Raw genomic sequence first — 56,806 nt, 5'->3', positions numbered from 1 at the left:
CACGTTCCCCGCGTTTTCGCCGGCGCTCGCGCTCGACAAGATGTTCGTGCGCGGGATGACGCCGCTCGAATGGAACGCGCCGTCCGGCGAGACCGCGTGGCTGTCCGACCACCTGCCGTACATCGCCCGCCTGCGCCTCGATCCGCCGCAAACCTGAGCGGCGCGGCGGCGCCCGCGCGCGTCGGCCTCGGCGCGAAGCTCGCCGCCGACCGATGAAAGCGAATCGAAAGGCAACGTTGCGCCAAATCCGCGCCTGTGCCGGGGGCAAGCGCGCGATTGGCACAGTCAAGGTAAAATAAGCAGTTCTTCAAACGTCTGTCATCGAGAAGGCGCGTGTTCGGCGCGCCGGCCGGCCGATCCCCGGATCGGGTCGACGCCCTCGTTTTTCGCCCATTGCACGCGTCTGCTACGCGCGTCCGTTTTCACAGTCATGAGCAAATACGACACCGCCACCGTCCAATCCGTCCACCACTGGACCGATACGCTTTTCAGCTTCACCTGCACCCGTGAGCCGAGCCTGCGCTTCAACAACGGCGAATTCACGATGGTCGGCCTCGAGGTCGACGGCAAGCCGCTCGCGCGCGCCTACAGCATCGTCAGCCCGAACTACGAGGAGCACCTCGAGTTCTTCAGCATCAAGGTCCAGAACGGCCCGCTGACGTCGCGCCTGCAGCACCTGAAGGTGGGCGACACGGTGCTGATCGGCAAGAAGCCGACCGGCACGCTCGTCGCCGACAACCTGCTGCCCGGCAAGACGCTGTGGATGCTGTCGACCGGCACGGGCCTCGCGCCGTTCATGTCGATCATCCGCGATCCGGACATCTACGAACGCTTCGACAAGGTCATCCTGACGCACACGTGCCGCCTGAAGGGCGAGCTCGCGTACATGGACTACATCAAGCACGACCTGCCGGGCCACGAGTACCTGGGCGACATCATCAAGGAAAAGCTCGTCTACTACCCGACGGTCACCCGCGAGGAATTCGAGAACGAAGGCCGGATCACCGACCTGATCTCGACGGGCAAGCTGTTCGCCGATCTCGACGTCCCGCCGTTCTCGCCGGAGCACGACCGCGTGATGCTGTGCGGCAGCACCGCGATGCTCAAGGACACGACCGACCTGCTGAAGCAGGCCGGCCTCGTCGAAGGCAAGAACAGCGCGCCGGGCCACTACGTGATCGAGCGCGCATTCGTGGACTGATCTGCCCCTGAAACTTGCGCACCATCAAGGACCGGAGCTTTCGCTCCGGTTTTTTTTCGTCCGCGCTTGGCGAATTCGTAACAATCGACGACCATCTATCTCAAATAGTTACATTTGGGCACGGCGCAGGTGGCGGCTCGTGTGTCAGTGTTTTTCCTACAACAGGTTCGTTCAGATTGTTCACAAAAACCCTTAAATGTCCCGCCCGTCATGACTTTTCAAGAATTTTTGAGATATTATGCGCGGCGCGCGGCTGCAATTCGGATGCGCATTGAAGGGTCGGATCTATGTGTTACAAGATGTAACTTTTGTTACTCTGGCCGGTGACAAATTCCGTCAGGGAGCCGCGCTTTCGGCGGCTTCCGGCACACGTCGCCGACCGGTGTCTGAATCGCCTTCTGAGAGCAGGGAGAGTCATGGATACGTCGCTTAACGCGCCCGAGAGCGCCCACGCCCCGTTCCCGTCGCAGCAGCCGTCGCCGGCCTGCGCCCCCGCCCCGTTGCCTTGCACGACCGCCGCCGGCCGCGATGCGCTCGCCGCGCGGATCACCGAACTGTCCGCCGCACTGTTCGCCGCCGACGAAGCGGCGCGCCGCCATCTGGCCGGCGAGCTGCACGACGGGCTCGGCGCCGAACTCACCGCCGCGCGCTTCGCGCTCGCGAACATCGACACCTGGCTGCCCGCCGACGCGCCCGAAGGCTGCCGTCGCGCGCTCGATCTCGCGCAGCGCGCGCTCGACGCCGCGACGGACGCGAATCGCCGGCTGATCGCCGAACAGGACACGCCGGCGCTCGACGGCGGGCTCGTGCGCGCGCTGTCGGCCTGGATCGACAGCCATGCGGAACACACCGGCCTGCGCACGAGCTTCGTGTGCGCCGCCGACGCGCGCCTGCCGCAACTCGCCGGCCCGGGCGCGCTCGCGATCTTCCGGGTCGCGCAGGAAGCGCTGTCGAACGTCGCGAAGCATGCGCGCGCGACGTCGGTCGACGTGCGGATCGACGCGGACGGCACGCACCTGTCGCTGATCGTTGCCGACGACGGAATCGGTTTCGCGCGCGCTCACCGCCATGGCTACGGCGTCGCCGGCATGCGCGCCCGCTGCGAGGCATTCGGCGGCGGCTTCGAACTGGCCTCGCCGGCCGCCGGCCGCGGCGCCCAGCTCGCCGCGCGGTTCGCGTGGGACGCGCTGTTCGCGGCGCCGGCAACGGCGCGCCGCGCCTTCCCGATTTCGTGAGGGCGCCATGAGTCTGAACATCCTGCTCGTCGACGACCACGCGATCGTCCGGCAAGGCATCCGGCACCTGCTGATCGACCGCGGCGTGGCCCGCGAAGTCACCGAGGCGGAAACCGGCGGCGAAGCGATGGCGGCCGTCGACAAGCGCGAATTCGACGTGATCCTGCTCGACATCTCGCTGACCGACATGAACGGCATCGAGGTGCTCAAGCGCCTGAAGCGCAAGCTGCCGCGCACGCCGGTGCTGATGTTCTCGATGTATCGCGAGGACCAGTACGCGGTGCGTGCGCTGAAGGCCGGCGCGGCCGGCTACCTGTCGAAGACGGTCAACGCCGCGCAGATGATCTCCGCGATCCAGCAGGTCGCCGCGGGCCGCAAGTACGTGAGCCCGGCGATGGCCGAGGCGCTCGCCGAATACGTGTCGTTCGAGAACGAGCCGCTGCCGCACGAGAAGCTGTCGGACCGCGAATACCAGACGCTGTGCATGCTCGCGTCCGGCAAGCGGCTCACCGACATCGCTCACACGCTGTCGCTGTCGGTGAAGACGGTGAGCGTCTACCGCACGCGGCTGCTCGAGAAGATGCGGCTGTCGAACAACGCGGAACTGACCTTCTACGTGATGAGCAACCAGCTCGTCGACATGGCGCCCGCGTCCGGCGCCTGATACGCGCGCCGGCACGCCGGCCGGCGTGCCCAAGCGCTTGTTTTGCCTGACGATCCCGCCGCCCGGTGCTGCACCGCGGCGAATCGCCCCGGCCAGATCGGTTAAAATTTCAGGTTTTTCACTCAGTCGACGCGACGCGCACGCGCGCGCCGGCGATCCATCCGCAATGTCTCTCTTCCGCAAGAAAAACGTCGATCGCATGATCGCCGGCGCGCACGCCGCCGGGCTCAAGAAAGCGCTCGGCGCGATCGACCTCACCTTCCTCGGCATCGGCGCGATCATCGGCACCGGCATCTTCGTGCTGACCGGCACCGGCGCCGTGCAGGCCGGCCCCGCGCTGATGCTGTCGTTCGTGATCGCCGCGATCGCGTGCGGGCTCGCCGCGCTGTCGTACGCCGAGTTCGCATCGACGATTCCGGTCGCCGGCTCGATCTACACGTATTCGTATGCGACGCTCGGCGAGCTCGTCGCGTGGATCATCGGCTGGGACCTGATGCTCGAATACGGGCTCGCCGCGTCCGCCGTGTCGGTCGGCTGGTCCGGCTACCTGCAGTCGCTGCTGCAGGGCTTCGGCCTCACGCTGCCGACCGTGCTGAGCGCCGCGCCCGGCGCGGTGCCGGGCGTCGTCACGTGGTTCAACCTGCCGGCGTTCCTCGTGATGATCGTGATCACGACGCTGCTGTCGATCGGCATCCGCGAATCGACCCGCATCAACAACGTCATGGTGTTCATCAAGGTGTCGGTGGTGCTGCTCGTGATCGCGGTCGGCATCTTCCACGTGACGCCGGCGAACTGGCAGCCGTTCATGCCGCACGGCTGGAACGGCGTGTTCGGCGCAGCGGCCGTGATGTTCTTCGCGTTCATCGGCTTCGACGCGGTGTCGTCGGCGGCCGAGGAAGTGAAGAACCCGAAGCGCGACCTGCCGATCGGCATCATCGCGTCGCTGGCCGTCTGCGCGTTCCTGTACGTCGCGGTCGCGGCGGTCGCGACGGGCATCGTGCCGTCCGCGCAGTACGCGAGCATCTCGCACCCGATCTCGTACGCGCTGCAGATCGCCGGCGAGAAATGGGTCGCGGGCTTCATCGACCTCGGCGCCGTGCTCGGCATGCTGACCGTGATCCTCGTGATGAGCTACGGCCAGACCCGCATCATCTTCGCGATGTCGCGCGACGGCCTGCTGCCGGCGACGCTGTCGCGCGTGCATCCGCGCTTCGCGACGCCGTTCCTGACGACCTGGCTCGTCGGCCTGTTCTTCGGGCTGATCGCCGCGCTGGTGCCGCTCAACGTGCTCGCCGAGCTGATCAACATCGGCACGCTCGCCGCGTTCTCGATGGTGTCGATCGCGGTGCTGGTGCTGCGCCGCACCCATCCGGAGCTGCCGCGCGCGTTCCGCTGCCCCGGCGTGCCGGTCGTGCCGATCCTCGCGGTCGCGTCGTGCCTGTTCCTGATGCTGAACCTGGCGCCCGTCACGTGGGCCGCGTTCGGCGTGTGGCTCGTGATCGGCCTCGCGATCTACTTCGTGTACTCGCGCCACCACTCGAAGCTGGCGCGCGGACAGCACGACGCGCACTGACGCCACGCGCACGTGCGTTCGCACGTGAAATGGCAGATGCAGCCGCGCACCCACGCAGCGCGTGCGGCTGCAACGCCGCACCGGGCCGCCCGGCCCCGTGCGGCGCGCAGCGCCTCCGCCTCCGCCTTCCTCCTCCGCCACAACCGCGCCGCGCCATTGCCGCGCGCGGGCGCTGCCTGATCGTCCCGATCTCTTGCCCGATCCTCGCCATTTGCGCCCCACACGCGCACGCTGGCAGCACGCGCGCGCGGTGCGGTTCATAATTCCGCCATCGAACGACGGTTGGGAGCCGCAGACCGTCCGGCAACGGGAAAACATCATGGAAAGCGTCGATCTCGATGTACTGAAAACCAGCGCGCGCTGGATCGAAGAAGGCCGCCGCGTGCTGCTCGTGACGGTCGTGAAGACGTGGGGCTCGTCGCCGCGCCCCGAAGGCGCGATGCTCGCGGTGCGCGACGACGGGCTCGTCGTCGGCTCGGTGTCGGGCGGCTGCATCGAGGACGACCTGATCGCCCGCGTGCATGCGAGCGGCATCGCGCCCGACGCGCGGCCGGAAGCGGTGAAGTACGGCGTGACGGCCGAGGAGGCGCACCGCTTCGGGCTGCCGTGCGGCGGCACGATCCAGCTCGTGCTGGAGCCGCTGACGCGCGACAGCGGCGTCGCCGCGCTGTGCGCGCAGGTCGAGGCGGGCCGCCTCGTCACCCGCACGATGACGCTCGCGACGGGCCGCGCGTCGCTGTCGCCCGCGCAGGCGACCGACGGCGTCGCGTTCGACGGCGAACGGCTCGTGACGATCCACGGCCCGCGCTACCGGATGCTCGTGATCGGCGCGGGGCAGCTGTCGCGCTACCTGTGCCAGATCGCGGTCGGGCTCGACTACCAGGTGACGGTGTGCGATCCGCGCGACGAATACACGGATGCGTGGGACGTGCCGGGCACGCGCGTCGTGCACACGATGCCCGACGACACGGTGCTCGACATGAAGCTCGACGCGCGCTCGGCGGTGATCGCCCTCACGCACGATCCGAAGCTCGACGATCTCGCGCTGATGGAAGCGCTGAGGACGCCCGCGTTCTACGTCGGCGCGCTCGGCTCGCGGCGCAACAACGCGGCGCGCCGCGAGCGGCTGCGCGAATTCGATTTGAGCGACACGGAACTGGCGCGGCTGCACGGGCCGGCCGGCATCTACATCGGCAGCCGGACGCCGCCGGAAATCGCGATCTCGATCCTCGCCGAGGTCACGGCCGCGAAGAACCACGTGTCGCTGCCGACGATCCTGCAGGTCGAAGGCGCGAAGGCCGCGCGCGAGATCGCGGCGAGCAGCGGCGCGACCTGCGGGTCGTGACGCCGGCGGGCGCGATGGGCGGTGTGCGCGCACGCGCTGCAGCGTCGATCCGGTCGCCTTACGCGAATCCCGCGGCAAGCGCCGCCGCGACCGAGCCGGCCACCAGCACGACGCCGACCGTGCGGCGCTTGTTCAGCTCGGTCCACAGCAGCACGCCCGTCAGCGACAGCAGGATCAGCGAGCCGGCGATCGTATCCATCAGCAGCACCCAGCCGAGGTTCATCCCGACGCCGCGATGCAGGTTGTTCAGCGTCGTCAGGAACGAGTTGCCCGTGCGCTTCACCGATACGTAGCCGTTGCCGACCCAGTATTCGGCCTGCAGGTTCTGGTGCGGCCCGAACAGGCCGAACTGCCAGTGCTCGGGCTGCATCACGCGCCGGTCGCCCCATGCGACGGGCTGCGCGGGGTCCTTGCGCACCCGGCCCGGGCGGCCGTCGAAGTGCAGTTCCTGCTGCAGCCAGCGGGTCATCGCCGCGGGCGAGCGCGGCGCCGGGTTCGGCAGCGCGAGCTGCATCTCCTCGACCTGCGGCTCGCCGGTCGGGATCTTGAGCGGCGGCGCGCGGTGATTGAGCACGATGCCCGTCACGCCGAACAGCAGCCCCAGCACCGCGCCCCACAGGCCGACCCAGCCGTGCACCTTTCGCAGCCACTTGATGAAGGTCGCGCGGCGCGAACGCTGGCGGCGCGCCGCCAGCTCGGCGTCGCTCGCCGGACGCACGGCCGGTCGCAGCACGGTGACGCCCGCGGCGGGCTGGTCGGCCCGCAGCGGGGCGATCGTTTCAGGCGCGTTCACGCAATAGCTTCCATTCGTTCGACACGACGAGCGGCGCCACGTGGAACGTGCGCCGCCCGGTCAATATGATAATGAGAATGGATATCATTACATAAAGCGGGATGCAGCTCAATCCGTCTGCATCGCACGGCGCGCGCGGAACGAGGAGCGAATAGACGGGAATGCCCACCGATCGGCGGCTGATCGGGCAGATTTACGGCGAGATACGGGAAGAAAGCCCGCGCCAGCCGACACCGACGCAACAGCGCAGGCAAGCAACGAAACGAACGAGCGAACCCGCGCGACGCTCAGCGTCGCAGTGCCGGCAGCGGAAAGTGCGCGGCGCCGTCCGGCTCACGCTCCGGCTCGGCGCGCTCGAGCGCGTACAGCCATGCGAGCAGGTCCGCGACCGCCTGGTACAGCTGCGGCGGAATCCGATCGTCGAGATCGACCTGCATCAGCAGCGACACCATCTCCGGCGCGGTGTGCACGTAGAGCCCCGCATCGCGGGCGCGGGCGACGATCATCTCGGCAACCGCCCCGTAGCCCTTCGCGATCACGCGCGGCGCGGCGTCGCCGCCCTTCGCGTCGTAGACGAGCGCGGCCGCGCGCTTGCGGGAACCCATGCTCATCGCGGCACCGTTTCGTCGACGTCCGGCGTGCCGCCCGCGCCGCCGCGCGCATAGGCGGCCGCGGCCGCCTTCGCGGCGACCGCGTCGAAACCGTCCGGCGCGCCGTCGACCGCGCGGATCGACAGCCCGCCGAGCTGCAGCCCCGACGCCTCCAGCCGCTGCCGCAGCGCGCCCTCGTGCCGCGCGAGCCGGCCGGCGCCGGCCTCGTTCGCGCGCAGCCGCGCGACGAGCTGCTCGCCGTTCAGCACCAGCTCCGCATCGACCGTGCCGAGCGACGGCAGCGTGAGCGTGAGCCGCGTGCGCCACGCGATGCCGTCGCCGGCGTCGTCGCCGCGCGCCGCGTGCCCGCCCGAGTCGTCGGGCTCGATCGTCCAGTCGAGCCGCGCGCCCGGCCACGCTTCGCCGATCCAGCGGAACTGATCGGTCGCGAGCACGTCGAGCTGCTGGCGCACGAGCGGCACGGCGGCCGGATGCACGGCCGCCGACGACTGCGGCTGCGCCTGCGGATCGGCCGACGCGGCGGCCAGCGCGGCGCGCGCGGGTGTCGCCCAGTGCGCGTCGGGCAGTTCGCCGAGCGGATCGGCCATGCCGGCCGTGCCCGGCGCACCACCGCGCGCGGCCGCCGACGCGTTCGGCATCGATGCATGCGGCGCGGCGCTGCCCGTCGCCGACGCGCCCGCCGGCAAGGCGGTGCGCGACGCAGCCGGCAGCGGCGCGCGCTGCGCGAGCAGTTCGTCGAGCGGGTCGGGTGCGTCGTGCTGCGCGGCGTCGGCGGCCGTCTGCACCGGCACCGTCGCGAGCCGCGCCTGCGGCTCGCGCGCGAGCGCCGCGAGCGGCCGCTGTCCGGCCAGCCATTGCGCGAGATGGGATTCGTAGAACAGGCCGCTTTCGCTCACGGCCTGCGCGAGCGCGGCGCGCAGCGCCGCCGTGGGCGGCGCGGCGGGCGTATCGCGCACGGCCGCGGCGGCGTTCGCGGCGGTCGCGGCCGATGGCGTGGAAGAAGAAGGAGAAGAAGACGAAGCAGGCGCAGACGCCGCCGCAGCGGCCACGCCCGGCTGCGCGCCGTCGGGCGACGCGGTCAGCGCATTCAGCAGCACGGTCGGATCGGCGAGCAGCGGCGTGCGGCCGACGACCGCCGGCGTCGCGTCGCCGCCGAAACGGGAGATCGCGTCGAGCACGAGCCCGACGTCGGACAGCGCCGTCTGGGCCGAAGCGGGCGGCGCGGCCGGCTGCGCGAGCGCAGGCGCCGCCGACGCCACGCCGGCGCCCGGCGTGCCGACCTGCGCGGCGCCGCTGCCGGCGGGCGCCGTCACGGTGGTCAGCAGGCTGTCGAGGCGGCTGGCCAGCAACGCGGCGGCTACGGTGTCGATACCGGTCATGATCGGAACCTGCTCACCTCAGCCACTTCGTTGCAAATCCGGAATCGGGGCCCGCGGCAAGCGCCGCCCCGGCAAACGGGCCTTACCCGCGCGCGCGATACAGATCGGTCAATACGCGGCTCGAGCGGCGCGCCTCGAACAGCGCGGACAGCCGCGCGATCTCCGGGCTCGCGAGATCGCGAATCGCGGCGTCGTCGGCCAGAATGCAGCGAATCAGGTCGAGCTTGCGGGCGAGTTCGGCCTCGTCGAGCGCGATGCCCTGCCCGGCCTCCTTCAGCCCGTCGACGAGCTGCAGGTATTCCTCCTGCAGCCCCGACAGCGCGTTCCAGTCGGCGCCGCGCGCGGCGTGCAGCATCCGGCCGGACACGGCCGCGATCGCCTCGTAGCTAGCGAAGTATTGGGCCTTGCCGTTCATCTGGCCGCATCCGCAGCCTGCTGCGCGGCCATCCGGGCGACTTCGGGCGCAATGCCCGTCCACGCTTCCTCGAGCGTTGCGAGCAGCCCGTCGACCTCGACCAGCATGGCGTCGCTGCTCTGCGCGTTCGCCTGCAGCAGGCGCTTGCCGATGTAGCTGTACAGCGCATCGAGGCGCGCCGCGATGTCGCCGCCCGCTTCGCGGTTCAGCGACGTCTGCAGGCCGCTCTCGACGATGCTGATCGCCTTGCCGATCGCCTCGCCGCGCGCCGGGATGTTGCCCTGCTGCAGATGCATGCGCGCGAGCGCGACGGCCTGCCGCGCGCCCTGGTAGAGCATCGCGATCAGGCGATGCGGGGACGCGCCCATCACCCCCGTCTCGACGCCGACGCGCGCGTACGCATTGGCTCCAGCGTGTCCTGGGGAAAACATGCGCTTCTCCTTGTTTGATGCGTTGGATCTGGATAGCCTGCGCCCGCGACGCGGCTGACTCCCGGAGTTATCGGAAATGAAGTTAAAAGCTTTAGGCGAAACCGAGGGCTCTGTCAGACCGGCATCTGCATGACTTCGTTGTACGCGGTCACGAGCTTGTTGCGGACCTGCAGCCCGAACTGGAAGCCGATGTTCGCCTTCTGCATGTCGACCATCACGTCGTTCAGCGAGATGTTCGGCGCGCCGACCTCGAACGCGTGCGCCTCGCCGAGCGCGCGCTGCTGGTCGCCGCTGATCTTGTCGAGCGACGCCTTCATCGCGCTCGCGAAGGTGCCGGCGGTCGCCGCGCCGGAACCGGCGACCGCCGCGCTCGGGCTGGCCGCGCCGCTTGCCGCCTGCGCCGCCATCGCCTGCATCTGTTGCAATACCGAACCGATTCCGCCGACGTTCGCCGTCATGCTGTTTCCCCATCCAGAAAAGAGGGCCCGTTCGGGCCGGACCGGGCGGGCCGTCGGCGCGTATCGCACGCCCGCCATACCGGATCGCGAAAAAGCATAGCAGCGCACCGTCCGGCAAAGCCGTGAAAGTACGGGGGAAACCCGGCTCTTTTCGGGCAATCGGATCGGGGGCGGCGTCACGATAATCGCATCGTGTCATTGTCCGCCCGCTCGCCCGAGCGGCTCAGTCGTCCCGCTCCGGAGAACCTCGACGCATGGATTCGCAGGCCAATTCGCTGATCAATCCCGACGCCCGCACTGGCCTCGCCAGCCCGGCGCCCGGCGCCGCCGCGGCCGCGGCGCTGCCGGGGGCTGGCGGCGCGGGCGTGGACTTCGGGCTCGGCGGCTTCGCTGAACGGATTCCGGGCATCGCGCGGATGCGCGGCAACCCGAAGCTGCCGTTCATCATCGCCGCCGCCTTCGCGGTCGCCGTGATCGTCGCCCTCGTGCTGTGGACCCGCGCGCCCGACTACCGCGTGCTGTACAGCAACCTGTCGGACCGCGACGGCGGTGCGATCATCGCCGCGCTCCAGCAGGCAAACGTTCCCTACAAGTTCGCCGACGCCGGCGGCGCGATCCTCGTGCCGGCGAACCAGGTCCACGAAACGCGCCTGAAGCTCGCGGCGCTCGGGCTGCCGAAGGGCGGCTCGGTCGGCTTCGAGCTGATGGACAACCAGAAATTCGGCATCAGCCAGTTCGCCGAGCAGATCAACTACCAGCGCGCGCTCGAAGGTGAGCTGCAGCGCACGATCGAGTCGGTCAACGCCGTGCAAGCGGCGCGCGTGCATCTCGCGATCCCGAAGCCGTCGGTGTTCGTGCGCGACAAGGAAGCGCCGAGCGCGTCGGTATTCGTCGATCTCTACCCGGGCCGCGTGCTCGACGAGGGCCAGGTGCTGGCGATCACGCGGATGGTGTCGTCCGGCGTGCCCGACATGCCCGCGAAGAACGTCACGATCGTCGACCAGGACGGCAACCTGCTGACGCAGCCGGCGTCGGCGACCGGCCTCGACGCGAGCCAGCTCAAGTACGTGCAGCAGGTCGAGCGCAACACGCAGAAGCGCATCGACGCGATCCTCGCGCCGATCTTCGGCACCGGCAACGCGCGTTCGCAGGTGAGCGCCGACATCGACTTCTCGCGGCTCGAGCAGACCTCGGAAAGCTACGGCCCGAACGGCACGCCGCAGCAGACCGCGATCCGCAGCCAGCAGACCAGCACCGCGACCGAGCTCGCCCAGGGCGGCGCATCGGGCGTGCCGGGCGCGCTGTCGAACACGCCGCCGCAGCCGGCCTCCGCGCCGATCGTCGCGGGCAACGGCCAGAACGGGCCGCAGGCGACGCCGGTCAGCGACCGCAAGGATTCGACGACCAACTACGAGCTCGACAAGACGATCCGCCACGTCGAGCAGCCGATGGGCAGCGTGAAGCGGCTGTCGGTCGCGGTCGTCGTCAACTACCAGCCGGTCGCCGATTCGAAGGGCCACGTGACGATGCAGCCGCTGCCGCCCGCGAAGCTCGCGCAGGTCGAGCAGCTCGTGAAGGACGCGATGGGCTACGACGCGAAGCGCGGCGACTCGGTGAACGTCGTCAACAGCACGTTCACGGCCGCCGGCGACCCGTACGCCAACCTGCCGTGGTACCGCCAGCCGGACATCATCGACATGGCGAAGGAAGCCGCGAAGTGGCTCGGCATCGCGGCGGTCGCGGCGGCGCTGTACTTCGCGGTGGTGCGCCCGGCGATGCGCCGCGCGTTCCCGCCGCCCGAGCCGGCCGCGCCCGCGCTGCCGGCGCCGGAAGACGCGGTCGTGCTGGACGGCCTGCCCGCGCCGGAGAAGGCCGCCGCGCACGAAGATGCCGACGCGCTGCTGCTCGGCTTCGAAAACGAGAAGCACCGCTATGAGCGCAACCTCGACTACGCACGCACGATCGCCCGCCAGGATCCGAAGATCGTCGCAACCGTCGTGAAGAGCTGGGTGAACGATGAACGCTGAAGGCTTGACCAAGAGCGCGCTCCTGCTGATGTCGATCGGCGAGGAAGAGGCCGCGCAGGTATTCAAATTCCTCGCGCCGCGCGAGGTGCAGAAGATCGGCGCAGCGATGGCCGCGCTGCGCAACGTCACGCGCGAGGAGGTCGAGCGCGTGCTGAACGAGTTCGCGAAGGAAGCCGAGCAGCACACGGCGCTGTCGCTCGATTCGAACGACTACATCCGCTCGGTGCTGACGAAGGCGCTCGGCGAGGACAAGGCCGGCGTGCTGATCGACCGCATCCTGCAGGGCAGCGACACGAGCGGCATCGAAGGCCTGAAGTGGATGGATTCGAGCGCGGTGGCCGAGCTGATCAAGAACGAGCATCCGCAGATCATCGCGACGATCCTCGTGCATCTCGACCGCGACCAGGCGTCCGAAATCGCGTCGTGCTTCACCGAGCGGCTGCGCAACGACGTGCTGCTGCGGATCGCGACGCTCGACGGCATCCAGCCGGCCGCGCTGCGCGAGCTCGACGACGTGCTGTCGGGCCTCCTGTCCGGCAGCGACAACCTGAAGCGCAGCCCGATGGGCGGCATCGGCACCGCGGCCGAGATCCTGAACTTCATGACGTCGGTGCACGAGGAAGGCGTGCTCGAGAACGTCCGCCAGTACGATCCGGACCTCGCGCAGAAGATCATCGACCAGATGTTCGTGTTCGAGAACCTGCTCGACCTCGAGGACCGCGCGATCCATCTGGTGCTGAAGGAAGTCGAGTCGGAAACGCTGATCATCGCGCTGAAGGGCGCGCCGCCCGCGCTGCGCCAGAAATTCCTGGCGAACATGTCGCAGCGCGCGGCCGAACTGCTCGCCGAGGATCTCGACGCGCGCGGCCCGGTGCGCGTGTCCGAAGTCGAGACGCAGCAGCGCCGCATCCTGCAGATCGTGCGCAACCTCGCCGAGGGCGGCCAGATCGTGATCGGCGGCAAGGCGGAAGACGCGTATGTCTGATCCGGCGAGCGACCGCGCGGGCAGCCTCACCGCCTACCAGCGGTGGGAAATGGCGTCGTTCGACCCGCCGCCTCCCCCGCCGCCGCCCGACACCGCGGCCGCAGCCGCGGCCGCGCTCGCCGAGGAATTGCAGCGCGTGCGCGACGCCGCGCACGCGGAAGGGCTGTCGTCCGGTCACGTCGAGGGCCAGGCGCTCGGCTACCAGGCCGGCTACGAGCAGGGCCGCCAGCAGGGTTTCGAGGCCGGCCAGGCCGAGGTGCGCGAGCAGGCCGCGCAGCTCGCGGCGCTCGCCGCGTCGTTCCGGGAGGCGCTGGCCGCCGCCGAGCACGATCTCGCCGCCGACGTCGCGCAGCTCGCGCTCGACATCGCGCAGCAGGTCGTGCGCCAGCACGTGAAGCATGACCCGGCCGCCCTCGTCGCCGCGGTGCGCGACGTGCTCGCGGCCGAGCCGGCGCTGTCGGGCGCGCCGCACCTCACGGTGCATCCCGCCGACCTGCCGGTCGTCGAGGCGTACCTGCAGGAAGAACTCGACGCGCTCGGCTGGAGCGTGCGCACCGATGCGACGATCGAGCGCGGCGGCTGCCGCGCGCACGCCGCGACGGGCGAAGTCGACGCGACGCTGCCGACCCGCTGGCAGCGCGTCGCCGCCGCGATCGGCAAGGTGAGCGCATGGTGACGCCCACGCCCGAATCGTTCGCGCATGACGGCATGACGCCGCTCGAGCGCGAACTCGCGCTCGCGTCGTTCGGCCCGGACGCCCCGCGCGAGCCCGCGCCGGCCCCCGCGGCCGCCGACGCCGCGCCGCGCGCGCCGCACAACCCGCACCTCGCGCACTGGCGCACGCACCTGAACGGCCTGGCGGCGCGCAGCCGCCGCGCGCTGCCGCTGCGCCCGTGCGGCCGCCTCACCCGCGCGGCGGGCCTCGTGCTCGAGGCGATCGGGCTGCGCCTGTCGGTCGGCGCCGAATGCACGATCGAATTGCCGCCCGGCAGCACGCTGCCGGTGGCGCAGGCGGAAGTCGTCGGCTTCGCCGGCGAGCGCCTGTTCCTGATGCCGACCACCGACGTCGCGGGCGTGCTGCCCGGCGCGCGCGTGTGGCCGCTCGAACGCGCGCCGGTCGCCGATCCGCTCGCGGGCGCCAAGCGCCTGCCGGTCGGCTGGGACATGCTCGGGCGCGTCGTCGACGCATCGGGCCGCCCGCTCGACAACCTCGGCCCGCTCACGTCGAAGGTCGACGCGCCGCTCTCCGCGGCGTCGATCAACCCGCTCGATCGCGAGCCGATCCACCATGTGCTCGACGTCGGCGTGCGCGCGATCAACGCGCTGCTCACCGTCGGGCGCGGCCAGCGGATGGGCCTGTTCGCGGGCTCCGGCGTCGGCAAGTCGGTGCTGCTCGGCACGATGGCGCGCTACACGAGCGCCGAGGTGATCGTGATCGGCCTGATCGGCGAACGGGGCCGCGAAGTGAAGGAATTCATCGAGCAGATCCTCGGCGAGGACGGCCTCGCGCGCTCGGTCGTGGTCGCGGCGCCCGCCGACGTGTCGCCGCTGCTGCGGATGCAGGGCGCCGCGTACGCGACGGCGCTCGCCGAATGGTTCCGCGACCAGGGCAAGCACGTGCTGCTGCTGATGGATTCGCTGACCCGCTACGCGATGGCGCAGCGCGAGATCGCGCTCGCGATCGGCGAGCCGCCCGCGACCAAGGGCTATCCGCCGTCGGTGTTCGCGAAGCTGCCCGCGCTCGTCGAGCGCACCGGCAACGGGCCGGAAGGCGGCGGCTCGATCACCGCGTTCTACACGGTGCTGACCGAAGGCGACGACCAGCAGGACCCGATCGCCGATTCGGCGCGCGCGATCCTCGACGGCCACATCGTGCTGTCGCGTGCGCTCGCCGAGGCCGGCCACTATCCGGCGATCGACATCGAGGCGTCGATCAGCCGCGCGATGACCGCGCTGATCGACGACACGCACCTCGACCACGTCCGCCAGTTCAAGCAGATGCTGTCGCGCTACCAGCGCAACCGCGACCTGATCGCGGTGGGCGCGTATGCGCCCGGCCGCGACGCGCAGCTCGACCGCGCGATCGCGCTTTACCCGCACATCGAAGCGTTCCTGCAGCAGGGCTTTCGCGAATGCGCGCCGTTCGCATCGAGCCTCGCCGCGCTCGATGCGCTGTTCGACGAATACGGAGGCTGACGCCGATGGCACATGGATTTCCGTTGCAACTGCTGCTCGACCGCGCGCAGGAAGACCTCGACGCCGCGGCCAAGCAGCTCGGCACCGCGCAGCGCGATCGCAGCGCGGCCGCCGAACAGCTCGACTCGCTGCTGCGCTACCGCGACGAATATCACGCGCGCTTCGCGCAATCCGCGCAGCACGGGATGCCCGCCGGCAACTGGCGGAATTTCCAGGCCTTCCTCGACACGCTCGACGCGGCGATCGCCCAGCAGCGCAACGTGCTGGCCGCCGCCGACGCGCGCATCGACGAAGCCCGCCCCCACTGGCAGCTGAAGAAACGCACCGTCGGCTCGTACGAAATCCTGCAGGCGCGCGGCGTCGCGCAGGAAGCGGTCCGCACCGCGAAGCGCGAACAGCGCGAGGCCGACGAGCATGCCGCGAAGATCCTGCGGATGCGGGCCGACGCGGCCCGCTCGGCCTAACCGCTCAACGCTTTCGAACCAGAGAATCGTCATGCTCCCTCTTCCCCTGCTCGGCGCCCTGATCGACACCGCCGGCGCCGCCATCAAGGCCGTTCGCAACTCGGGCTCGTCGGCCGCATCCGCCACGCCGGCCGCGTCGGCCGGCAACGATTCCGCCAGCGGCCCGGCCGCCGTGCCGTTCGCGCAGACGCTGCAGCAAAGCGTCGCCAGCCGCCACGACGCCGCCAGCGGCGACACGTCGGATGGCGCGACTTCATCGGCCGCGTCGACGTCGGCGCCGAATTCGTCGACCTCGGCCGCCGGCACGAACCCGTCGAAGCCGTCCGGCAACCACGACGACAAGTCCACCGACGACGCGAACGCGACGCCGAACCCGGATGCGGCCGCGCTGGCCGCGGCCGTCGCCATGCAGGCGCAATTGCAGGCGCGCGTGGACAATCCGGCGCCGGCCGCCGCGGATGCCGCGGCGACGGCTGCCGGCGCCGCCGCGCTCGCCGGCACGGCGGTCGCAGCGGGCCAGCCCGACGCGACCGCCGCGCTCGCACATCAGGCCGGCACGGATGCCGCCGCCACGCCGGTCGCGCCCGCAGCGGCCCGCGATGCGCTGCATGCCGCGCTCGCGAAGCTCACCGGCGACGCGGGCGCGATCGCGCTGCCCGCCGGCGCCGCGGGCACGTCGTCGGCGGCTGCGCCGACGGCCGCAGGCGCGCAGTCCACGCCGACCGTCCCGACCTTCGACCGCACGCTCGCGGACGCGAAGGGTGCGCTCGCAACCCAACAGACGCCCGCGCAAGCGGCCGCCTCGGCGCTGCAGGCCGGCGCGGGCGGCCAGTCGGCCGCGCAGCATGGATTCGGGTCCGGCGAACAGGCCGCCAGCCCGGCAGCCGATGCGACGGCGGCCGCCGCCACCGCAGCGGCCACGGCCGCGGCTGCGGCACAGGCGAACGTGCAGGCGTCTCCGGTCGCCGGCTCGATCGCCGCGGCCAATGCGCACGTGCTCGCGCCGCACGTCGGCACCGCCGACTGGACGGACGCGTTGAGCCAGAAGGTCGTGTTCCTGTCGAACGCGCACCAGCAGAGCGCCGAGCTGACGCTCAATCCGCCGGATCTCGGGCCGCTGCAGGTCGTGCTGCGGGTCGCGGACAATCACGCGCACGCGCTGTTCGTGTCGCAGCACCCGCAGGTGCGCGACGCGGTCGAAGCCGCGCTGCCGAAGCTGCGTGACGCGATGGAAGCCGGCGGCCTCGGCCTGGGCAGCGCGACCGTCAGCGACGGCGGCTTCGCTTCGCAGCAGAACCCGCAGCAGTCGTTCGCCGGCGGGCAAGCGGCGCGGCGCGGCGGCGGCGCACCGTCAGGCGCCGATGCGACGCTCGACGCCGCGCAACCCGCGGCGACGGTCGCGACCGCAAGCCGCGCCGGCCTCGTCGATACGTTTGCCTGAGCATCCGCGCGCGCCGCTCAGCGGCCGTGCAGCGCCGCCGCAGCCGCGTGCGGCGCACCCGCCCGGCGCGCGGCGACGATGAAGTCCGCCGCGCGCTCGCCGATCATCACCGACGGCGCATTCGTATTCCCGCCGATCAGCGTCGGCATCACCGACGCATCCACCACCCGCAGCCCTTCGACGCCGCGCACGCGCAGCGCCGGATCGACGACCGCGCGCGCGTCCGTGCCCATCCGGCAGGTGCCGACCGGGTGATAGATCGTGTCGGCATGCTGAACGATCGTCGCGCGCAGCTCGGCTTCCGTCTGGTCCGGCCGCGTGTACAGCTCGCGCCCGCCCTGCGACGCGAGCGGCGCCTGCGACAGGATCCTGCGCATCGCCTGCGCGCCGCGCACCAGCAGGTCGAGATCGCGCGCATCGCTGAAGAAGCGCGGATCGATCAGCGGCGCATCGCGCGCGTCGCCGCTCGCAAGCGCCACCGTGCCGCGACTGAACGGCCGCAGCGCGCACACGTGCAGCGAATAGCCGAAGCCCCAGTGCATCTTGCGGTTGTGATCGTCGACGAGCGCCGTGCAGAAATGCAGCTGCAGGTCGGGCCGCTCGAGCGACGGATCGCTCTTGATGAAGCCGCCCGCCTCCGCGACGTTGCTCGTCATCATCCCGGTGCGGCTCGAGAAGTAGCGCGCGAGCGCGGGCGTCATCTTCGCGAGCCCGCGCACGCACACGCCGACCAGTTCCGACGAATTCACGCGCGTGTTGATGATGAAGTCGATGTGATCGATCAGGTTCGCGCCGACGTCCGGCGCATCCTGCACGACCGCGATGCCGTGCCGGCGCAGCTGGTCGGCCGGGCCGACGCCCGAGCACATCAGCAGTTGCGGCGAGTTGAACGCGCCGGCCGACAGGATCACTTCCGCGCGCGCGCCGAGCGTCTCCACGCGCCCGTTGCGCGCGATCGCGACGCCGACCGCGCGCTTGCCGTCGAAGCCGACGCGCAGCACCGTCGCATCGGTGATCACATGCAGGTTCGGACGGTTGCGGCCGTAGATATACGCGCGCGCGACGCTGCAGCGCGAGCCGTCGCGATGCGTGACCTGGTAGAAGCCGACGCCTTCCTGCGCGGCCCCGTTGAAATCGTGGTTGAGCGGATAGCCGGCCGCGTGCGCGGCCTGGATGAATCGTTCGGAGAACGGATTGCGAAAGCGCAGATCGGACACCGTGAGCGGGCCGTCCGCGCCGTGCCATGCGCTCGCGCCGCGCTCATTGCCTTCCGCGCGCCGGAAATACGGCAGCACGTCCTGCCAGCCCCAGCCCGTCGCGCCGAGCCGCGCCCATTCGTCGTAGTCGAACGGATGGCCGCGCGTGTAGATCATCGCGTTGATCGCGCTCGAGCCGCCCATCCCGCGCCCGCGCGGCTGGTAGCCGCGGCGCCCGCCGAGGCCCGGCTGAGGCACGGTCTCGTAGCCGTAGTTGGTGCCGAGCTTGAACGGCACGAGCGCCGCGATGCCGACCGGCATGTTCACGAGCAGGTTGCGCTCGGTGTGCGCGCCCGCTTCGATCAGCGCGATCGTCGCGTCGGGGCATGCGTCGGCGAGCCTGCCCGCGAGGCTCGCGCCGCCGGAACCCGCCCCGACGATGAGGTAGTCGTATTGCATGCACGTCTCCTTCGTGTCACGAATGGCGCCCGGTTCGGCCGGCTCCCGCTTGTAATGTTCGGGCATTGTAGGAACGGCCATCGCGCGCGCGGCAGGTCCATTAAAGAGCGATTCCTCTAAACGCGCGCGTGAACTAAATTTAAGATGTGTCGATCGATGCGACGCGATGCAACGGCCGCCAGACGCCGCGCCGTCGCAAAACTGGGGAGACGACGATGCAGCGCGAAGCTCTGCGAGCCGCGTGCCGACCGGATGATCCGATCGCGCCGCGCGCCGCCCGCATTTCAATTCAAACGGACGCCACCACGGCGACGTGCTGCAGCCGATGCAGCAGCAGCCGAAATCGAACGACGTCGCACACGGCCGACCGTTTGGACGGCCCGTCGAGCGAGCGGCGGGTCGCGCGTGCACACACGCATCTGCCCATGCTGCGCGACTGCGCTTCGCCGCACCGGCGAGCGCCCGACGCGGCCGTCCGCGCTTGCCACGACGATCGGCTCGCGCCGCCTGCGCGCACCGCGTCGCCCCGATTCCGCATCCGGATACCGTCGCGCGGACGCGACGCTTGCCTGCCGCTTCATGCCGTTTTCGCTCACCCGACGCATCCGGCCCCACGCCGCGTCGCGCATGCGGCCCCGACCCGACCCGCCACGCTCGCCGAGCGCACACGTGCGGCCTGACTGCTGGCCGACGCGCCACGCTCACCTGGAGAACATGCGATGAAGAACGACCTGCCCGAACTGGCCCCGCAAGCGCTGCCGTCGCTCGATGCGCTCACGTCGCTGCTGCACGACCAGCGCGCCGCCTACCTGCGCACGCCGTATCCCGACTGGGAGACCCGCGCGCAGCATCTGCGCACGCTGCGCACGCTGCTGATCGACCATGCCGACGCGCTCGCCGACGCGATCAGCGCGGACTTCGGCCATCGCGCGAAGCAGGAGGTGCTGCTGTCGGAAATCTGGATGGCGAAGGAAGAGATCGACGAGGCGCTGAAGCACGGCAAGCGCTGGATGAAGCCGATCCGCAAGCCGATGAACAAATGGCTGCGGCCCGCGCGCGCGAAGGTGATTCCGCAGCCGCTCGGCGTGGTCGGCATCGTCGTGCCGTGGAACTACCCGGTGCTGCTCGCGGCGGGCCCGCTGATCTGCGCGCTCGCGGCCGGCAACCGCGCGATCGTCAAGATGTCCGAACTGACGCCGCGCACCTCGGCGCTGTTCGAGCAGCTGATCGCGAAGGCCTTCGCGCGCGACCACGTCGCGGTCGTGAACGGCGACGCGGAAATCGGCGCCGCGTTCAGCGCGCTGCCGTTCGACCACCTGCTGTTCACCGGCTCGACGCAGGTCGGCCGGCACGTGATGCGCGCGGCGGCCGAGAACCTCACGCCCGTCACGCTCGAGCTCGGCGGCAAGTCGCCGGCGATCGTCGGGCCGAACGCGCGTTTCGACGCAGCCGTCGACGCGATCGTCGCGGGCAAGACGCTGAACGCCGGCCAGACCTGCATCGCGCCCGACTACGTGCTGCTGCCGCGCGGGATGGAAGCCGCGTTCATCGAGCGCGCGCGCATGCGGCTCGCGAAGATGTATCCGGATTTCTCCCGCAACGCCGATTACACGACGATCGTGTCGGACCGCCATTTCGCGCGGCTGCAGCAGCTCGCGAACGACGCGCGGGCGGCCGGCGCGCAACTGCACCCGCTCGCGGACGCGTCGTCCGATCCGGCATCGCGCCGCTTCGTGCCGTGCGCGCTCACGCAGGTGCCGGCCGCGTCGCAGCTGATGCAGGAGGAGATCTTCGGCCCGCTGCTGCCGCTCGTGCCGTACGAACGGCTCGACGAGGCGATCGCCTACGTGAACGCGCGGCCTCGGCCGCTCGCGCTGTACCTGTTCGACGACGACGGCGGCACGGTCGAGCGCGTGATGCGCGAAACGATCTCGGGCGGCGTCTCGGTCAACGAAACGCTGATGCACATCGCGTGCGGCAGCCTGCCGTTCGGCGGCGTCGGTGCAAGCGGGATGGGCGCGTATCACGGCTACGACGGCTTCGTGACGTTCTCGAAGATGAAGCCGGTGCTGACGCAGGCGCGCCTGAACGCGCGCAACCTGCTCGCGCCGCCCTACGGCACGCGCTTCGCCGCGCTCATCAAGCTGATGCTGAAGTTCTGAGCGACGCGGGCCGCATGCCGGCCCGCGTCCGTCACACGGGCCAGAGCGGCCCTTCCTGCATCGCGCCGATCTGCTCGCGCAGCTCGAGCACGCGCGCTTCCCAGTAACGATGCGTGTTGAACCACGGGAACGCGGCCGGAAACGCCGGATCGTCCCAGCGCCGCGCGAGCCACGCGGCGTAGTGGATCAGGCGCAGCGTGCGCAGCGCCTCGACCAGATGCAGCTCGCGCGGCTCGAATTCGCAGAAGTCCTCGTAGCCGGCGAGCAGGTCGGCGAGCGCGCGCGACGCGCCCGCGCGGTCGCCGGGCAGCAGCAGCCACAGATCCTGGATCGCGGGCGCCATCCGGCTGTCGTCGAAGTCGACGAAGTGCGGCCCCGCGTCGGTCCACAGCACGTTGCTCGGATGGCAGTCGCCATGCGTGCGCAGCAGGCGAAGCTCGCCCGCGCGCTCGAATGCCGCTTCGACGCCTTCGAGCGCGAGCGTGACCGCCGTCTCGTAGGCCGGCCGCACGTCATCCGGAATGAAATCGTGCGCGAGCAGATAGTCGCGCGGCTCGTAGCCGAACGTGCGGATGTCGAGCGTGGGGCGCGCGACGTACGGCCGGGTCGCGCCGACCGCGTGGATGCGGCCGATGAAGCGGCCGAGCCATTCGAGCGTGTCGGCGCGGTCGAGATCGGGCGCGCGGCCGCCGCGCCGCTCGAAGATCGAGAAGCGGAAGCCGTCGAACGCATGCAGCGTGCGGCCGTCGCACGCGCGCGCTGGCACCGCCGGAATCTCGCGCGCGGCGAGCTCGGCGACGAATGCGTGTTCCTCGAGGATCGCGTCGTCCGACCAGCGCGCCGGGCGATAGAACTTCGCGACGATCGGCGGGCCGTCTTCGATGCCGGCCTGATAGACGCGATTTTCGTAACTGTTGAGGGCGAGCAGGCGCCCGTCGGTGCGCAGGCCGGCCGGCATCAGCACGCTGTCGAGCGCGTCGAGCACGCACTCGGGCGTGAGGCCGGCAAACGGCGGCCCGGCCGGGGCGGAAGGAGCGGGAGTGACTTCGTTCATGCCCCGCATTGTGCCGCCAGCCGGGCCGAAAGACGAGCGTTCGGTGCGACGTGCCCGCTCAATGAACGGCCGCGCCGGCCGGCAGCACGGATTCGCCGGTGTCGATCAGGTCCTCGAGAAAGAACGGCTCGGTGTTGAGTTCCTTCGACTCGCCCGGCACGCCCGCGTACCAGGTCACCATCGCCATGTCGCCCAGGATGCGCTGGACGATGCCGCGCGCGCCCTTCGGCACCGCGATATGGGTAGTGCAGACAATCGACCCGACATGCATGATGTTTCCCCACTCGTTCTTGAATCTTGATATCCGGCCAACCTGCGCGGCCGGCCAATGCACGACACGCGCCGCCGCTGCGATGGCGGCCGCGCGTATCCCATTGTTCACGGTTTATCGAAGCGCGAAAAGCGGAAGTGGCGGGCAAAGCGCCGCGATTTCGTCGCATGTCTCCAATCAACCACTGCGCCGCCCGCGCGCTTGCACGGGCGACACCCCCATCATACCCTGTCGAGCGTGACCGTCCGGCAATCCTGCCGCCGGCGCTCCGGCGGTCGCCTCCGGGGCGCGCATGGCGGGCGCGGGCGGCGCGTGACGCCCGCGCGCCGATTGCCACTCAGGCCGCTGTTGCGGTACCTTCGACGTTCATCCGTTTTCCAGCGCATTTCGCCCACGATGCCTTCGCAACCGTCCGCCCTTCCGATTTCACGGCCGCCGCTCGACGCGCGGCCGCGGGCGGGCGCGCATCCGGCCGCGCCTCCTCCCCCTGTCGCACCGCCGCTCGTCGGCGCGGCGCCGCCTCCCCCGGCGGCGTTCGCCGGCTGACCGCCGGCGCCGTTCCGTCCTCCATTCGCCTGCCTGCCGTTCGTGCGTCGTGACGCGCGGAGCGGCGCGCGTGCGCATGGAACGTTCTCATCCGTTCGACAGGTGGATTCACATGGTCTCGTTCAAACGCGCGCTCACCGCGCATGGGGCGACGTCGCTCTTCGTCCTGCTCTGGAGCAGCGGCGCGATCTTCGCCGAACTCGGTCTGCGACACGCGTGCGCATTCGTCTTCCTCACCGCGCGCTTCGCACTCGCATCGCTCGTGCTGCTCGCATTGTCCGCCGCGCGCGGGCGCTGGCTGCCCGCGCCGGGCGAGCGGCGCATCGCGGTCGTCACCGGGGTGCTGCTGATGGGCGGCTACTCGATCTTCTATCTGCTCGCGCTCGAACGCGGGATCGCGCCCGGCGTGCTCGCGACGATCCTCGGCGTGCAGCCGATCCTCACGCTCGCGTGGGTCGAACGGCGCTGGCAGGCCACGCGCATCGCAGGGCTCGCGCTTGCGCTGGCCGGGCTTGCGCTCGTGGTCTGCCGCGGCGTCGGCGGCGCCGGCGTGCCGGTCGTGGGGATCGCCTGCGCGCTCACCGCGCTCGTCGCGCTCACCGTCGGCGCGCTGCTGCAGAAGCGCGTGCGCTCGGCGCCCGCCGACGTGCTGCCGCTGCAGAACGCGATCGGGCTCGCGCTGTGCGCGGCGATCGTGCCGTTCCGGCCGATCGCATTCGATGCGACCTGGGCGTTCGTCGTGCCGCTCGTGTGGCTCGGCATCGTGATCTCGGTGGTCGCGCAGCTGCTGTTCTATCGGCTGATGCAGCGCGGCGATCTCGTCAACGTGACGAGCCTGTTCTATCTCGTGCCGATCGTCACCGCGCTGATGGATGCGCTCTGGCTCGGCAATCGCCCCGAGCCGCTCGCGCTGGCCGGAATGGGCGCGATCATTGCGGGGCTCGTGCTCGTGTTTCGCCCGTCGGCACGTCGGCCGCGCTGCGGCCGCGCATAGCCGACACGGGCCGCTTACCAGGTCGGCATCGCCGGTCCGGACTGCGCTTTCGCACAAACCGAAAGCAACGGGAAAGGCTGGCGCAAGGCATTCGTCCGATTCGCAGCGAAACGGGCGACATTCGGGCGTTTTCCCGCTGCTTTTAATGGTTCGGATAGCGAAAAACGCGGCGCGGTTGCCTATACTCGAATTGTCCGGCCCGCTTGCGAGCGGGTCGGCCCCACATTAGAAATACCGGGCATGGGGCCGGTGCAGGCGCGTGCCTGCGCCGGCCGACTACGGAGACACGCATGACCACCTACTTCACGATTGGTGACTTCATCCTGCTGATCCCGATGGCGCTCGCCGGTGCGCTCTTCCTCGGCGCGGTGCCGTGCGCAACCAACTTCCGTCACAACCTGCTGCGCGTGCTGGGCGCGATGCTCGGCGTCGGCGTCGCGGTGCTGCTGGTCGAAGGGCTGCCTGCGCTGCTGTAGCAACGCGCCCATTGCGTGCGGTTCACGTCGCTGCATCGCAGCGACGCAGCGGCTCGCACGCAGTTGCCGCGCGCAGTTATCTGCGATACGGCGCCCGATGTTTCGGAGCCCGTATCGCGTGCCGATGCAACCGGTCAGATCGCCTGATCGGTGGACGGCTTTTCCCACAGATTGATGCCGCCTTCCGTCGCGTAGCGATCGATCTCCGCGAGCTCGTCTGCCGAGAACGCGAGGTTCTTCAGTGCTCCGACGTTTTCCCGCACCTGTTCCGCGCGGCTTGCGCCGATCAGCGCAGACGTCACGCGCCCGTTGCGCAGCACCCACGCGAGCGCCATCTGCGCGAGGCTTTGCCCGCGCCGTTCGGCGATCGCATTCAGCTTGCGCACGTGCTCGAGGTTGTCCGCACTCAGGTGGTCCTCCTTCAGCGAGCCGCCGCCCGGCCGGTTGACGCGTGCGTCGGCCGGCACGCCGTTCAGGTATTTCGATGTCAGCAGCCCCTGCGCGAGCGGCGTAAACGCGATGCTGCCCGTGCCGACCTCGTCGAGCGTGTCGAGCAGCTCGTGCTCGACCCAGCGGTTCAGCAGGTTGTAGGCCGGCTGATGGATCAGCAGCGGCACCTTGTACTGCGCGAGCAGCGCGGCCATCTCACGCGTCTTCGCCGCCGAATACGACGAAATGCCGATGTACAGCGCCTTGCCCTGCTGCACCGCGGTCGCGAGCGCGCCGGCCGTTTCCTCGAGCGGCGTATGCGCGTCGAAGCGGTGCGAATAGAAGATGTCGACGTAGTCGAGCCCCATCCGCGCGAGGCTCTGGTCGAGGCTCGCGAGCACGTACTTGCGCGAGCCGCCGCCGCTGCCGTAAGGCCCCGGCCACATGTCCCAGCCGGCCTTCGTCGAGATCAGCAGCTCGTCGCGATACGGCCGGAAATCCTCCTTCAGCAGCCGCCCGAAGTTGGTTTCGGCGCTGCCGTACGGCGGTCCGTAGTTGTTCGCGAGATCGAAGTGGTTGATGCCGAGATCGAACGCGGTGCGCAGGATCTCGCGTTGCGTCGCGATCGGCGTCGCGTCGCCGAAGTTGTGCCACAGGCCAAGCGACAGGGCGGGCAGTTTGAGCCCGGATCGGCCGCACGTGCGGTATTGCATGTCGGCATAACGTTCGGAAGCAGCTTCGTAGGCCATGAGTAATCCCGTCAGGACGTCGGAGGGCGGACGCGCGCCGGCACCGCGCGCGGCGCGCCGGCGGCGAAGGAAACGCAGGACGGATATGGTAGCGAACGCGGCCGATGCGCGCACGGCAATGGACGCGGCCGCGACGCTCGCCTACACTGCGGCGTCTCGAATCACCGTTTCAGCGAGGTTTGTATGACCCGGGTCATCTCGGTTGCGCTGCTCGTCGGCGGCGTCGTGCTGCTGTATTTCGGCGGGCAGTCGTTCCACTCGATCAACGATAACGTGTCGCGCTTCTTCACCGGTTCGCCGGCGACGAAGACGATCCTGCTGATCGCGGGCGGCGCCGTCGCGTCGCTGATCGGCCTGATCGGCCTCGCGATGCCGGGCGGCAAGCGCTGAGCACGCCGGCGCGATTCGCTCGAGCGGGTCGACCAAACGAAACGGGCGGCCAGGCCGCCCGTTCGTCATTGTGCCCGCGCGGCCGAAGCGCCGCGCCGGGGCCGGTAGCCCGACGGCCCGGCACCACGACGGGCGCGCCGGACCGACGCACCGCTAGAACCGCACTTCCGGCTTCGCTGCCGAACGCGTGCCCGGAATCGGCCGGTTGCTCTCGCCGTGATAGGTGAACACGAGCGAGAACTTGACCTGGTCCGAACGATTCTGCCCCGCCGAGTGCAGCGTGTTGCAGTGGAAGAACACGACGTCGCCGGCGTTGAGCGGCGGACACACGGCCGCGTCGATCAGCTTCCGGTTCTCCGGCAGGTCGCTGCGGAAGAACTTCGCGTCGTCGAACGCCTGCGCCCGCCGAATTCGGCGGTATGCGAGCCCGGCACCAGCCACAGCGCGCCGTTCTCGTTCGTTTCCGCCCCCAGCGCCAGCCACACCGACACCATGTCCGCACGTTCGAACGACCAATAGCGGAAATCCCGGTGCCAGCCGGTGAGGCTGCCGTACGCGGGGTGCTTCGTCATCATGCAGTTGTGATGCGCGCGCGACAGCACGGGCCGCTCGCCGAAATACGCCCGCATCCACGCGCCGATTTCCGGCGCGATCGCACGCTCGGCGAACGCCGGATCGCGCGCGTATGCATCGAGCAGCCGCCGCACCGTGTGGCCGCCCGGCGCATGCTTCGACTCGGGCGCGCCCGGATAGCGCAGGTCGGCCTCGAACTCGATCGGCTGCGCGGCTTCCTGCAACTGGCGCTCGGCGACGCGCTTCAGCGCCGCGCACTGCTCGGCGCCCACGAGCCCGCGGGCGACGACGAAGCCTTGCTCGCGCAGTTCCGCCACCTGCGCGTGAATCGAATCCGACTGCAAAGAAGACATGGGACGCTCGAAATATTTCTTGTGAATGTTTCGATTGTAAAACGGCGCCGGATGACGTGTGCAGCACCATTGTCGTGCGCAGGGAGATGCCGTTCGGCAATTTGATCCAGAGCAAGGGAACTGTGCGCGTCCGCGATGGCCTCAGCGACAGGCGGTATGTAACGCAGGCCTTGCGGCACAAGGGTTATCCGCGACTTTTGCCCGTCATGAATCCCCTGTAGCCTGACCCGGCCTGTCAGTTCTGGCGGGCGCGGCGCGCAGCCGCTTCGGTTACGATGCGCTGCGCCATCCGAGGCCGTTACATACCAGTGCGTTCGTCAAGGGCGCCATCCATTCGAGCAAAGCGTCACAATCTACATGCCATTCCGTCTGACTTCCCGTCTCAGCCGCGCTGCGAAGCGCGTCGTGCCCTCCGTTCCCCTCCGCCCGCTGCGTCATCACCGCGCGCGTGCGCAGGCGCTCGCCGTGCGCACGCAGCAGCCCGCGCGGCTCGACGGCATCCGCGCGTGGTTCCACGCGTTCTTCTCGCTGATGAGTGCGCAGGCGCTCGCGCGCCGCACCGGGCTGCGCTCGCTGCTGCAGAAGCCGTCGTCGCTGCGCGCGCTCGCGCTGCGCCGCGCCGGCGGTCCGCAGCGCCGGGTCAACCGTCCGCGCCGGCTGGCCGCCAGCACCGGCTGGTTCGCGTTCGCGGCGCGCTGATCGCAGCGCGGCAAACCGCCGCACGCAAACGTCGCCGCGCCTGCGCGCCGCGACGGCACCAATACAAAACCCCGGCATGGCCGGGGTTTTTCGTTTGAGGCGGCTGACGCTTACGCGACGCGCACCGCCGGCTCGACACCGGCCGCTTCGGCGAGCGCGAGCGCCTTGTCGGTCGCTTCCCACGAGAATTCCGGCTCTTCGCGGCCGAAGTGGCCGTAGGCGGCGGTCTTCTCGTAGATCGGGCGCAGCAGGTCGAGCATCTTGATGATGCCCTTCGGACGCAGGTCGAAGTGCTCGCGCACGAGCTGCGTGATCGTCGCATCCGACACGCGGCCCGTGCCGAACGTGTTGACCATCACCGAGGTCGGCTCGGCGACGCCGATCGCGTACGACACCTGGATCAGCGCGCGCGACGCGAGGCCGGCCGCGACGATGTTCTTCGCGACGTAGCGGCCTGCGTAGGCAGCCGAACGGTCGACCTTCGACGGATCCTTGCCCGAGAACGCGCCGCCGCCGTGCGGCGCGGCGCCGCCGTACGTGTCGACGATGATCTTGCGGCCCGTCAGGCCGCAGTCGCCCTGCGGGCCGCCGATCACGAACCGGCCGGTCGGGTTCACCAGGAACTTGATGTCGCCCTTGATCAGCTCGGCCGGCAGCGTCGGCTTGATGATTTCCTCGATCACGGCCTCGCGCAGCGCGGGCAGTTCGATGTCCGGTGCGTGCTGGGTCGACAGCACGACGGTGTCGATCGAATCCGGCTTGCCGTCGACGTAGCGGACCGTCACCTGCGACTTCGCGTCCGGGCGCAGCCAGGGCAGGCGGCCGTCGCGGCGCAGGCTCGCCTGGCGCTCGACCAGACGGTGCGACAGGTAGATCGGCAGCGGCATCAGTTCCGGCGTTTCGTCGCACGCGTAACCGAACATCAGGCCCTGGTCGCCCGCGCCCTGGTCGAGGTTGTCGTCGTGCGCGCGGTCGACGCCCTGCGCGATGTCCGGCGACTGCTTGTCGTACGCGACGAGCACCGCGCAGCCCTTGTAGTCGATGCCGTAGTCGGTGTTGTCGTAGCCGATGCGCTTGATCGTGTCGCGCGCGATCTGGATGTAATCGATGTTGGCCGTCGTGGTGATTTCACCGGCCAGGACGACGAGACCCGTGTTGCACAGCGTTTCAGCCGCAACGCGCGAGTATTTGTCTTGAGCAAGGATGGCGTCGAGAATCGCGTCCGAGATTTGGTCCGCGACCTTGTCCGGATGGCCTTCGGAAACGGATTCGGACGTAAAGAGATAATCGTTTGCCACTTTTTGAGGCTCCTTTGTGTGGTTACGGTTGGCTTCACGTAGCCATCTTCTAGCAGCCCGAAGTGGCGACGCTTTAGCGGATTACCAGTACCGGGCAGCGCGCTTCGCGCCAGCCGGCTTCGCCCCGCAAGTTGTCAGTTAACTCGGCGAAGCCCGTATTATAGCGGCTTTCCAGAATTGTCACAGAGCGTTGCCCGTGCCGCATGTCCCGCTGTCCTTCAACCCTGTTCCCCCTGTGCCGGCCCGCCGGAATCACGGAGGTTTCGCATGCTAGGCCGCCTCGGCACGCATCTCGCCATCGGCTTCCTGAAACTGCTCGCGCTGCTGCCGTACGGCTTGACTGCGCGGCTCGGCGACGGCCTCGGCTGGCTGCTCTACCAGATTCCCAGCCGGCGAAAGCGCATCGTGCACACCAATCTGACCCTCTGCTTTCCTGAATGGAGCGACGCGCGCCGCGAGGAAGTCGCCGGGCAGCACTTCCGGCACGCGATCCGTAGCTACGTGGAGCGCAGCGTCCAGTGGTTCGGCTCCGCGAAGAAGCTCGAGAAGCTGATCCAGGTCGACAGCGCGATCGACCTCACCGATCCGGACCTGCCGCCGACGCTGTTCCTCGGCCTGCACTTCGTCGGCATCGAGGCCGGCTCGATCTGGCTCAACCGTTCGCTGCAGCGCCGCTGCGGGTCGCTGTACCAGCCGTTCACGAACCCGGTGCTCGAGGAAGCGGCGAAAGAGGCGCGCGGCCGCTTCGACGCCGAGATGGTCGGCCGCGCGGACAGCGCGCGCGTCGTGCTGCGCTGGCTGCGCGACCGCAAGCCGGTGATGCTCGGCGCCGACATGGATTACGGGCTGCGCAATTCGACGTTCGTGCCGTTCTTCGGCGTGCCCGCGTGCACGCTGACGGCGGTCGGCCGGCTCGCGAAGACGGGCCGCGCGCAGGTGGTGCCGTTCATCGGCGAGGTGCTGCCGAACTACCAGGGCTACCGGCTGAAGGTGTTCAAGCCGTGGGACCACTATCCGACCGGCGACGACGATCTCGACGCGCGCCGGATGAACGCGTTCCTCGAAGAGCAGATTCCGCTGATGCCCGAGCAGTACTACTGGGTCCACAAGCGCTTCAAGACCCGCCCGCCCGGCGAGCCGAGCCTCTACTGAACGCCATCCGCCGGCGCGCCGCCGAACGCGCGCCGTCCAACATCCGCTGCGCATGCGCCGCGGGCGCTGCGCCGCCGGCCAGCGCGGGACGCCCCTGCCCGCTGCATGTATCATTTACGGCTGAGATCGGCACGACGAACGACGCTGCCCGCGCGGGCGACCGTCGCCACGTCGATCGTGCCGGCCGCCTCGTTCGCCATGGAATTCCGGACCCAGTGAAGCTCTCGTTCACCAAGATGCATGGCGCCGGCAACGACTTCGTCGTGCTCGACGGCTACTCCAGCGCGCTGCCGCCGCTCACCGAAGCGCAAGTGCGCGCGCTCGCCAACCGCCACTTCGGCGTCGGCGCCGACCAGCTGCTGCTGGTCGAGAAGCCGACCGTCGACGGCGCGGACTTCAAGTACCGGATCTTCAACTGCGACGGCGGCGAGGTCGAACACTGCGGCAACGGCGCGCGCTGCTTCGTCAAGTTCGTGCTCGACAAGCGCCTGACCGACAAGCGCAGCGTGCGCGTCGAAGTGATGAAGGGCCTGATCACGCTGACGATGCAGGAGAACGGCGAGGTCGTCGTCGACATGGGCGCGCCCGTGTTCGAGCCGGCGCAGGTGCCGTTCGAAACGGCCGGCCTTGCGGGTCGCCCGGAAGGCCGCGACACGCTCTGGCCGCTCGACGTGGGCGGCGCCACGCGCTGGATCTCGACCGTGTCGATGGGCAACCCGCACGCGGTGCAGGTCGTCGACGACGCCGAACGCTATCCGGTGCTCGCCGAAGGCCCGCTGATCGAGCGCCACGCGCGCTTTGCGCAGCGGGTCAACGCCGGCTTCATGCAGATCGTGTCGCGCTCGGAAGTGAAGCTGCGCGTCTACGAGCGCGGCGCGGGCGAGACGCTCGCGTGCGGCACCGGCGCATGCGCGGCGGTCGCGGCCGGCATCCGGCGCGGCCTGCTCGATTCGCCTGTCACCGTGCACACCCATGGCGGCACGCTGACGATCAGCTGGGACGGCGCGCGCGACGAAGCCGCGCCGCTGATGATGGCGGGCCCTGCGGCGACCGTCTTCGAAGGCGAGATCGACCTGGCCGCCTGACCCCTTCACCGTCCTGATTGAACGCTCCCGTCCCATGAACGATCGCGAAGTCGCCGACTACCTGCTCGCCAACCCCGAATTCTTCGCGCAGCACGCCGAACTGCTCGCCACGATCCGCCTTGCGAACCCGCACGGCAAGGCGGCGATCTCGCTGCAGGAGCGGCAGATGGAAATGCTGCGCGACAAGAACAAGCATCTCGAGCGCCGGCTCGCGGAGCTCGTGCGCTACGGCCACGAAAACGACAGCCTGTCCGCGAAGTTCAGCCGCTGGACCGCGCGCGTGATCGCCGAGCGCGACCCGTACGCGCTGCCGCGCACGATCGCCGACGGCCTCGCCGACGTGTTCGACGTGCCGCAGACCGCGCTGCGCGTGTGGGACGTCGCCGCCACCTACGCGCAGGCCGACTTCGCGCGCCAGGTCGGCGAGGAAGTGCGCCTCTTCACGAACGGGCTCGCGACGCCGTACTGCGGCGCGAACACGGGCTTCGAGGCCGCGCAATGGCTCGCGCCCGCGGTCACCGCGCCGGCGAACGCGACGGACGGCGGCGACACGGCCCCGGCCGGCGACGGCGCGGCCGCGTCGGTCGCGCTGCTCGCGCTGCGCGCGCCGCAGGCCGGCGCCGATGCGCCCGCGTTCGGGCTGCTGGTGCTCGGCTCGCCGGACCCGCGCCGCTTCCACGAAGGCATGGCCACCGACTTCCTCGCGCAGATCGCGACGCTCGCGAGCGCCGCGCTGACGCGCCTGCTCCCGCACTGATTCCCGCGATGTCCGACGACCCGATCGCCGCCTACCTGTCGAACCTGAAACACGTCAGGCAGCTGTCGGATCACACGCTGCGCGCATACACGCACGAGCTCGGCGAGCTGAAGAAGCTCGCCGCCGGCCGGCCGCTCGAAGCGCTGAGCGCCGTCGACATGCGCGGCGCGGTCGCCCGCGCGCACGCGGCCGGGCTGTCCGCGCGCTCGATCTCGCACCGGCTGTCCGCGTGGCGCGCGTTCTACCGCTGGCTCGCGCAGCGCATCGAGATGCCCGCGAACCCGGTCGCCGCGGTGCGGGCGCCGAAGCGCGCGAAGACGCTGCCGAAGGCGCTGTCGGTCGACGACGCGACGGCGCTGATGGACGCGCCGCTGCCCGGCACGACCGAAGGCCTGCGCGACCACGCGATCCTCGAGCTGCTCTACTCGTCCGGCCTGCGCCTGGCCGAGCTGATCGGGCTCGACGTCAGGTACGCGCAGGCGGACGGCTACCGCTCGGCCGGCTGGCTCGATCTCGCCGAGGCCGAGGTGACCGTGCGCGGCAAGGGCAACAAGGAGCGCAAGGTGCCGGTCGGCCGCAAGGCGATCGACGCGCTGAACGCGTGGCTCGCGGTGCGCGGCGAGTTCGTGAAGCACGATCCGCATCCGCTGTTCCTGTCGGTGCGCGGCAACCGGATGTCGCCCGGCGTGGTGCGCGAGCGCGTGAAGCGCGCGGCGCTCGCCGCGGGCATTCCGGCGCACGTTCATCCGCACGTGCTGCGCCACTCGTTCGCGACGCACGTGCTGCAGTCGAGCGGCGACCTGCGCGCGGTACAGGAGCTGCTCGGGCACGCGAGCGTCGCCGCCACGCAGGTCTATACGTCGCTCGACTTCCAGCACCTCGCGAAGATTTACGACAGCGCGCATCCGCGCGCGAAGAAGCGCGACTGACCGACGCTTTCCGTTTTTACCCGCCGCGCCCGACGACCGGACGAAGTCCCCGCGGGGCGCGGCCCAATTCGATCAAGCCATGCAAACCGTCACACTCAAACCGTCCAAGGACAAATCGCTGCTGCGGCGCCATCCGTGGATCTACGCCAACGCGATCGACCGCGTCGACGGCAAGCCCGCGCCCGGCGCGACCGTCATCGTGCGCGCGCACGACGGCCGCTTTCTCGCGCGCGGCGCATACAGCCCGCATTCGCAGATCCGCGTGCGCGTGTGGAGCTTCGACGAGAACGAGCCGATCGACCACGCGTTCTTCAAGCGGCGCGTGCAGCGCGCGGTCGCGCATCGCAACACGATGGTCTCGGGCACCGGCGCGGTGCGGCTCGTGTTCGGCGAGGCGGACGGGCTGCCGGGGCTGATCGTCGATCACTACGTCGAAGATTCGGGCGCCGCGTCGCCGCGCGGCCAGCTCGTCTGCCAGTTCATGGCGGCCGGCGTCGAAGCCTGGAAGGATGCGATCGTCGCGGCGCTCGTCGGCGCGACCGGCTGCCCGAACGTGTACGAGCGCTCGGACGTGTCGATCCGCGAGAAGGAAGGCCTCGAGCAGACCACCGGCGTGCTCGCCGGCGACCCGCCGCCCGCGACGCTGATCACGAACGAAAACGGCGTGCGCTACCACGTCGACGTGCCGAACGGCCACAAGACCGGCTTCTACGTCGACCAGCGCGACAACCGCGCGCTGGTCACGCAGTACGCGAACGGGCGCGACGTGCTGAACTGCTTCTGCTACACGGGCGGCTTCTCGCTCGCCGCGCTGAAGGGGGGCGCTGCGCGCGTGGTGTCGATCGATTCGTCGGGCGACGCGCTCGCGCTCGCGCAGCAGAACGTCGTCGCGAACGGCTTCGACCCGGCGCGCGCGAGCTGGCTCGACGCCGACGCGTTCAAGACGCTGCGCCGCCTCGTCGACGAAGGCGAGCGCTTCGACCTGATCGTGCTCGATCCGCCGAAGTTCGCGCCGACCCGCGACAGCGTCGACCGTGCGGCCCGCGCGTACAAGGACATCAACCTGAGCGGCTTCAAGCTGCTGCGTCCGGGCGGCCTGCTGTTCACCTACTCGTGCTCCGGCGCGATCGACATGGACCTGTTCCAGAAGATCGTCGCCGGCGCGGCCGCCGACGCGAAAGTCGACGCGCGCATCCTGAAGCGCCTCGGCGCGGGCGTCGATCACCCGCTGCTGTCCGCGTTCCCGGAAGGCGAATATCTGAAGGGCCTGCTGTTGCAAATCGTCTGATCGCCCCGATCTTCCCGCGCAGCGGCTCCCGCCTGCCCGGCCGATTGGCCGAGGGGCGGGGGCTTGACAGATATGTTTCAATGAATCGTTGTGCGCCCGGGTTGCCGGGCGCGACGCACATCCTGGTTTTGACCCCGATTCACGAACCACAGGCGACCGACATGGCCACTCCCGTCACCATCCTCACCGGCTTCCTCGGCAGCGGCAAGACGACGCTGCTCAAGCGCATCCTGAACGAACAGCACGGCATGAAGATCGCCGTGATCGAGAACGAGTTCGGCGAAGAGAACATCGACAACGAAATCCTCGTGCAGGATACGAACGAGCAGATCATCCAGATGAGCAACGGCTGCATCTGCTGCACGATCCGCGGCGACCTCGCGCGCGCGCTCGGCGACCTGGCCGCGAAGAAGCGCGACGGCAAGCTCGACTTCGACCGCATCGTGATCGAGACGACCGGCCTCGCGAACCCGGGCCCGGTCGCGCAGACGTTCTTCATCGACAGCGAGATCGCCGACGATTTCCTGCTCGACGCGATCATCACGCTCGTCGACGCGAAGCATGCCGACGCGCAGCTCGACGAGCACGAGGTCGTGCAGCGCCAGGTCGGCTTCGCCGACCGCCTGTTCATCACGAAGTCGGACCTCGTCGACGACGAGACGCTCGCCGAGCTCAAGCACCGCCTCGTGCACATGAACCCGCGGGCGGCGGTCAAGGTCGTGAACTTCGGCGACGCGGACATCAAGGAGATCTTCGACCTGCGCGGCTTCAACCTGAACGCGAAGCTCGAGATCGATCCGGACTTCCTCGCGGAAGACGAGCACGCGCACCACGGCCACGGCCATGACCACGATCACGACCACGCGCATTGCGACCACGATCACGGCCATTGCGACCACGACCACGATCGCGCGCACGGCAATCACCACCACGCGCACCACGACGACAAGATCAAGTCGTTCGTGTATCGCAACGACCGCCCGTTCGATCCGAACAAGCTCGAGGACTTCCTCGGCGGCATCCTGCAGATCTACGGCGAGCGGATGCTGCGCTACAAGGGCGTGCTGTACATGAAGGGCGTCGACCGCAAGGTCGTGTTCCAGGGCGTGCACCAGATGATGGGCAGCGACCTCGCCGCGAAATGGCTGCCGATCGAGAAGAAAACCAACAAGATGGTGTTCATCGGCGTCGATCTGCCGCAGGACCTGATCACCGACGGCCTCGACGCCTGCCTCGCCTGAGCACGCATCCGCGCCGCTTAGCCGCCGGCCGCCGACCGCTGCCGGCGGCGGCCGGGAGCCGCTTCCTGCAAGGGTTTTGCCGTCATCGCTTTTTCGCGATTTGCAGGTTATATTTCAAAGATATCGGCGCAGCCGACGGGGATCGACCCGATACGGCGCAGACTTGCGATTCAGTTACAATACGTGCCCGCTGGAGTACGGTAAAAGACAGGCCCGGTTCTTGCAGAAGAGCATTGCCGGGCATCGCAACCGTTCCGCATCCGGCCAGGCCGCGTCCGATGCGATCAGCCGCGCAGCAAACCGGTTCGCCGCGCGCGCAAGTCGACGCCAGGCCCGTCCTGGTATTTGAGAACCGGTTTTTCCAGAGGCTTTCGGCCCCGCAGTCGCCAAACGCAAATGATTGCAAGCGCAGTTGCGGGTAATCCCAAAGTGCAGGCAATATGTTTCGTTTGCCGCACATTGAAGAAGCAAGCAGATGACGAAGAAACTCTTGACCGAAGCCGAAATCCTGAAGATGAGCGACAAGGATTACATGAATGAGGATCAGCTCGCCTTCTTCAAAGCTCGGCTCGAACAATTGCAGGCGGAAATTCTCCACAATGCGGGCCAGACGACCGAGAACCTCCGCGAGACGGTGATCGTGCCCGATCCTGCCGATCGCGCGACGATCGAGGAAGAGCACGCGCTCGAGCTGCGCACGCGCGACCGCGAGCGCAAGCTCCTCAAGAAGGTTCAGCAGTCGCTCGCCCGCATCGAATCCGGCGATTACGGCTGGTGTGAGGAAACCGGCGAACCGATCGGCATTCCGCGCCTGCTCGCGCGGCCGACCGCGACGCTGTCGCTCGAGGCGCAGGAGCGCCGCGAGCTGCGCCAGAAGCTGTTCGGCGACTGAGCAGCCCGGCGTTCCGCCCAGACACGCTGCTTCCCGAAAGCGCGCGGCCTGCCGCGCGCTTTTTGTTTTTCCGGCCGGGCGAATTCCCGCCCCCCGCTCTTGATATCCCGGCGTGCGCCCTAAAATGAAACGCATGCGCGCCGGGCCGCTCCCCGGCGCACCGCGATTCATGCGGCGGCGCGGCGCGCCGCGCCTCTTCCCCGTTTTTCTCAAGGAACGCAGATGGAGCAATTTCACGGCACGACCATCGTTTCGGTCCGGCGCGGCAACCAGGTCGCGCTCGGCGGCGACGGCCAGGTGACGCTCGGCAACATCGTCATGAAGGGTGGCGCGCGGAAAGTGCGGCGGATCTACAACAACCAGGTGCTGGTCGGCTTTGCGGGCGGCACCGCCGATGCGTTCTCGCTGCTCGACCGCTTCGAGGCGAAGCTCGAGAAGCACCAGGGCAACCTGACCCGCGCGGCCGTCGAGCTCGCGAAGGACTGGCGCACCGACCGGATGCTGCGCCGCCTCGAGGCGATGCTGATCGCGGCCGACGCGAACACCACGCTCGTCATCACGGGCAACGGCGACGTGCTCGACCCGGAAGGCGGCATCTGCGCGATCGGCTCGGGCGGCGCGTACGCGCAGGCCGCGGCCCGCGCGCTCGTCGAGAACACCGAGCTGTCGCCGCGCGAGATCGTGGAGAAATCGCTCGAGATCGCCGGCGACATGTGCATCTACACGAACCACAACCGCGTGATCGAAACGATCGAGTAAGGAACGAAACATGAGCACCATGACCCCTGCCGAGATCGTCTCGGAACTCGACAAGCACATCATCGGCCAGGACAAGGCGAAGAAGGCGGTGGCCGTCGCGCTGCGCAACCGCTGGCGCCGCCAGCAGGTCGCCGATCCGCTGCGCACCGAAATCACGCCGAAGAACATCCTGATGATCGGGCCGACGGGCGTCGGCAAGACCGAAATCGCGCGGCGCCTGGCCAAGCTCGCCGATGCGCCGTTCATCAAGATCGAAGCGACCAAGTTCACCGAAGTCGGCTACGTCGGCCGCGACGTCGACAGCATCGTGCGCGACCTGATCGACATCTCGGTCAAGCAGACGCGCGAAGCCGAGATGCGCAAGGTGCGCAGCAAGGCGACCGACCAGGCCGAGGACCGCATCCTCGACATCCTGCTGCCGCAGCCGCGCGCGGTCGGGTTCGGCGCGAGCGCCGAGCACGCGAACGACGACAACAACGCGACGCGCCAGACGTTCCGCAAGCGCCTGCGCGAAGGCCAGCTCGACGACAAGGAGATCGAGCTCGACCTCGAGCAGCCGACGATCGGCATGGACATCATGGCGCCGCCCGGGATGGAAGAGATGACCGAGCAGATCCGCTCGATGTTCTCGAACCTCGGCGGCGGCAAGAAGACGCGCCGCAAGGTGAAGATCAGCGAAGCGCTGAAGCTGCTGACCGACGAGGAAGCGGCGAAGATGCTGAACGAAGAGGAAGTGAAGACGAAGGCCGTGCAGAACGTCGAGCAGAACGGCATCGTGTTCCTCGACGAGATCGACAAGATCACGTCGCGCAACAACGAAGGCGGCGGCGGCGAAGTGTCGCGCCAGGGCGTGCAGCGCGACCTGCTGCCGCTCGTCGAAGGCACGACGATCAACACGAAGTACGGGATGGTGAAGACCGATCACATCCTGTTCATCGCGAGCGGCGCGTTCCATCTCGCGAAGCCGAGCGACCTGATTCCGGAGCTTCAGGGCCGCTTCCCGATCCGCGTCGAACTGGAATCGCTGTCGGTGAAGGACTTCGAAGCGATCCTCGTCTCGACCGACGCGAGCCTCGTCAAGCAGTACCAGGCGCTGCTCGCGACCGAGGACGTGCAGCTCGAATTCGCCGAAGACGGCATCCGCCGCCTCGCGGAGATCGCGTACGCGGTCAACGAAAAGACCGAGAACATCGGCGCGCGGCGCCTGTACACGGTGATCGAGAAGCTGCTCGAGGAAGTGTCGTTCGCGGCCGGCAACCACGCCGGCGAATGCGTGACGATCGATGCGAAATACGTCGAGCGCGCGCTCGGCGAGGTGTCGCAGGACGAGGACCTGTCGCGCTACGTGCTGTAACGCGCGGGGCGGCAGCGACTTGAAAACGGGCGGCCCGATGGGCCGCCCGTTTTCGTTTGGGGCCGGGGGGCCGGTGCCTAGCGGCAGGTGCTTGGCGGCCGATGCCTCGCGACCTGTGCCCCGCGGCTTACTGCCGTACCGGCTTCTTCGCGAGCTTGCGCTGCAGCGTGCGACGGTGCATGTTCAGCGCGCGGGCCGTCGCCGAGATGTTGTTGTTGTTCTCCGCGAGCACGCGCTGGATGTGCTCCCATTCGAGCCGGTCGACCGACAGCACGACCGGGTGCTCGAGCGCTTCGTCCGCCTGCACTTCGCTCGCGTTGGTCTGCAGCGCGGCCAGGATCGACTCGATGTTCGCCGGCTTCGCGAGATAGTTGTCGGCGCCTTCCTTCACGGCCTGCACCGCCGTCGCGATGCTCGCGTAGCCCGTCAGCACGAGAATCCGCGCGTCCGGCTGCAGGTCGCACAGCGGCGCGATCAGGCTCAGCCCCGAGTCGTTGCCGAGATGCAGGTCGACGGTGATGAACTGGAACTTGCCCGCCGCGGCGAGCTTGAGCGCCGTCTCCTTGTCGTGCGCCTGCTGGACCGCATAGCCGCGGCGCTCGAGGCCGCGCGCGAGCGTGCCCGCAAACACCTCGTTGTCGTCGATCACCAGGAAGTTGTTGTCGCTCATGTGGTTTCTCCGTCTACATGTTGGTTGGGGGCGAACTACGCCGCGTGGCGCGTCACCGGCAGGCGCAGCACGGCCCGCGTGCCGCGGCCCGGGCAGGCCCCGGCAGGCCGCCCGCCGGAGCGCCCTGCTCCGTTGGCCGCTTCCGGCGCGTGACCGTCTGATGCGCCGCCCGGCAGGCCCGCTGCGGCTGCCGCCGCCGCGCGCGGCTTCGCGTCCGACAGCTCGATGTGGCCGCCGAGCCGCGCCGCCGCGCTGAACGCGAGGTACAGGCCGACCCCGTGCCCGCCCTGCGTGCTGTCGACCGGCATCGCGCCGAGCGACTCGCGCAGCGGGGCCGGAATGCCCGGACCGTCGTCGCGTACTTCGAATTCGATCTCGTCCGACTTGCCGTCGTGCGCGACCTTCGCCGCGAGCGTCACGTGCTGCGGGCTCGCGCGTGCGGCGTTGTCGAGCAGGATCGTCAGGATCTGGCCGGCCGCGACGGGGTCGTCGAGCGCGACGCCCGCCGGCCGCGCGCCGAGCAGCTCGAACTGCACGTGCGGATGCCGCAGCCGCCAGTGCTCGACGAACGTGTCGAGCCAGTCGTCGACGGGCTGGCGGCTCGCCGGCGCGCTCGCGCGGCTGCGCAGGCGCGCGAGCGCGGACGTGCAGAGCGTCATCTGCTCGTCGAGCACCTTCAGGTCGGCGTCGTAGCGCGCGAGGCCGGCATCGGTGCGCGCGGCGTCGCGCAGCTCCTCGGTCAGCATCGCGATCGTCGACAGCGGCGTGCCCATCTCGTGCGCGACCGTCGCCGCCTGCACGCCGAGCGCGACCGCCCGCTCGTCGCGCAGGAGCCGCTGCTGCGCCTCGCCGAGCGCCGCGTCGCGCTGGCGCAGCGCGTTCGACATGCGCGCGACGAACCATGCGATCAGGCCCACGCTGACCATGAAGTTCACCCACATCCCGGTACGGTAGTAGTCGAACAGGTTCGCCGGATTGTCCATGTTGAGCGGCACCGAATCGAAGCCGAGCGCCGCATAGCAGGCGACCGCGAACGCCGCGAGCCAGATCATCAGGTGCCACGGCAGCACGGCCGCCGCGATCGCGAGCGACGGCAGGTACAGCGACACGAACGGGTTGGTCGTGCCGCCGGACAGGAACAGCAGCGCCGACAGCGCGCCGAGATCCACCCACAGCTGGCCGAGCAGCTCGAAATTGGTCTCGGGCCGCGCGCGCAGCACCCGCACCCAGGTCAACGCGTTGAAAACGATTTCGAGCGCGATGACCATCAGCATCGCCGGCAGCGGCAGATGCACGCCGAAATAGGTCTGGACGACGCCGATCGTCGCGAGTTGGCCGATGATCGCGAGGTTGCGCAACCAGAACAGATGGCTGAGGTTGACGCGGCCGGTAGTGGTGATTCGTTGCATTCGCCCAGTTTACCCGTTTAACCGGGGGCGGCCCTAGCAAGGGGCCAGAACGCGAGCGCCGGACATCGCGTGCCCCTGGCCGTCCCCGCTATGCCGGCTTTCCCGCCACGCGCCGGGCGATCTCGTCGGCAAGGCATTCCGGGCAAAGACAACGCGCGCCACTGGCCGGCTGCGCGCCGTCGGGCAGCCCGGGCATCGACATGCACCAGCAGTCGAACGGCTGCGTGCGCGCGCCGCAGTCGAAGCTGCGGCCGCAACGTGGGCAGCGCGCGCTTCGCGGCGCGGAGCGGCGATCGGCGGCGGTTTCGGTCATGACGGGGGTGGAGAACGAGCGCGGCGGCGCCCAACGAAACAAGCATAACGCGGCGGCCGGATTTTGCGGGTCGGCCGAACGGCCGACATAGAGGGCCGACATCGCGGGAAGGGCGTGCGAACGGCGCGCTTCGCGCCCTCCCCGGCGCCGCATCCACCCTCGGCTTTCCCGCGCCGGCCGGGCCGCGCAGCCTGATCGCCCGTTGCGCCGCCCCCTGCCGCCGCGCGTCCCCGCCCGCCCAAAATCCCCGATGCTGCGCTGCGCCACTCCTGTACAATTCGCCCTGTTTCAACCGTTCCCAGCCAGAGCCGCCGCCATGTCCGAGCCCATCGACCTCTCGCAGATCGCCCCCACGCTGAAAGCCGAAATCCTCGCGGAGGCGCTGCCGTACATCCGCCGCTATCACGGCAAGACCGTGGTCATCAAATACGGCGGCAACGCGATGACGGAAGAACGGCTCAAGCAAGGCTTCGCGCGCGACGTGATCCTGCTGAAACTGGTCGGCATCAACCCGGTGATCGTCCACGGCGGCGGCCCGCAGATCGACCAGGCGCTGAAGAAGATCGGCAAGCAGGGCACCTTCATCCAGGGCATGCGCGTCACCGACGAGGAGACGATGGAAGTCGTCGAATGGGTGCTGGGCGGCGAAGTGCAGCAGGACATCGTGATGCTGATCAACCACTTCGGCGGCCACGCGGTCGGCCTGACGGGCAAGGACGGCGGCCTGATTCACGCGCGCAAGCTGCTGATGCCGGACCGCGACAATCCGGGCCAGTACATCGACATCGGCCAGGTCGGCGAAGTCGAGGCGATCAACCCGGCGGTCGTGAAGGCGCTGCAGGACGACGCGTTCATTCCGGTGATCTCGCCGATCGGCTTCGGCGAGGACGGCCTCTCGTACAACATCAACGCCGACCTGGTCGCCGGCAAGCTCGCGACGGTGCTCAACGCCGAGAAGCTGCTGATGATGACCAACATCCCGGGCGTGATGGACAAGGACGGCAACCTGCTGACCGACCTGTCGGCGCGCGAGATCGACGCGCTGTTCGAGGACGGCACGATCTCGGGCGGCATGCTGCCGAAGATCTCGTCGGCGCTCGATGCCGCGAAGAGCGGCGTGAAGTCGGTGCACATCGTCGACGGCCGGATCGAGCATTCGGTGCTGCTGGAAATCCTGACCGAGCAGCCGTTCGGCACGATGATCCGCTCGCATTGAGCGCCCGCCGCCACCAGCCACCTTCCCCTGACCTGCCGGCCGCCCTGCGGCGCCGGCGCATCTCGCGCAGCCGGCCCCGCGCCGGAGCGCCGGTGTGGCTGTTCGATCTCGACAACACCCTTCACCACGCATCGCACGCGATCTTCCCCGAGATCAATCGCGCGATGACGCAATACATCGTCGACGCGCTCCAGGTCGAGCGCGCCGAGGCCGACCGCCTGCGCAACGACTACACCGTGCGCTACGGCGCGGCGCTCCTCGGCCTCACCCGCCACCACCGGATCGATCCGCACGACTTCCTGCGCGTCGTCCACACGTTCGCGGACCTGCCCGCGATGCTGCGCACCGAGCGCGGTCTCGCGCGCATCGTCGCCGCGCTGCCGGGCCGCAAGTTCGTGCTGACCAACGCGCCGGAAAACTATGCGCGCGCGGTGCTGCGCGAATTGCGCATCGAGCGGCTGTTCGAGCGCGTGATCGCGATCGAGCACATGCGCGACCGCCGCACGTGGCGCGCGAAGCCGGATCACACGATGCTGCGCCGGACGCTGCGTGCCGTACGCGCGCGGCCGGCCGACGCGATCCTCGTCGAGGACACGCGCAGCCATCTCAAGCGCTACAAGCGCCTCGGCATCGGCACGGTGTGGATCACGGGCCACCTGCCGAGCCATTTGCCGAACACCGGCCGCCCGAATTACGTCGACCAGCGGATTCGTTCGTTAAAATCGCTGCGACTGGGCACTCGATCGGGGCGACAAAAATGCAGCCGACTCACCCGCAGGACCAAGCCGTAACGGAAGACCAGACCACGCCGTCCCGCTCGCGCCCGAAGCCGGGCGAGCGACGCGTGATGATCCTGCAGACGCTCGCCGGGATGCTCGAGGCGCCGAAGCCCGAGAAAATCACGACTGCCGCACTCGCGGCCCGGCTCGACGTGTCGGAAGCCGCGCTGTACCGACACTTCGCCAGCAAGGCGAAGATGTACGAAGGGCTGATCGAGTTCATCGAGCAGGCGCTGTTCGGGCTGGTCAACCAGATCGTCGCAAAGGAGCCGAACGGCGTGCTGCAGGCACGCACGATCGCACTCACGATGCTCAATTTCGCCGCGAAGAATCCCGGAATGACGCGCGTGCTGACCGGCGAGGCGCTGGTTGGCGAAGACGGGCGGCTGGCCGAGCGCGTCGAGCAGATGCTCGAACGAGTCGAAGCGTCGCTCAGGCAATCGCTGCGGCTGGCACGCGCCGACGCGGGCGCGGGCGCGGACGGTGGATCGACCACGACGACGCCGCTGCCGGGCGATTACGACCCGACGATGCGCGCGAGCCTGATCGTCAGCTACGTGCTCGGCCGCTGGCATCGCTACGCGAAAAGCGGCTTCGGCAAATCGCCGACCGAATATGCGGATGCGCAACTGCGGCTGATTCTGCAGTAGGCAATGCCGGCGCGCGCCGGCGATAGACGGATCGATGCGCCGGGCGCATCCGCTCGAACCTGCGCGATGCGGAGCCGCTCACCGGCATCGTCGCCGGCCATCGACGGCTATCGACGGTTCGACGCACGCAGCACGTCGAACGCCCCGGTCGCTCCACCCACCGAATGGCCAACCTCGCCCCTTTTGCCCGTCAGCGCGGCAAAATTCGAACTCGTCCAATTTCCAATCTCTCCCATACTAACTACTTTTAGCCCGTTACCAAACAGAGGTGAACGGGTGAACCATCGCAGCTTTCCACTTTCTCGAACCCGCACCGGCCGCCGTCTCGCCCATTCGGCGCTGATCGCCGGTGCCGTGATGCCGTGGGCGTCCAGTGCGCAAATCGCCGGCGGCCCGCAGCAGGCCAACGGCGTCGCGCTCGAGGTCGCGCCGGGCGACTATTCGACGACCCAGGTCGGCCGCGCGGTGCTGTCCGCGATCAACGGCGGACATCTGACGACGACGGCCAAAACCCGCGCGTTTTCGACGGGCCCCGTCGCCGCCGGCGCCGCCGCATCGGGAGCGGGCTCGCGCGTGGAACTGCGCGATACCGAAATCCGGACGCGCGGCGGCAACAGCGTCGGCATCGACGTGCGCGGCGGCGCGAGCGCGTCGGCGGAACGCGTGTCGATCGATACCGACGGCGACTACGCGCACGGTGCATACCTCTACGGCGCGAACGGCGAGTTCCGCATCGCGGACAGCGCAATCGTCACGCGCGGCAAGGAAAGCGCCGGCATCAACGTGATCGGGACGCCGGGCGGCACGATCGATGTCGCCACTACGTCGATCCGGACCAGCGGCCTGTACGCCTCCGGCCTGTCGATCAGCTACGACGGCGCACACGCGACGCTCGATCGCACCGAGATCCGGACGGACGGCAACTACGCGCCGGTGCTGTTCCTGCCGAGCACGTCCACGGTCGCGTTCAGCGACTCGTATCTGCACGCCAGCGGCGTAGGCTCGCTCGGCGTCGATATGCGCGCGGGCGACGTCGCACTCGCACGCACGCGCGTGATCACGGAAGGCACCAGCGCGCACGGGCTGTACGCATCGAAGGAATACGCCGACACGCCCGTCATCGACGCGACCGATACGCGCGTGACGACCACCGGCGCGCGCGCGGCCGGCGCGATTGCGCGGCGCGGCGGCAAGATCGCGATGACGCGCGGCGGCATCGACACGCGCGGCGCAGGCTCGCCCGGTGCGATGTCGTCCGACAGCGGCTCCGTCGTCACCGCCACCGACATGAGCGTCGACACGTACGGCGACGGCGCCGTCGCGCTCCACGCCAGCACCGGCGGCCGAATCGACCTGTTGCGCAGCGACGCACGCACGCGCGGCGACGGCGCTTATGCGGCCAGCGTCTACGGCGGCGCGCTGAACGTCGATGGCGGCTCGCTCGTCAGCGACCGATACGGCGCGCTCGACGCGGCCGGCGGCAGCATCGCGCTGCGCAACGGCGCGCGCGCGACCGGCGGCGACGGCACGCTGCTGGCCGTCCATGCGCAATACGATGCGCCCGTGCGGCTGACGCTCGATACGGGCTCGCAGGCGGAGGGCGACATCGTGAACCTTCCGACCGACGACGGCAGCGCGACGCCGGCATTGACGGACGTCGCGCTGTCGAACGCGTCCACGTGGACCGGCGCGACCGATGCGGTGCGCACGCTGTCGCTCGACTCGGACAGCCGCTGGACCGTCACCGCGGATTCGTCGGTCGGCTCCGTCGCGCTGAACGACTCGGCGATCGCGTTCGCAGAGCCGACCGCCCGCGCATTGGCGACACCGCGTACGCTCGTCGCGACGGGCGACTATGCGGCGCACAACGGCAAGCTGCTGATCCATACGACGTTGCGCGACGACGCGTCGCCCACCGACAAGCTCGTGATCGACGGCGGCCACGCATCGGGCAACACGGGCGTCATCGTCAAGCACGCCAGCGGCAACGGCGCGCCAACGACGATCGGCATCCGATCGTCGAAACGCGCAACGGCGGCACGACGGCAGCCTCGGCATTCGCGCTCGACGCGGCGTCGGACGGCTACCGTCAAGGTTTCGGCACGCTGTCGGCCGGCGGCTACGACTACATGCTCGCGCGCGGCGGGCACGGCGGCCGCACGGAAGACTGGTATCTCGTATCCGCGGCGCAGCCCCAAGCGCAGCCGGAACCCGAGCCGCAGCAACCGCCGCCACCATCGCAACCGCCGGCCCCGGTGACCCCCGCCGCGCCGATCGAACCCGAAGCCGTACCACCTGCGCACGCGACCGCTCCGGAGCCCGACGCCTATCTCGCGAATGCGGATGCGGCGTCGTGGATGGCGATCCACAGCCTGCATCAGCGCGAGGATCGCACGCTGCGCACCGCCGACTCTGCGTCCGGTCCGCTCGACGGCGCCGTTTGGCTGCGCGCCGAAGGCCAGTTCACGTCGATGTCCGGCGGCGCGCGCAGCGTGTCGGGCAACGGCCGCCTGATCCACGCGGGCGCCGACCTGTTCCGTTTCGACGACGGCCGCGGCGGCAGCGTCCGCGTCGGCGCGATGGGCATGTACGGCAGCCAGACGAGCTGGTCGACCCGCCCGCTATGGAACGCCCTCGAGCGCCGGACGATGGACGCGACCGCGCGCGGCAGCGTGTCCGGCTACAACGTCGGCGTGTACGGCACGTGGTACGGCAGCCGCGACATCCTGTCCGGCCCGTACGCCGATGCGTGGTTCATGTACGGCGCCTATGCGAACAGCGTCGGCGGCAGCCTGACCGGCGATTCGTACCGCTCGCGCACCGTGACGGGATCGGTCGAGACGGGCTATTCGATTCCGTTCTATGAGCGCGGCGATACGCGGTTCTTCGTCGAGCCCGAGGCACAACTCGTCGTGTCCGACTATCACGCGGCCGCGCACGACGCACCGGGCAGCCGCCTCGACGGGCAGGGCTCGACCGACGTGCTGACCCGCGTCGGCGTGCGCGTGCACGGCGTGACTGCGATGCCGTCCGGCCGCGAGCTGCGGCCGTTCATCGAGGCGAGCTGGTGGCACGGCCCCAGCTCGCGGTCGCTGACGCTCGAGCGCAACGCGTTCTCGTTCAGCGTGCCGCGCGACCGCGCGGCGTTCCGGGCCGGCGCGACGGGCCAGTTGAGCCGGCGCTTCTCGGTCTCGGCGAGTGTCGGCGTCGAAGGCAATCTGTCCGACTACGCGCTGGTTCGCGGGCAACTGTCGGCGAAGTATCGCTGGTGAGCCGAGCAGGCCGTCGCCGGCCCACGCAATCCGTGGGCCGGCGAATTCCGCTATACTTTGCCGACCTGCCGCCCCTTGGCGGCAGGTCGGAAGCGCGCCGATTTGCTGACTCGATTGCGGGCGCGCGAACCGGCCGGGGCCTTGATTCGTCTTCGTCCCGGCGGTTCACTACAAATGCGGCTAAAGAGGTCGTCAGCCGCGCATCTCCGACTCCGCGCCTCGCCGACACCGTTTAGCCGCCCAGTCATATGGCATAAGGCGGAACGAATGGAATCGATCGGCATCGTCGCTCCACAGACCATGCACTTCGCCGAACCGCTGCGCTTGCAAAGCGGCAGCGTGATCGGCAACTATCAGCTCGTCGTCGAGACGTACGGCGAGCTCAACGCCGCGCGCTCGAACGCGGTGCTCGTCTGCCACGCGCTCAACGCGTCGCATCACGTCGCCGGCGTCTACGCGGACGACCCGCGCAGCACCGGCTGGTGGGACAACATGGTGGGGCCGGGCAAGCCGCTCGACACCAACCGCTTCTTCGTGATCGGCGTGAACAACCTCGGCTCGTGCTTCGGCTCGACCGGCCCGATGAGCATCGATCCGTCGACCGGCCAGCCGTACGGTGCGCGCTTTCCGGTCGTCACCGTCGAGGACTGGGTGCACGCGCAGGCGCGCGTCGCCGACGCGTTCGGCATCGAGCGCTTCGCCGCGGTGATGGGCGGCAGCCTCGGCGGGATGCAGGCGCTCGCGTGGAGCCTGATGTACCCGGAGCGCGTCGCGCACTGCATCGACATCGCGTCGACGCCGAAGCTGTCCGCGCAGAACATCGCGTTCAACGAGGTCGCGCGCTCGGCGATCCTGTCCGACCCGGATTTCCACGGCGGCGACTACTACGCGCACGGCGTGAAGCCGAAGCGCGGCCTGCGCGTCGCGCGGATGATCGGCCACATCACGTATCTTTCGGACGACGACATGGCCGAGAAATTCGGCCGCGCGCTGCGCCGCGCCGACGGCGCGCTCGACGCGTACAACTTCAGCTTCGACGTCGAGTTCGAGGTCGAGTCGTACCTGCGCTACCAGGGCGACAAGTTCGCCGACTACTTCGACGCGAACACCTACCTGCTGATCACGCGCGCGCTCGACTACTTCGATCCGGCGAAGGCGTTCGACGGCAACCTGACGGCTGCGCTCGCGCACACCAAGGCGAAATACCTGATCGCGAGCTTCTCGACCGACTGGCGCTTCGCGCCCGCGCGCTCGCGCGAGATCGTGAAGGCGCTGCTCGACAACAAGCGCACCGTGAGCTACGCGGAGATCGACGCGCCGCACGGCCACGACGCGTTCCTGCTCGACGACGCGCGCTATCACAACCTGATCCGCGCGTATTACGAACGAATCGCCAACGAGGTGGGTACATGAACCAGCAAGCGCTGAATTCCCTGTCCGCGCGCGCGGACTTCCGCACGATCGCCCGCTGGGTCGAGCCGCGCTCGACCGTGCTCGATCTCGGCTGCGGCGACGGCTCGCTGCTGGCGCTGCTGATGGAGGAACTGGACGTCACCGGCTACGGCATCGAGCTGAACGACGCGGGCGTGCTCGCGAGCGCGAAGAACGGCATCAACGTGATCCAGCAGAACCTCGAGGACGGGCTGCGCCTGTTCGAGGATCACAGCTTCGATATCGCGATCCTGTCGCAGACGCTGCAGACGATCCACCAGACCGCCGCGATCCTGCGCGAGACCGCGCGCGTCGGCCGCGAATGCATCGTGTCGTTCCCGAATTTCGGCTACTGGGCGCACCGGCTGTCGGTGCTGCGCGGCCGGATGCCGGTGTCGAAGTCGCTGCCTTACCAGTGGCACAACACGCCGAACGTCCGGGTGCTGACGATCAAGGATTTCGAGGCGCTCGCGCCCGAGGTCGGCGTCACGATCCTCGACCGCGTCGTGCTGCACGAAGGGCAGCCGATTCGATGGGGAGCGAACTGGCGTGGTAGTCTTGCTGTCTACCGCGTCAAGCGCAGCTGAGCCGGAGCGCCGTTGACAGGCGGCACGGCCAGTCAAGGCACGGCCGTCAGGCCGCGCCGCGCGGGCCGCTCCCGCGCGCTGCCGCCGCCATAACGTCAACGCTACCCAGTTCCATTCCATGTCGAAAACGCCACACGAGGCGCCCGCACTCACCGCTCACGAGGATCACCCCGGCTGGCGAGCCTTCCTGAACACGCACATGCTGATCTGCGTGTTTCTCGGTTTCACGTCGGGTCTGCCCCTCTTCACGCTCGTCTACCTCGTGCAGGCATGGCTGCGCTCGGAAGGCGTGAACCTGAAGGAAATCGGCCTGTTCGCGCTGATCCAGTTTCCGTATACGTGGAAGTTCCTGTGGGCGCCGCTGATGGACCGCTACCTCCCGCGCCTGCCCGGCTGGCGGCCCGGGCGCCGGCGCGGCTGGATGCTGCTCACGCAGTTGCTCGTCGCGGGCGCGATCGCCGCGCTCGGCTTCGTGTCGCCGCGCGACTCGATCTGGACGGTCGCCGCGCTCACCACGCTCGTCGCGTTCTTTGGCGCGAGCGCGGACATCGTGATCGACGCGTATCGCCGCGAGTTGCTGCGCGACACCGAGCAGGGCCTCGGCAACGCGGTGCACGTGAACGCGTACAAGCTCGCCGCGCTGATCCCCGGCTCGCTGGCGCTGATCCTGTCCGATCACCTGCCGTGGGACGTCGTGTTCGCGATCACCGGCGCATTCATGCTGCCGGGCATCGTGATGACGCTGCTCGTGCGCGAGCCGGAAGTGGCCGGCGCGCCGCCGCGCAACCTGCGCGACGCGATCGTGCTGCCGTTCCGCGAATTCATCCAGCGCGACGGCTGGGCCGGCGCGCTGCTCGTGATCGCGTTCATCTTCCTGTTCAAGATCGGCGACACGATGGCGACGACGCTGTCGACGTCGTTCTTCCTCGACATCGGCTTCTCGCGCACGGAAATCGGCATCGTCGCGAAGACCACCGCGCTCGTCGCGAGCGTCGCCGGCGGGATTATCGGCGGCGTCTGGCTCGTGAAGATCGGCATCGGCCGCGGGCTGTGGATCTTCGGCGCGCTGCAGATGGTGTCGACGCTCGGCTTCGCGTGGCTCGCGCAGGTCGGCCCCGGCTCGGCGGTGCTCGCGATGCTCTACGACTTCACGGTCGCCGCGAGCCACGCGATCGCGTCGGTGCTGTCGGTCGTCGGCATCGGGGTCACGCCGCAGCTCAGCCCGATGACGGTGGCGCTCGCGCTCGTCTACGGCTTTGAAACCTTCACGACCGGCCTGACGATGGCCGCCTTCGTCGCATACATCGCGAGCGCGACCGACCCCCGCTACACCGCGACGCAGTTCGCGCTGTTCACGAGCCTCGCGTCGGTGCCGCGCACGCTCGCGTCCGCGGCAAGCGGCTTCATCGTCGCGAAGACCGGCTGGTTCGACTACTTCCTGCTGTGCACCGTGCTCGCGATCCCCGGCATGATGCTGCTGTTCAAGATCGCGCCGTGGCGCGGCGATGCGCGCAATGGCGAGGCGACCCGTGCGCAGTGACCGCCTGCGCCGCATCGCGCACCTGGCCGCATCGCTGAGCGTCGGCATCGCGGCGCTCGGCGCAGGCGCCGCACAAGCAGGCGACACCGGTTCCGCGGGTTCCGCGGCGGCGCCCGGCTCGGCGACGTCGGCCACGCCCGCGCCGTCGTCCAACCCGTCCGCGACCGCCGAGCCGGCGCAGCCGACGGGCGCCGCCGCGTCCGCGAAAGCCTACACGCCGACGCCGCAGCAGGTCCGCTTCGGCAATGCGGTGGCGTTCCGCACGCTGATTCCGTCGCCGCTCCTCGAGCAGTTGACCGCGAACGAATACGCGCAGATCGTGCAGGCGGCGGCGCAAAACAACCGCCTGCTCCCCGCGAACCAGCCGCGCGTGAAGCGCCTGCGTGCGATCGTCGCGAAGCTCATGCCGTATTCGGTGAAATGGAACGACCGGGTCAAGACGTGGGCGTGGGACGTCAACGCGATCCGCTCGCGCGACATCCGCGTGTCGTGCCTGCCCGGCGGCAAGATCCTCGTCTATGGCGGGATGCTGGACCGTGTCCGCCTGAACGACGACGAGCTCGGCGTGCTGCTCGCGCACGGCATTGCGCATGCACTGCGCGAACACGCGCGCAGCAGCTTCAGCGATGCGTCGCAGACGTCGCTGCGCGCGGCGGCGCTGCCGCCGCTGTTCGGCGTCGGCGATCCGCTGCCGCAGCCGCTGAACCTCGACGCGCGCCTGCAGACGCTGCGCTACGACCCGACCGACGAAACCGAGGCCGACGTGATCGGCGGCGACATCGCCGCCCGCGCCGGCTTCGACCCGCGCGCCGCCATCACGCTGTGGGACAAGCTCGCCGCCGCGACGCGCGCGAACAGGGAATCGGGCTTCATCTACACGCACCCGTACGACGCCGCGCGCCGCCAGGACCTGCTGAATCGCCTGCCGGACCTGCTGCCGCTTTACGCAAAGGCTACGGCCAAACGCGTCGACGCGCTGCCCGACTACGCGGGAATCAGCGCGCAGCGGCGCAAGGTCTCGCGGCGCTGAGCGGATGGCGCGGCGTGCGCCGCTCGCCGACACCCGCCGGCCCGATCTCGCCTGCCGCTTTACGCACCGGCCTCTCGCTCGTCCGTCCAGTAGTCGATGACCGCCCCGCCGCCGATCGTGCGGCTGTCCGCCTCGCGCATCCAGCGCACCTCGTCGCCGGGGCTGCGCCCGAACAATCGCTTGAACTCGCGGCTGAACTGCGACGCGCTCGCATAGCCGACCCGCGCCGCCGCCGCGCCCGCACCGACGCCGTCCTGCACCATCATCAGCCGCGCCTGATGCAGGCGCGTCGTCTTCACGTACTGCATCGGCGACGTCGCGGTGACGCTCTTGAACTGCGCATGGAACACCGCGACGCTCATGCCGGCTTCGCGCGCGAGCGTGTCGACATCGAGGTCGCCGGTCAGGTCCGCGTGAATGCGGCGCAGCGCCTTCGCGATGCGGCCGAACTGATGCTGCTGGACGAGCGCCGCGCGAATCGCGTCGCCCTGCGCGCCGGTCAGCACGCGATAGGCGATCTCGCGCATGATCGACGGCCCGAGCACGCGCGTGTCGTGCGGCGACGCGAGCGCTTCGAGCAGGCGCAGCACCGCGTCCGCGAGCGGCGCGTCGAGCGGGGTCGAATACACGCCGCGCGGCTCGCTGACGGCAACGCCGCGGGTTTCGTCGAGCAGGATCGCGAGTTCCGCGATCACCGCGAGATCGACGCGGATCGAGATCGCGAGAAACGGCTCGTCCTCGCTCGCGAACGTCTCGCATTCGAACGGCAGCGGCACCGACAGCACCAGATATTGCTGCGCGTCGTAGATGAATGACTGATCGCCGAGATAACCGTGCTTGCGCCCCTGGCAGACGACGACGATGCTCGGCTCGTACAGCACCGGCATGCGCGGCACCGTCCGGTTCGCGCGGATGAAGCGCACGCCTTCCATATCCGCCTGCGTAAAGCCCTCGTTCGGCGCGAGACGCGCGAGCAGGTCGATCATGCGGCGCTGCACACGGTCGCCGGCATCGGCAAAAAGGGGCTGGAAGCTCATCGGCGCAATCCTGGACGGCAAGAGAAACAGGCTTGCAATGTAGCACCTTGACGCTGTTTTAGCGGGGTGTTGGCCGCACTTCGAGAGAAATAGGCAAATCTTCGAGACCTTCAGGTATTTCACGGCGACGCCGCGCTCCGTACGATGGCGTCCTGTCTCGCCGCGCCGCCACATGGCGCGACGGCAGTGACTTTTGCCGAACAAGGAGCCCCGCATGAGCACAACCTATGCCTTTGCCGCGACCGACGCCCAGTCGCCGCTTGCCCCGTTCGAATTCCAGCCGCGCGCGCTGCGCGATCTCGACGTGCAGATCGAGATTCTTTATTGCGGCGTCTGCCACTCGGATCTCCATCAGGCGCGCAACGAATGGCGCAACACGATCTACCCGGTCGTGCCGGGCCACGAAATCGTCGGCCGCGTGAGCGCGACCGGCCCGCAGGTGTCGCGCTTCAAGGTCGGCGAGCTGGTCGGCGTCGGCTGTCTCGTCGATTCGTGCCGGACGTGCCCGAGCTGCGCGGAAGGGCTCGAGCAGTATTGCGAGAACGGCTTCGTCGGCACCTACAACGGCCGCGACCGCGTGAGCGGCGACGTGACGTACGGCGGCTATTCGACGCAGATCGTCGTCGACGAGGCGTTCGTGCTGCGCGTGCCGGACACGCTCGACCCGGCCGGCGCGGCGCCGCTCCTGTGCGCGGGGATCACCACGTATTCGCCGCTGCGCCAGTGGAACGTCGGCCCGGGCAAGAAGGTCGGCATCGTCGGCCTGGGCGGCCTCGGCCATATGGGCGTGAAGCTCGCGCGCGCGATGGGCGCGCAGGTCGTGCTGTTCACGACGTCGCCGTCGAAGGTCGAGGACGGCAAGCGGCTCGGCGCGCACGAAGTGGTGATCTCGAAGGACGAAGCGCAGATGAGCGCGCACCTGAACAGCTTCGACTTCATCCTGAACACGGTCGCCGCGCAGCACGACCTGAACCCGTTCCTGCACCTGCTGAAGCGCGACGGCACGATGACGCTGGTCGGCGCGCCCGAGCACGACCACCCGTCGCCGCAGGTGTTCAACCTGATCTTCAAGCGGCGGCGTCTGGCCGGCTCGCTGATCGGCGGGATCGCGGAAACGCAGGAAATGCTCGATTTCTGCGCGGAGCACGGGATCACGTCGGACATCGAGACGATTCCGATGCAGCAGATCAATGCGGCTTACGAGCGGATGCTGAAGAGCGACGTGAAATATCGGTTCGTGATCGATATGGCGTCGATCAAGGCGTAAGCAGCAAGCAAAACGGGCTGCATTTCGCAGCCCGTTTCGCATCCGGCGCCACACACGGCGCGCATCACTTCTTGTAGTCGTAATCCACCGTCAGCGGCGCATGATCGCTGAACTTGATGTCCTTGAAGATCGACGTGCGTTTCGCGGTGCCGGCCACGCCCGGCGTCGCGATCTGGTAATCGATCCGCCACCCGACGTTCTTCGCATACGCCTGGCCGCGGTTGCTCCACCACGTGTACTGCTCGGGACGCGGATCGAGCGCGCGGAACACGTCCACGTAGCCGACGTCGTCGAACAGCCGCGAGAGCCACGCGCGCTCTTCCGGCAGGCAGCCGGAATTCTTCTGGTTGCTCTTCCAGTTCTTGATGTCGATTTCCTTGTGGACGATGTTCACGTCGCCGCACAGGATCACTTCGCGCTTCTTCTTCAGCTCGGCGAGGTGCGGCATGAACTCGTCCATGAAGCGGTACTTCGCCTGCTGGCGCTCGTCGCCGCTCGAGCCGGACGGCACGTACACCGACACGACCGACAGCTTGCCGTAGCGGGCCTCGACGTAGCGCCCCTCGGAATCGAATTCGCTGCTGCCGAAGCCGATGATCACGTCATCGGGCTCGCGGCGGCTGTACAGCCCCGCGCCGCTGTAGCCCTTCTTCTCGGCGTGGTGGAAGTAGCTCCTGAGGCCGTGCGGCTCGACGAATTCGGCCGGCAGGTCGTCGGCCGACACCTTGATCTCCTGCACGCACACGCAATCGGCGTTCTGCTCGCCGAGCCATTCGAAGAAGCCTTTCTTCGCGGCGGAGCGGATGCCGTTCAGGTTGGCGGTAATCACTCGCATCATGTCGGGTTTCCGTTCAATATTCGTTCGTATCGTAACGCCTGCTTACCGGATCTTCACGCCTTCCAGCTCGGGCTTGGCCGGCGGGAATTCCAGCTTCATGTCGGTCAGCGTGCGCAGCAGCAGCTCGGCGATCATCACGTTGCGGTGCGTCTTCGAGTTCGCCGGAATCACGTACCACGGCGCATGCTCGGCCGACGTCGCGGCGAGCGCGTCGCGGTACGCGTCCTGGTACGCCTCCCAGTGCTTGCGCGCGTCGAGATCCGAGATGTCGAATTTCCAGTGCTTGACCGGGTCGTCGATGCGCGCCTGCAGCCGGTCGCGCTGCTCGTCCTTCGAGATGTGCAGGAAGCACTTGACGACCGTCGTGCCGTTTTCGACGAGCATCGTCTCGAAGTCGCGGATCTGCCGGTAGCGGCGCTCGCACTCCTTCTCGTCGATCGCGCCCAGCACGCGCGGCACGAGCACGTCCTCGTAGTGGCTGCGGTTGAAGATCGCGAGCTCGCCGGCCGCCGGCACCTGCGCATGCACGCGCCACAGGAAGTCATGCGCGGCCTCGATCGGCGTCGGCGCCTTGAACGGCACGACGCGCAGGCCGAGCGGGTCGACCTCGCGGAACACCGCGCGCACGGTGCCGTCCTTGCCGCTCGTGTCCATCCCCTGCAGCACGAGCAGCACGCGCTTCTTCTGCTGCGTGTGCAGCCGCTCCTGCTGCACGTCGAGCTCCATCGAGATCGACGACAGCCGCTCGCGGTCGGCTTCCTTCGCGCCCGACGAGAACGGCTTCGCGGACGGATCGTATGCGCCGAGCGAGAACGCTGCCGCGTCCTTCTCGCGCGTGTGGTACGGCACCCGGTAATCGTCGAGCGACGGTTGTTTCGCCATGCGTTCCTCCGTGTGACGGCGCGCACGCCGCGTGCGCACCAGTTGCAACGGGCCGCCCCGAACAGGTTCGGCGGCGGCCCGTGGTCAAGCGCGATTCAGGCGCGTGCGCCGCTTACCCGAGCTTCTTCTTCAGCAGTTCGTTGACCTGCTGCGGGTTCGCCTTGCCCTTCGTCGCCTTCATTGCCTGGCCGATCAGCGCGTTGAACGCCTTTTCCTTGCCGGCGCGGAATTCCTCGACCGACTTCGCGTTCGCCGCGAGCACGTCGTCGATGATCGCCTCGAGCGCGCCGGTGTCGGAGATCTGCTTCAGGCCCTTCGCGTCGATGATGCGGTCGGCGGCGCCTTCGTCGGTCGCCTTCTCGTCCCAGATCATCGCAAAGATTTCCTTCGCGATCTTGTTCGAGATCGTGCCGTCCGCAATCCGCTGCAGCACGAGCGCGAGCTGCGCGGCCGACACGGGGATCGCGTCGATCTCGATGCCGTCGCGATTCAGCTGCGACGACACGTCGCCCATCAGCCAGTTCGCGGCGATCTTCGCGTTCGCCGCGCCCGCCTTCGCGACCACCGCCTCGAAGTACGCGGCCATCGCCTTGCTCGACGTCAGCACGCCCGCGTCATACGCGGACACGCCGTACTGCTCGACGAAGCGCTGCTGCATCGCGGCCGGCAGCTCGGGCATGCCGGCCTTCACGCGCTCGACCCAGTCCGCGCCGATCACGAGCGGCATCAGGTCCGGATCGGGGAAGTAGCGGTAGTCGTGCGCGTCTTCCTTGCTGCGCATCGAGCGCGTCTCGCGCTTGTCCGGGTCGTACAGGCGGGTTTCCTGCACGACTTCGCCGCCGTCCTCGATCAGCTCGATCTGGCGGCGCACTTCATAGTTGATCGCCTCCTCGAGGAAGCGGAACGAGTTCAGGTTCTTGATCTCGGCGCGCGTGCCGAATTTCTCCTGGCCGACCGGACGCACCGACACGTTCGCGTCGCAGCGGAACGAGCCTTCCTGCATGTTGCCGTCGCAGATGCCGAGCCACACGACGAGACCGTGCAGCGCCTTCGCGTAGGCGACCGCCTCGGCCGCGCTGCGCATTTCCGGCTCGGTGACGATCTCGAGCAGCGGCGTGCCCGCGCGGTTCAGGTCGATGCCCGTCATCCCCGCGAAGTCTTCATGCAGCGACTTGCCCGCATCTTCTTCCAGATGCGCGCGGGTCAGGTTGATCGTCTTCGAATACGCTTCCTTGCCGGCCTTTTCGTTGGCGGGCACCTGGATCGTGATCTGGCCGCCCTGCACGACCGGAATCTCGTACTGGCTGATCTGATAGCCCTTCGGCAGATCCGGGTAGAAGTAGTTCTTGCGCGCGAAGATGCTGCGCGGCGCGATGGTCGAGCCGATCGCGAGGCCGAAGCGGATCGCCCGCTCGACCGCGCCGCGGTTCAGCACCGGCAGCACGCCCGGCAAGGCCAGGTCGACCGGGCACGCCTGCGTGTTCGGTTCCGCGCCGAACTGCGTCGGCGCGCCGGAGAAAATCTTCGAGACGGTCGACAGCTGCGCGTGCGTCTCGAGACC

General features: G+C 69.0%; 53 protein-coding genes and 2 pseudogenes (2 of these 55 only partly in view). 36 read left to right on the top strand and 19 right to left on the bottom strand.

All coding sequences use genetic code 11. The features are described from left to right. The 6 genes from WJ35_RS11925 to WJ35_RS11900 all read left to right on the top strand — a co-directional run. Positions 1–157, top strand: the 3' end of a protein-coding gene (locus tag WJ35_RS11925) for an endonuclease/exonuclease/phosphatase family protein (RefSeq protein ID WP_060235098.1). The gene continues 668 nt to the left of window position 1, outside the view; only the last 157 of its 825 coding nucleotides appear in the window; the start codon falls outside the window, past its left edge; its stop codon occupies positions 155–157. A gap of 273 nt (positions 158–430) precedes the next feature. Beyond that, entirely contained in the window at positions 431–1,201 is a 771-nt protein-coding gene (locus WJ35_RS11920) for a ferredoxin--NADP reductase (protein WP_010090397.1), read from the top strand. 416 nt (positions 1,202–1,617) lie between these two features. Beyond that, entirely contained in the window at positions 1,618–2,436 is an 819-nt protein-coding gene (rqpS, locus tag WJ35_RS11915; protein ID WP_060235099.1) for a quorum system sensor histidine kinase RqpS, read from the top strand. Positions 2,437–2,443: 7 nt separating this feature from the next. After that, positions 2,444–3,100, top strand: a complete 657-nt coding sequence (gene rqpR / locus WJ35_RS11910) for a response regulator transcription factor RqpR (protein ID WP_042586536.1) — start codon at positions 2,444–2,446, stop codon at positions 3,098–3,100. A 166-nt stretch (positions 3,101–3,266) separates the two neighbouring features. Then, positions 3,267–4,673 (top strand): amino acid permease, encoded by a 1,407-nt coding sequence (locus WJ35_RS11905; protein ID WP_069239207.1) that lies wholly within the window; start codon positions 3,267–3,269, stop codon positions 4,671–4,673. Between the two features lie 319 nt (positions 4,674–4,992). After that, the gene (locus tag WJ35_RS11900) at positions 4,993–6,018 is read left to right on the top strand and encodes an XdhC family protein (protein ID WP_069239206.1); all 1,026 of its coding nucleotides are present in this window, start codon (positions 4,993–4,995) and stop codon (positions 6,016–6,018) included. Between the two features lie 58 nt (positions 6,019–6,076). Here WJ35_RS11900 and WJ35_RS11895 read toward each other — a convergent pair whose 3' ends face one another. From WJ35_RS11895 to fliE, 6 genes are all read right to left on the bottom strand, one after another. After that, positions 6,077–6,811, bottom strand: a complete 735-nt coding sequence (locus tag WJ35_RS11895; protein WP_069239205.1) for a PepSY-associated TM helix domain-containing protein — start codon at positions 6,809–6,811, stop codon at positions 6,077–6,079. Positions 6,812–7,098: 287 nt separating this feature from the next. After that, positions 7,099–7,422 carry an EscU/YscU/HrcU family type III secretion system export apparatus switch protein gene (locus WJ35_RS11890; protein ID WP_069239204.1) on the bottom strand — a complete coding sequence of 108 codons (324 nt, stop codon included), beginning with the start codon at positions 7,420–7,422 and terminating at the stop codon, positions 7,099–7,101. Beyond that, positions 7,419–8,801, bottom strand: coding sequence for a flagellar hook-length control protein FliK (locus WJ35_RS11885; protein ID WP_069239203.1), 1,383 nt, complete (start codon positions 8,799–8,801; stop codon positions 7,419–7,421). The genes WJ35_RS11890 and WJ35_RS11885 overlap by 4 nt, the downstream gene beginning before the upstream one ends. Before the next feature lie 82 nt (positions 8,802–8,883). Then, complete coding sequence (locus WJ35_RS11880) at positions 8,884–9,216, bottom strand: flagellar protein FliT (RefSeq protein ID WP_069239202.1); 333 nt, start codon at positions 9,214–9,216, stop codon at positions 8,884–8,886. Beyond that, positions 9,213–9,647 (bottom strand): flagellar export chaperone FliS, encoded by a 435-nt coding sequence (gene fliS / locus WJ35_RS11875; protein WP_069239201.1) that lies wholly within the window; start codon positions 9,645–9,647, stop codon positions 9,213–9,215. The genes WJ35_RS11880 and fliS overlap by 4 nt, the downstream gene beginning before the upstream one ends. 113 nt (positions 9,648–9,760) lie before the next feature. Next, entirely contained in the window at positions 9,761–10,105 is a 345-nt protein-coding gene (gene fliE, locus WJ35_RS11870) for a flagellar hook-basal body complex protein FliE (protein WP_010095102.1), read from the bottom strand. A gap of 254 nt (positions 10,106–10,359) precedes the next feature. Here fliE and fliF point away from each other — a divergent pair, with 254 nt between their 5' ends. Genes fliF through WJ35_RS11840 form a run of 6 tightly spaced genes read left to right on the top strand, consistent with a single transcriptional unit; the run spans position 10,360 to position 17,218 of the window. Beyond that, positions 10,360–12,132 carry a flagellar basal-body MS-ring/collar protein FliF gene (fliF, locus tag WJ35_RS11865; RefSeq protein WP_069239200.1) on the top strand — a complete coding sequence of 591 codons (1,773 nt, stop codon included), beginning with the start codon at positions 10,360–10,362 and terminating at the stop codon, positions 12,130–12,132. Then, complete coding sequence (gene fliG / locus WJ35_RS11860) at positions 12,122–13,117, top strand: flagellar motor switch protein FliG (RefSeq protein ID WP_060235104.1); 996 nt, start codon at positions 12,122–12,124, stop codon at positions 13,115–13,117. Before fliF ends, fliG begins: the two co-directional genes overlap by 11 nt. Then, positions 13,110–13,793, top strand: coding sequence for a flagellar assembly protein FliH (gene fliH / locus WJ35_RS11855; protein WP_060235105.1), 684 nt, complete (start codon positions 13,110–13,112; stop codon positions 13,791–13,793). The genes fliG and fliH overlap by 8 nt, the downstream gene beginning before the upstream one ends. After that, positions 13,787–15,313 carry a flagellar protein export ATPase FliI gene (fliI, locus tag WJ35_RS11850; RefSeq protein WP_069239199.1) on the top strand — a complete coding sequence of 509 codons (1,527 nt, stop codon included), beginning with the start codon at positions 13,787–13,789 and terminating at the stop codon, positions 15,311–15,313. Before fliH ends, fliI begins: the two co-directional genes overlap by 7 nt. 5 nt (positions 15,314–15,318) lie before the next feature. Continuing rightward, positions 15,319–15,777 carry a flagellar export protein FliJ gene (gene fliJ, locus WJ35_RS11845; RefSeq protein WP_069239198.1) on the top strand — a complete coding sequence of 153 codons (459 nt, stop codon included), beginning with the start codon at positions 15,319–15,321 and terminating at the stop codon, positions 15,775–15,777. A gap of 31 nt (positions 15,778–15,808) precedes the next feature. Beyond that, complete coding sequence (locus WJ35_RS11840) at positions 15,809–17,218, top strand: flagellar hook-length control protein FliK (RefSeq protein WP_069239197.1); 1,410 nt, start codon at positions 15,809–15,811, stop codon at positions 17,216–17,218. A 17-nt stretch (positions 17,219–17,235) separates the two neighbouring features. On the opposite strand, the gene WJ35_RS11835 is transcribed toward WJ35_RS11840, so the two are convergent. Further along, positions 17,236–18,873 (bottom strand): GMC family oxidoreductase, encoded by a 1,638-nt coding sequence (locus tag WJ35_RS11835; RefSeq protein ID WP_060235108.1) that lies wholly within the window; start codon positions 18,871–18,873, stop codon positions 17,236–17,238. 719 nt (positions 18,874–19,592) lie between these two features. Here WJ35_RS11835 and WJ35_RS11825 point away from each other — a divergent pair. Next, on the top strand, positions 19,593–21,035 hold the full coding sequence (locus WJ35_RS11825) for a coniferyl aldehyde dehydrogenase (RefSeq protein WP_069239196.1): 1,443 nt from the start codon (positions 19,593–19,595) through the stop codon (positions 21,033–21,035). A gap of 31 nt (positions 21,036–21,066) precedes the next feature. Here WJ35_RS11825 and WJ35_RS11820 read toward each other — a convergent pair whose 3' ends face one another. Together WJ35_RS11820 and WJ35_RS11815 are read right to left on the bottom strand one after the other, a co-directional pair. Beyond that, entirely contained in the window at positions 21,067–22,098 is a 1,032-nt protein-coding gene (locus tag WJ35_RS11820) for a serine/threonine protein kinase (protein WP_060235111.1), read from the bottom strand. A gap of 49 nt (positions 22,099–22,147) precedes the next feature. Further along, positions 22,148–22,360 carry a hypothetical protein gene (locus tag WJ35_RS11815; protein WP_029226305.1) on the bottom strand — a complete coding sequence of 71 codons (213 nt, stop codon included), beginning with the start codon at positions 22,358–22,360 and terminating at the stop codon, positions 22,148–22,150. 658 nt (positions 22,361–23,018) lie between these two features. Between WJ35_RS11815 and WJ35_RS11810 the strand changes: the two genes are divergently transcribed. Both WJ35_RS11810 and WJ35_RS11805 read left to right on the top strand, forming a co-directional pair. Continuing rightward, the gene (locus WJ35_RS11810) at positions 23,019–23,900 is read left to right on the top strand and encodes a DMT family transporter (protein ID WP_069239195.1); all 882 of its coding nucleotides are present in this window, start codon (positions 23,019–23,021) and stop codon (positions 23,898–23,900) included. 290 nt (positions 23,901–24,190) lie between these two features. Next, the gene (locus WJ35_RS11805) at positions 24,191–24,376 is read left to right on the top strand and encodes a hypothetical protein (protein WP_069239194.1); all 186 of its coding nucleotides are present in this window, start codon (positions 24,191–24,193) and stop codon (positions 24,374–24,376) included. 134 nt (positions 24,377–24,510) lie between these two features. Here WJ35_RS11805 and mgrA read toward each other — a convergent pair whose 3' ends face one another. Then, positions 24,511–25,554 carry an L-glyceraldehyde 3-phosphate reductase gene (gene mgrA, locus WJ35_RS11800; protein WP_060235113.1) on the bottom strand — a complete coding sequence of 348 codons (1,044 nt, stop codon included), beginning with the start codon at positions 25,552–25,554 and terminating at the stop codon, positions 24,511–24,513. A 183-nt stretch (positions 25,555–25,737) separates the two neighbouring features. On the opposite strand from mgrA, the gene WJ35_RS11795 reads away from it, so the two are divergent. Next, a complete protein-coding gene (locus WJ35_RS11795) occupies positions 25,738–25,944 on the top strand; it encodes a DUF3185 family protein (RefSeq protein WP_029226304.1) in 207 nt (68 codons plus the stop codon). Between the two features lie 153 nt (positions 25,945–26,097). Here the strand turns inward: WJ35_RS11795 and WJ35_RS11790 are convergent. Further along, positions 26,098–26,985, bottom strand: a pseudogene (locus WJ35_RS11790) (phytanoyl-CoA dioxygenase family protein). A gap of 242 nt (positions 26,986–27,227) precedes the next feature. Between WJ35_RS11790 and WJ35_RS11785 the strand changes: the two are divergent. Then, entirely contained in the window at positions 27,228–27,569 is a 342-nt protein-coding gene (locus WJ35_RS11785) for a hypothetical protein (protein ID WP_042586554.1), read from the top strand. A gap of 110 nt (positions 27,570–27,679) precedes the next feature. Here WJ35_RS11785 and metK read toward each other — a convergent pair whose 3' ends face one another. Next, entirely contained in the window at positions 27,680–28,867 is a 1,188-nt protein-coding gene (gene metK, locus WJ35_RS11780; protein ID WP_059832273.1) for a methionine adenosyltransferase, read from the bottom strand. A gap of 267 nt (positions 28,868–29,134) precedes the next feature. Between metK and lpxL the strand changes: the two genes are divergently transcribed. The 9 genes from lpxL to hslU all read left to right on the top strand — a co-directional run bounded on the left by lpxL (position 29,135) and on the right by hslU (position 38,324). Beyond that, positions 29,135–30,019, top strand: a complete 885-nt coding sequence (gene lpxL / locus WJ35_RS11775) for a lauroyl acyltransferase LpxL (protein ID WP_069239193.1) — start codon at positions 29,135–29,137, stop codon at positions 30,017–30,019. Positions 30,020–30,234: 215 nt separating this feature from the next. Next, positions 30,235–31,104: a diaminopimelate epimerase gene (dapF, locus tag WJ35_RS11770; RefSeq protein WP_010090360.1), complete on the top strand. Its 870-nt coding sequence runs from the start codon at positions 30,235–30,237 to the stop codon at positions 31,102–31,104. 34 nt (positions 31,105–31,138) lie between these two features. Then, on the top strand, positions 31,139–31,861 hold the full coding sequence (locus tag WJ35_RS11765; protein ID WP_060235115.1) for a DUF484 family protein: 723 nt from the start codon (positions 31,139–31,141) through the stop codon (positions 31,859–31,861). An 8-nt stretch (positions 31,862–31,869) separates the two neighbouring features. Further along, positions 31,870–32,790: a tyrosine recombinase XerC gene (gene xerC / locus WJ35_RS11760; RefSeq protein ID WP_010090357.1), complete on the top strand. Its 921-nt coding sequence runs from the start codon at positions 31,870–31,872 to the stop codon at positions 32,788–32,790. A 79-nt stretch (positions 32,791–32,869) separates the two neighbouring features. After that, positions 32,870–34,078, top strand: coding sequence for a class I SAM-dependent rRNA methyltransferase (locus WJ35_RS11755; protein WP_045567007.1), 1,209 nt, complete (start codon positions 32,870–32,872; stop codon positions 34,076–34,078). 80 nt (positions 34,079–34,158) lie between these two features. After that, positions 34,159–35,319: a CobW family GTP-binding protein gene (locus WJ35_RS11750; RefSeq protein WP_080484304.1), complete on the top strand. Its 1,161-nt coding sequence runs from the start codon at positions 34,159–34,161 to the stop codon at positions 35,317–35,319. Positions 35,320–35,794: 475 nt separating this feature from the next. Continuing rightward, on the top strand, positions 35,795–36,211 hold the full coding sequence (dksA, locus tag WJ35_RS11745) for an RNA polymerase-binding protein DksA (RefSeq protein ID WP_010090354.1): 417 nt from the start codon (positions 35,795–35,797) through the stop codon (positions 36,209–36,211). 222 nt (positions 36,212–36,433) lie between these two features. Then, entirely contained in the window at positions 36,434–36,970 is a 537-nt protein-coding gene (hslV, locus tag WJ35_RS11740; RefSeq protein WP_010090353.1) for an ATP-dependent protease subunit HslV, read from the top strand. A gap of 10 nt (positions 36,971–36,980) precedes the next feature. Continuing rightward, positions 36,981–38,324, top strand: coding sequence for an ATP-dependent protease ATPase subunit HslU (gene hslU, locus WJ35_RS11735; protein WP_010090352.1), 1,344 nt, complete (start codon positions 36,981–36,983; stop codon positions 38,322–38,324). 127 nt (positions 38,325–38,451) lie between these two features. Here the strand turns inward: hslU and WJ35_RS11730 are convergent, their stop codons facing one another. From WJ35_RS11730 to WJ35_RS30005, 3 genes are all read right to left on the bottom strand, one after another. After that, complete coding sequence (locus WJ35_RS11730; protein ID WP_010090351.1) at positions 38,452–38,994, bottom strand: response regulator transcription factor; 543 nt, start codon at positions 38,992–38,994, stop codon at positions 38,452–38,454. Between the two features lie 35 nt (positions 38,995–39,029). Next, positions 39,030–40,403 (bottom strand): ATP-binding protein, encoded by a 1,374-nt coding sequence (locus tag WJ35_RS11725; protein ID WP_060235117.1) that lies wholly within the window; start codon positions 40,401–40,403, stop codon positions 39,030–39,032. Positions 40,404–40,491: 88 nt separating this feature from the next. Beyond that, positions 40,492–40,716 carry a cysteine-rich CWC family protein gene (locus WJ35_RS30005; protein ID WP_010090349.1) on the bottom strand — a complete coding sequence of 75 codons (225 nt, stop codon included), beginning with the start codon at positions 40,714–40,716 and terminating at the stop codon, positions 40,492–40,494. 316 nt (positions 40,717–41,032) lie between these two features. On the opposite strand from WJ35_RS30005, the gene argB reads away from it, so the two are divergent. From argB to WJ35_RS11680, 9 genes and pseudogenes are all read left to right on the top strand, one after another. Further along, positions 41,033–41,932 (top strand): acetylglutamate kinase, encoded by a 900-nt coding sequence (gene argB / locus WJ35_RS11715; RefSeq protein ID WP_010090348.1) that lies wholly within the window; start codon positions 41,033–41,035, stop codon positions 41,930–41,932. Continuing rightward, on the top strand, positions 41,929–42,723 hold the full coding sequence (locus tag WJ35_RS11710; protein WP_060235118.1) for a pyrimidine 5'-nucleotidase: 795 nt from the start codon (positions 41,929–41,931) through the stop codon (positions 42,721–42,723). The genes argB and WJ35_RS11710 overlap by 4 nt, the downstream gene beginning before the upstream one ends. Further along, positions 42,690–43,361, top strand: coding sequence for a nucleoid occlusion factor SlmA (gene slmA, locus WJ35_RS11705; protein WP_069239191.1), 672 nt, complete (start codon positions 42,690–42,692; stop codon positions 43,359–43,361). Before WJ35_RS11710 ends, slmA begins: the two co-directional genes overlap by 34 nt. Before the next feature lie 3 nt (positions 43,362–43,364). After that, a pseudogene (locus tag WJ35_RS32630) lies at positions 43,365–45,314 on the top strand (hypothetical protein); the annotation flags it as partial. Continuing rightward, the gene (locus tag WJ35_RS32100) at positions 45,308–46,633 is read left to right on the top strand and encodes an autotransporter outer membrane beta-barrel domain-containing protein (protein ID WP_230459686.1); all 1,326 of its coding nucleotides are present in this window, start codon (positions 45,308–45,310) and stop codon (positions 46,631–46,633) included. The pseudogene WJ35_RS32630 and the gene WJ35_RS32100, both read left to right, overlap by 7 nt. A 267-nt stretch (positions 46,634–46,900) precedes the next feature. Then, a complete protein-coding gene (gene metX / locus WJ35_RS11695) occupies positions 46,901–48,046 on the top strand; it encodes a homoserine O-succinyltransferase MetX (protein WP_059588349.1) in 1,146 nt (381 codons plus the stop codon). Then, on the top strand, positions 48,043–48,651 hold the full coding sequence (gene metW / locus WJ35_RS11690) for a methionine biosynthesis protein MetW (protein WP_010090338.1): 609 nt from the start codon (positions 48,043–48,045) through the stop codon (positions 48,649–48,651). The genes metX and metW overlap by 4 nt, the downstream gene beginning before the upstream one ends. A 118-nt stretch (positions 48,652–48,769) precedes the next feature. Continuing rightward, on the top strand, positions 48,770–50,191 hold the full coding sequence (locus tag WJ35_RS11685) for an AmpG family muropeptide MFS transporter (protein ID WP_060238583.1): 1,422 nt from the start codon (positions 48,770–48,772) through the stop codon (positions 50,189–50,191). Then, positions 50,181–51,221, top strand: coding sequence for a M48 family metallopeptidase (locus tag WJ35_RS11680; RefSeq protein WP_060238590.1), 1,041 nt, complete (start codon positions 50,181–50,183; stop codon positions 51,219–51,221). The genes WJ35_RS11685 and WJ35_RS11680 overlap by 11 nt, the downstream gene beginning before the upstream one ends. 59 nt (positions 51,222–51,280) lie before the next feature. Here the strand turns inward: WJ35_RS11680 and WJ35_RS11675 are convergent, their stop codons facing one another. Next, positions 51,281–52,258 (bottom strand): AraC family transcriptional regulator, encoded by a 978-nt coding sequence (locus WJ35_RS11675; protein ID WP_060238581.1) that lies wholly within the window; start codon positions 52,256–52,258, stop codon positions 51,281–51,283. A 214-nt stretch (positions 52,259–52,472) separates the two neighbouring features. Here WJ35_RS11675 and WJ35_RS11670 point away from each other — a divergent pair, with 214 nt between their 5' ends. After that, positions 52,473–53,525 (top strand): NAD(P)-dependent alcohol dehydrogenase, encoded by a 1,053-nt coding sequence (locus tag WJ35_RS11670; RefSeq protein ID WP_010090334.1) that lies wholly within the window; start codon positions 52,473–52,475, stop codon positions 53,523–53,525. A 64-nt stretch (positions 53,526–53,589) separates the two neighbouring features. On the opposite strand, the gene WJ35_RS11665 is transcribed toward WJ35_RS11670, so the two are convergent. The 3 genes from WJ35_RS11665 to gatB form a co-directional block, all read right to left on the bottom strand. Further along, the gene (locus WJ35_RS11665) at positions 53,590–54,363 is read right to left on the bottom strand and encodes an exodeoxyribonuclease III (protein WP_059954385.1); all 774 of its coding nucleotides are present in this window, start codon (positions 54,361–54,363) and stop codon (positions 53,590–53,592) included. Positions 54,364–54,405: 42 nt separating this feature from the next. Then, positions 54,406–55,245, bottom strand: a complete 840-nt coding sequence (locus tag WJ35_RS11660; RefSeq protein ID WP_059893402.1) for a PPK2 family polyphosphate kinase — start codon at positions 55,243–55,245, stop codon at positions 54,406–54,408. 112 nt (positions 55,246–55,357) lie between these two features. Beyond that, on the bottom strand, positions 55,358–56,806 hold the 3' portion of the coding sequence (gene gatB / locus WJ35_RS11655) for an Asp-tRNA(Asn)/Glu-tRNA(Gln) amidotransferase subunit GatB (RefSeq protein WP_060238580.1). Its footprint extends 24 nt past the window's final position; only the last 1,449 of its 1,473 coding nucleotides appear in the window; its start codon lies off the right edge, out of view — the gene reads right to left on this strand; it ends in the stop codon at positions 55,358–55,360.

The sequence above is a fragment of the Burkholderia ubonensis genome, from assembly GCF_001718695.1.
GTDB classification, from domain to species: Bacteria; Pseudomonadota; Gammaproteobacteria; order Burkholderiales; family Burkholderiaceae; genus Burkholderia; species Burkholderia ubonensis_B.
The sequence above is the reverse complement of the archived record's forward strand: the minus strand, read 5'-3'. Positions and strand labels throughout refer to the sequence as shown.

Coding starts and splice junctions, on each gene's coding strand:
- WJ35_RS11920 (WP_010090397.1), top strand. CDS start 431: ATGAGCAAATACGACACCGCCACCGTCCAATCCGTCCACCACTGGACC.
- rqpS (WP_060235099.1), top strand. CDS start 1,618: ATGGATACGTCGCTTAACGCGCCCGAGAGCGCCCACGCCCCGTTCCCG.
- rqpR (WP_042586536.1), top strand. CDS start 2,444: ATGAGTCTGAACATCCTGCTCGTCGACGACCACGCGATCGTCCGGCAA.
- WJ35_RS11905 (WP_069239207.1), top strand. CDS start 3,267: ATGTCTCTCTTCCGCAAGAAAAACGTCGATCGCATGATCGCCGGCGCG.
- WJ35_RS11900 (WP_069239206.1), top strand. CDS start 4,993: ATGGAAAGCGTCGATCTCGATGTACTGAAAACCAGCGCGCGCTGGATC.
- WJ35_RS11890 (WP_069239204.1), bottom strand. CDS start 7,422: ATGAGCATGGGTTCCCGCAAGCGCGCGGCCGCGCTCGTCTACGACGCG.
- WJ35_RS11885 (WP_069239203.1), bottom strand. CDS start 8,801: ATGACCGGTATCGACACCGTAGCCGCCGCGTTGCTGGCCAGCCGCCTC.
- WJ35_RS11880 (WP_069239202.1), bottom strand. CDS start 9,216: ATGAACGGCAAGGCCCAATACTTCGCTAGCTACGAGGCGATCGCGGCC.
- fliS (WP_069239201.1), bottom strand. CDS start 9,647: ATGTTTTCCCCAGGACACGCTGGAGCCAATGCGTACGCGCGCGTCGGC.
- fliE (WP_010095102.1), bottom strand. CDS start 10,105: ATGACGGCGAACGTCGGCGGAATCGGTTCGGTATTGCAACAGATGCAG.
- fliF (WP_069239200.1), top strand. CDS start 10,360: ATGGATTCGCAGGCCAATTCGCTGATCAATCCCGACGCCCGCACTGGC.
- fliG (WP_060235104.1), top strand. CDS start 12,122: ATGAACGCTGAAGGCTTGACCAAGAGCGCGCTCCTGCTGATGTCGATC.
- fliH (WP_060235105.1), top strand. CDS start 13,110: ATGTCTGATCCGGCGAGCGACCGCGCGGGCAGCCTCACCGCCTACCAG.
- fliI (WP_069239199.1), top strand. CDS start 13,787: ATGGTGACGCCCACGCCCGAATCGTTCGCGCATGACGGCATGACGCCG.
- fliJ (WP_069239198.1), top strand. CDS start 15,319: ATGGCACATGGATTTCCGTTGCAACTGCTGCTCGACCGCGCGCAGGAA.
- WJ35_RS11840 (WP_069239197.1), top strand. CDS start 15,809: ATGCTCCCTCTTCCCCTGCTCGGCGCCCTGATCGACACCGCCGGCGCC.
- WJ35_RS11835 (WP_060235108.1), bottom strand. CDS start 18,873: ATGCAATACGACTACCTCATCGTCGGGGCGGGTTCCGGCGGCGCGAGC.
- WJ35_RS11825 (WP_069239196.1), top strand. CDS start 19,593: ATGAAGAACGACCTGCCCGAACTGGCCCCGCAAGCGCTGCCGTCGCTC.
- WJ35_RS11820 (WP_060235111.1), bottom strand. CDS start 22,098: ATGCGGGGCATGAACGAAGTCACTCCCGCTCCTTCCGCCCCGGCCGGG.
- WJ35_RS11815 (WP_029226305.1), bottom strand. CDS start 22,360: ATGCATGTCGGGTCGATTGTCTGCACTACCCATATCGCGGTGCCGAAG.
- WJ35_RS11810 (WP_069239195.1), top strand. CDS start 23,019: ATGGTCTCGTTCAAACGCGCGCTCACCGCGCATGGGGCGACGTCGCTC.
- WJ35_RS11805 (WP_069239194.1), top strand. CDS start 24,191: ATGACCACCTACTTCACGATTGGTGACTTCATCCTGCTGATCCCGATG.
- mgrA (WP_060235113.1), bottom strand. CDS start 25,554: ATGGCCTACGAAGCTGCTTCCGAACGTTATGCCGACATGCAATACCGC.
- WJ35_RS11795 (WP_029226304.1), top strand. CDS start 25,738: ATGACCCGGGTCATCTCGGTTGCGCTGCTCGTCGGCGGCGTCGTGCTG.
- WJ35_RS11785 (WP_042586554.1), top strand. CDS start 27,228: ATGCCATTCCGTCTGACTTCCCGTCTCAGCCGCGCTGCGAAGCGCGTC.
- lpxL (WP_069239193.1), top strand. CDS start 29,135: ATGCTAGGCCGCCTCGGCACGCATCTCGCCATCGGCTTCCTGAAACTG.
- WJ35_RS11765 (WP_060235115.1), top strand. CDS start 31,139: ATGAACGATCGCGAAGTCGCCGACTACCTGCTCGCCAACCCCGAATTC.
- xerC (WP_010090357.1), top strand. CDS start 31,870: ATGTCCGACGACCCGATCGCCGCCTACCTGTCGAACCTGAAACACGTC.
- WJ35_RS11755 (WP_045567007.1), top strand. CDS start 32,870: ATGCAAACCGTCACACTCAAACCGTCCAAGGACAAATCGCTGCTGCGG.
- WJ35_RS11750 (WP_080484304.1), top strand. CDS start 34,159: ATGAATCGTTGTGCGCCCGGGTTGCCGGGCGCGACGCACATCCTGGTT.
- dksA (WP_010090354.1), top strand. CDS start 35,795: ATGACGAAGAAACTCTTGACCGAAGCCGAAATCCTGAAGATGAGCGAC.
- hslV (WP_010090353.1), top strand. CDS start 36,434: ATGGAGCAATTTCACGGCACGACCATCGTTTCGGTCCGGCGCGGCAAC.
- hslU (WP_010090352.1), top strand. CDS start 36,981: ATGAGCACCATGACCCCTGCCGAGATCGTCTCGGAACTCGACAAGCAC.
- WJ35_RS11730 (WP_010090351.1), bottom strand. CDS start 38,994: ATGAGCGACAACAACTTCCTGGTGATCGACGACAACGAGGTGTTTGCG.
- WJ35_RS11725 (WP_060235117.1), bottom strand. CDS start 40,403: ATGCAACGAATCACCACTACCGGCCGCGTCAACCTCAGCCATCTGTTC.
- WJ35_RS30005 (WP_010090349.1), bottom strand. CDS start 40,716: ATGACCGAAACCGCCGCCGATCGCCGCTCCGCGCCGCGAAGCGCGCGC.
- argB (WP_010090348.1), top strand. CDS start 41,033: ATGTCCGAGCCCATCGACCTCTCGCAGATCGCCCCCACGCTGAAAGCC.
- slmA (WP_069239191.1), top strand. CDS start 42,690: ATGCAGCCGACTCACCCGCAGGACCAAGCCGTAACGGAAGACCAGACC.
- metX (WP_059588349.1), top strand. CDS start 46,901: ATGGAATCGATCGGCATCGTCGCTCCACAGACCATGCACTTCGCCGAA.
- metW (WP_010090338.1), top strand. CDS start 48,043: ATGAACCAGCAAGCGCTGAATTCCCTGTCCGCGCGCGCGGACTTCCGC.
- WJ35_RS11685 (WP_060238583.1), top strand. CDS start 48,770: ATGTCGAAAACGCCACACGAGGCGCCCGCACTCACCGCTCACGAGGAT.
- WJ35_RS11675 (WP_060238581.1), bottom strand. CDS start 52,258: ATGAGCTTCCAGCCCCTTTTTGCCGATGCCGGCGACCGTGTGCAGCGC.
- WJ35_RS11670 (WP_010090334.1), top strand. CDS start 52,473: ATGAGCACAACCTATGCCTTTGCCGCGACCGACGCCCAGTCGCCGCTT.
- WJ35_RS11665 (WP_059954385.1), bottom strand. CDS start 54,363: ATGATGCGAGTGATTACCGCCAACCTGAACGGCATCCGCTCCGCCGCG.
- WJ35_RS11660 (WP_059893402.1), bottom strand. CDS start 55,245: ATGGCGAAACAACCGTCGCTCGACGATTACCGGGTGCCGTACCACACG.